A 57,671-nucleotide genomic window follows, 5' to 3' on the forward strand; every position below is an offset into this window, starting at 1 on the left:
GATAGACGAACGTGCTGCTGCCCGACTTGGCAAACCAGACAGAATTCCCGTTGGGGGTGGTATTGCCCCAGGCCAGGTCGGTGGCGCCCAGGAAGGCGCTCACATCGATCTTGTCGACGCCCTGTGTAAAATCCGTGATGACATCCCAGGTCCGCGTCACCGTGCCGTCCGGCGGCACCGCCCAGTTCGCATTCGGCACCGAATCGGCCGCGACGGCATAGACGAAGCGGTCCGCGCCGCCATTGCCGCTCAAAAGGTCGGCGCCGCCATTGCCGGTGATGACATCATTGTTGCTGGTGCCATCCAGCGTGTCTGCATTGATGGTGCCGTTGATAATTGCCATGATCAGCCTTTCGTGAAGTTATGGCCAGCGAACTCTCTTGCAGGCCGATGTAACAAGCAACTCCCCTTGCGCTACCGTTCCCGCAGCATGCCATCCCTGATTTTGACGATCGGCTTGAGCAGATAATGCAGCACGGTCCGCCTGCCGGTACGTATATCCACCGTTGCCACCATGCCGGGCATGATGGATAGTGCCTCCCGGGATCCCGTCGGCGTGCTGCCGCGCGTCCGTACCTGCACCAGGTAATAACTTTCCGCCCGTTCGCCCGGCTTGTCCGGCGTTAGCGTATCGGCGCCCACCTGTTCCAGCTTGCCGGGAAATCCGCCGTAAATTGAAAAGTCGTACGCGCTCAGCTTGACCATGGCTTCCTGGCCCGGCCGCAGGAAGGCGATATCGGCAGGCCGCGCCCTGGCCTCGATCAACAACGTGTCGCCATGCGGGACGATCTCCATCAAGTCCATGCCAGGCTGGATGACGCCGCCAACCGTATGCACTTTGAGCTGTTTGACGACGCCGGCCAGGGGTGCCCGCACTTCGGTGCGCCGCAGCCGGTCTTCCAGTTCGGTGTTGATAGCAGACAGCGCGGCCAGTTCGGCGCGTGCCAGGCTGAGATCCTTCATGGCCTCGGCGCGAAACCGCGAGCCCTGTTCATCCGACTTCCGGCGTGCTTCGCGCAGGGCAGACTCCAGCCGCGGCAGCGCCAGCCGGGCTGCCTCCAGCTCGCCCTGCAGATCATTTGCCTCGCGTTCCAGACGCACCTTATTGATTTGCGCAATATAGCCCTGGCTGGCCATGGGACGCACCATGCTCAGCTCGCTGGAAACCAGCGCGTAACTCTCTTGCAGGCGCTGTTGCCGGGCTCGTTTCTCGGCCAGCTCCTGCAGGCGCTGTTCGGCCTGCTGCTGCAACACCGCGAGGTTGGCGCGCAGCGCCTGCTGGCGGCTGGCATACAGCGACGATTCCTCCGCCACCAGGGCCAGATGGGTGTTCGCCAGCGCCGCCGGCGGCGCGAACGGTGTACCATCGGCTTCGGCCGCCAGGCGCGCAATGCGTGCCAGCAGCGTGCGCTCCTTGGCCCGTCCTTCTTCCGTCGCCGACGCAAAGCGCACCTTGTCGATGCGCAGCAACGGCTGGTCTTTTTTTACCGCATCGCCGGAGCGCACCAGTATTTCGGCAATGATGCCGCCTTCCAGGTTCTGTACCACCTGCACCCTGCTGGATGGAATCACCTTGCCCTCCGCCACGGCAAACTCGTCGACCTCGGCCAGCGCTGCCCATGCCAGCGCGATCGTCCAGAACAGCAGCGCCAGCCAGAATGCCCAACGGGTCACCCGACGCGGGCCGTGCAGCAGGTGCGCCTGCGCGCCTTGCAGGTATTCGGCATCGTTTACCGGCTCGGACATGAGCGCGCTCCCCGCCTCCCAGCCGGAAGCGCTTTGCGGCACCGGCATCGGCTTAGCGCGCAACATGGAGTTTCCCCGCCGCCAGTGCGGCCAGCACGGCGTCGCGCGGCCCATCGGCCACCAGCCTGCCCTGATCCAGCACCAGCACCCGGTTCACCAGCGAAAGCAGCGAGCCGCGATGCGACACCAGCACCAGTGTGCGGCCCTCGATCTGCGCCGACAGCCTGTCCTTGAACAGCTGTTCGGAGCGGGCGTCCATTGCGCTGCTGGGCTCATCCATCAGCAGGATCGGCGGCGCCAGCAACTCGGCGCGGGCGATTGCAATCGCCTGACGCTGGCCGCCCGACAGATTCACGCCGCGTTCGCCGACCGCCTGGTCATAGCCCTGCGGCGAAGCGGACACGAAATCGGCCACCCCGCCGATCGCCGCCGCGCGCAGCACGGCTTCATCGTCCACGCCGCTCTCGCCCAGCACGATGTTGTCGCGGATGCTGCCATAGAACAGCATGATGTCCTGCGGCACATGGCCGATCTGGCGGCGCAGCGATGCCGGATCAAGCTGGCGGACATCCGTGCCGTCCACCAGCACGGTGCCGCTGCAGGGCTCGTAGAGCGCCATCATCAGTTTTTCCACGGTAGTCTTGCCGGAGCCGATGCGGCCGATGATCGCTACTCGCTCGCCGGCGGCGATGCTGAACGACACATTGGACAGCGCCGCGCCCTGCTGCCCCGGATAGCTGAAACCGACGTTGCGGAATTCGATCTCTCCGCGCAGGACGCCGCGCTGCAGGAAGCGCTGCCCGGCGACATGCTCCACCGGCAGCTTCATCAGGCCTCCGGTGACATGGAGCGCATTGCGCGCCTGATGGTAGCGGGTCAGCAGCGCTGCCACCTGCGACCAGGGCGCCAACGCCCGCCCGGCCAGGATGGTGCAGGCGATCAATCCGCCCAGAGTCAGCCGGTCCTCGACAATCTGCAGCACGCCGAAGACAATGACGATCAGATAGGCCGTCTGCTGCACGAATTGCGCGAAGTTCAGCGCGCATGCCGACAGCAGCCGCGCCTTCAGTCCCAGCATGGCCATCTGCGCCAGCAGGTTTTCCCAGCGCCGCTGCAGCATGCCCTGCGCCCCGGCGGCCTTGACTGCCTCCAGGCCAACCAGGCTTTCCACCAGCATCGCCTGGCGCTGCCCGCCAAGCCGGCTGCTCGCTTCCACCAGCTGCACCAGTGGCAATTGCAGCAGAAGCCCAGCGACGACAATGATGGGTATGGCCAGCAAGGGAATCCACGCCAGGCTGCCCCCCACCCACCACATGGCGGCAATGAACACGGCGACAAATGGCAGGTCCACCAGTGCGGCCACCGTTGCCGCAGTGGCGAAATCGCGCACGCTCTCGAATTCCTGCAGATTGTTGGCGAAGGCGCCAGCTGATACGGGCCGGGCCGCCATGCGCAAGTCCAGCACCCGTTCGAACACCTGCGATGACAGTTGCAGGTCGATTCGCTTGCCTGCGATGTCGATGAAATAGCCGCGCAGCATGCGCATGCCGAAATCGAACAGCGTGACGCTTGCCATGCCGGCCGTCAACGCCCACAGCGTCGCGCTGGCCTGGTTGGGCACCACGCGGTCATACACGTTCATTGAAAACAGCGGCATACACAACGCGAACAGATTGATCATCAACGACGCCAGCAGCACTTCGCTGTACAGTGGCCATAATGGCACCAGCGCATCGCGCAGCCAGTGGTCCCGCGCCGGCGGCGCACTGGCTGCGCTGCGTTCGTCACAGGCAAGCTCGGCCCGGGCCAGCAGCATGACACCGGCATAACACTGACGCAACAGCGCAAGCGGCATGCTGGTCGCACCTTTTTCGGGTGTGAGCAGATGGGCGGTATCGCCTTCGATACGGATCAGGATGCAGGCTCTGCGACCCTGCAACAGCAGCACCACTGGCAGCAGTGCTTCTGCGAGCTGATCCAGGGCGCGCCGTGACAACGCGGCATTGAGACCGATGCGGCGCGCAGCCCGCAAGAACAGTGCCGGCGTCAGGCAACCGCCTTCCAATGGCAGCCCCACCAGCAACGCAGAACGGTTGACAACCCGGTCATGCAGCCGGGCCAGCGCCAGAAGGCATGCAAGCAGCGGGTCATCATGCTCTTCGAGTTCAGGCGGAACATACCATTCAGGGTCGGCCTGATTCTGGGCGTCGGCTTTCAGCATGCCAGCAATCCGGATAGTTTGAGCCTTTTGATCCTAATGGCCGGGCATTGGCGCGTCCTTGAGATTACACAACCGCGAGACTAGCGTACGTCAATCAACGGCGCGTTCCTTCGGCCTGGATATATTCAATTGAATCAGCGAGTTGACGCTGCCATGGCGCACCCGTGAAAACTGGCAGGCTTTGCAATTGATTGATGGGGGGATAAAACGGGGTGAGACCGGAACCACATTTAAGCCAGAAACCCGCATGAATAAAGGGTTTCAATTATTAGAACAATGAAAGTACCGTCAAAAATACCGACAAAATGAAAAGTATCCCCCTTTGCGCCGATCTTGCGACAAAATAAACCGTGGTGAACCGGCGTGCCCAGCATTTTGGCTTTTTTTGATCACGTTTATCAAAAGGAAGGATACCAGGCGGTGTCCCGGCATGAAGTGGCAGACTTTTAACCCGCCCCTCCCGATCTTGATTAACAAACATCAACAGTCGCCAGCCCCAGCAGCCGGGCATTTGCTGATTTGAATAAAAATTCAAAAGGGGAAAATAATCTGTGCGTGAGAAACCGGGCGGTTTCCGGTTGGTCGATGCAGCAGAGATTTGTGCCCCCCTAGCTTATCCATTCTTTTTGCTTCCGCAATGCCTGATTCACACCGTGATCGCCATCGTAATTATGTGTAATAAATTTGTTAGCGTCTGATCTTTTAATTCAAGCGAATGATAGATCGGACTGACAGTGTTTGCATTTGACCGCCTCGTATTTCACATCTTCGGCGCAGAAGGGGCATCTTTTCATTTCTGGCTTCGTCGGTGCGACTGACCGATTCATGAATGTGTCCGTAACCAAATCAGGCCCTACATTTTCAACTTCATGGAGTTCCATCCATCCTTTTTTTAGGTATGAATTGGATACTATTCCTTGAATAATTGCCGCATAAATAATTGATGCAAGTGGTAAAAATAGAATCAGTCCAGGCCCACCGGTGGCAATTGTCATAGGCACGACGATGACAAGCCAGATAAAGACGTGCCCCCATAACCCCTTGATTGCCAAGTACAGCACACCAAAGAAAAATACTGCTATCGAAGCACCGGAATCTACTTCTTCCCTATGCTTATTCGCTGGATTTTCAAAAATACGTGCCATTCGTCCCCCTCTCGTCATTACGTCATTTACACGATCTGTTTCATCCTATTCAATCATTTTTCGTCCCATCAACCTGTTACTTATAAAAAATATTCCTTTTAACAACGCCTCTTATATTTATGAGCGATTTAAATTAAATCTAAGCTTATGATTTTCGCTTGCTCTGGAGCCAGAATAAAGGCTAACGAATTTCGCGTCTGAATTATCCTCATATTGTTTTGCTTTGGGTCAAACTACCGGGAAGCACTGCTAATCTAACCATTCCTTTTGCTCGCGCAATGCCTGATTCAGCGCCTTGATAGCCTGCCGCAGCTTCGCCGATTCGCCGCCGATATAGGCATTACCGGAAACCTTGGCCTTACCCTCTGCGCTTTTTGGCCCGGTGGATTGTTCCCACGGTTTCCAGCGCCGGATCGCTTCCGCCTGCCGTTTTCTTTGCTCCGGTGTCCAGGTGCGTGAGCTCATGGCTTTGATCCTCTAATAGTTCGTTTTGCTGAATTTGTTTTTCTTCCGCGTGCGCGTGCGTATCGCTCCGATAATCCGCGCCGTTGTTCACCTGCTGCGGCCCGTTACTGATATTGGCCTGCTTCACGAAAGCCACATGCCGGGGATACTTCACTTCAGCCAGCGTTTCCAGTGTTGCCCGGCATTGTGCCTGCGCCTTCAATGCCAGCCGCATATAAGTTTCACACGCGCCCATATGCTGCCCCATATTCAGCGCCGCACGCTTTGCCAGCCCGTTGAAGATCGCATCCAGCGCCACCGCCTGCGCCGTCAGTCTGGCCTCCACTTCGGCCAGGTCGCCGCGCTGTATCTTTTCGGATTTCTCCCGCAAGACTGCCACTGATTCGCCTATGCCGAGTTCACCGAAAAACGATTGCGCAAACACTCGCGCTGTATCCGCGCTGCCAACAAATGCCGATAGCCCCGCTTCCGCCAATAGCCGATCCCGGCTTTTGCCGGGTTCCTCTGTCACTGGCAAAATATTTGCCGTGCTGGCCGGTGTGCTGCTTTTCGCTGCTGCTTTCTTGGTCATGCCGCTGCCTCCAATCTGCCATTAAATCCGCCGCATCGGTGCAGGATCACCGTTACCAGATCGCTGGGTATATCCGGCCCGGTTTGCTGGCGCATGTGCCATTGAGTACACCGCCAGACTTTAGCGCCGCCGTGCAGGTGCGAGCATTCGATGCACAAATGCCGGTCATCTTGTTCCAGGTCGCGCCGTTCCAGTTTGAAGGCCATCAGCGCCGCATCATCCTCACTCAATCCGGCCCGATGAAGCCGATCCCGCCGATCAAGAAAAGGATCAATCTGCACTATCGTTTTTTCTTTTGGCGGGTTTGCTACTGCTATTTTCGCTATTGTTGCTATTGTTGGCGCTCCCTCCCTGTCAGGAATAGCATGAATAGCAGGAATAGCAGTAGCAAGCCCCTCTAGCCAATTGCCTTGCACAATATCGGCCAGGTTCATGGTCGCACCTCCAGCAGCGCCGGATTGATGACGATCATCTTCTTCTTGCCATCAGTGTGAAGCCTCGCCCGGTTGCGTTCCTCTAGCTGACTTACCGATGCCATCAAGCTGGATTTGTCACGCAATGGACTGTATTGCATGGCGGTTTGTGTCGATACCTCGCCGCATCCCTCCCGCCTGCAATGCTGGATCATCCAGCGTTCAAGCCGTTCAGCGTTCATCAATTCCACCGGCAAGGCAAACTGTCCAAGGAATCGCCGCGCCTCGTGCAGATACCATGCCGCCACCTGTGCGCCGCGCTTCATTGCATCAGCAGTAATTGGCCCGGCTCCCTGCTCGAACACATGAAACAGCGCCGCAAGCCGCGCCGCATTGTCTGCTGATTTGCTCGCCACATCCTTTACCGCTTCAAGATCGCCGTCCGGTGCTAACTGCGCTTCAATAGCATTCAGGTATTGAACCCAGATAGCGTGCGCCTGCTCAGACAGCGCCAGCGTGACGGTCGTCAGACGGCCATCTTCATCAATGCTCAATGGGGAATCAAGCAAGGCCCGGATGCGCTGGTTAAATGCGCCTACGCACTGCCAGTCTGGTGCTTGCGTATAAAACCTTGTCCCCATTGTCGAAGTCGGCCAGGCAATCAGGAAACGCGCCAGAAACCCGGTGCCACGCGCCAGCCCTTTGGTCTTGTCGAAGAATGCGCGCAAGGTCGCTTCCTGCACCTGCAACCCCATTGTCAGCCGTGCGCCCTCGATGCGGTAACTCTCGCTGGTGCGCCTGCCGATCTTCATCCCGCCGCCATCCCACAAGACATTGAGCAAGGCCAGATTGCGTGTAACGGAATCGCCGCCCATGCCGTGACTGCCGAACACAATCCCCGCCTCGCTGGATAGCACGCCAGCCGAAGGCCATTCGCGCATCAGCGCCCATCCTAGATTTTCCGGGGTATCGTCGCCACGGATCAGGCAGGGAACCCGGACAGGTTCCGGCTTGTCGCCTTCAAGGTCGCGCAAGGCTTTTTTCAGTGCGCCGGTATCCTTGCCGTCTTTCGCCGCCCGCTTGATCGCCTCCTTGATTCCGGCCTTTTCACTCTCCCATGCTTCCAGGTCGGCCCGGTACTGTTGCACCAGCGACTTGAGCAATTCTTCCTGCTCGCGCTGCCAGCTTTCTAGCCCTTGCCTGAAATAGCCGTCACAAGATGACTTGCGCTCTCCCGAATCGGCAATGCTCAGCAGGTACAGGGAACACACGCCCGTCAGCCCCGGCGCTCTCTGCACGTCATACAAGCCTTGCAGCGCTACCGATACCGCCGATAGTGCCGAACCCGCCGCCAGTGCAACAGGCGCTTGCACAAAGCTGATTACCTCTTGCACGGCTTCACGGATGATTGCCGGAAGTGCGGCCACTGGATAATCAAGCGATTCAATGAATGCGCCCAGCGGTTCCGGTTCCGGCCAGGCTTCCGGTGCTGGGGATCGCGCCGCCTCGATACAGTCCCTCACGGCTTCCGCGCCGAATTTCTGGTGCAGGTCGTTGAAATCGGTTTGAGCGTCGATCATGCCGCCCTCCCGAAGTCAGGCACGGCCACCACGCCGCCGACAGCCCGCGCTGCTTGCCTGGCCTTGCTCAAGCCCGGATTGCCTGCGGTCGCATAGTCATCATCCGCTGCAATGATGATCGGCAGTTTCGGATATTTGGCGCGCAATGCCACTGCCACGGCTTGCAGGTTGCCGGCATTGAAGGCCACCGCCACGGCGTGCCCGGTGCATTCATGAATGCTCGCGCCGGTTGCAAAGCCTTCACAAACGATCAGCCGCCCGGCAGGTTTGCCAATGCTGAAATAACAGCCGCTTACCCGCCCACCGAGCAAGAACAACTTGCCACCGTCCGGCCCGATAGTTTGCACGCTGTGTAAGGTGCCGTCAGTGTCGCGCATGGGGATCACCAGCCGTTCCCCGTCCGAGCGTGCGCCGTGCGGTTTGATTCCCTTGGTGGTCAGATAGGGGTGCTGGGTTGCCGGTGCTGCCTGCACCAGTCGCGCCGCCGTTTCCCGTGCCTGCGCCTGATTGCTCTCTTTTTCGGCTTCGCGCTGGCGCTTCATGCCCTCGATGCGTTCCCGCATGGCTTGGCGCTCGCTGGCGCTCATATCGCGGTCAGACTTCGCGCACCAGGTGGAAGTTAATCCGCTACGCCAGCAGCCGAATGCACCAGCCGGAATGCCATCACCATGCAGCATATAAAAGCCTGCTGAATCGCCACGCTTGCCGTTCGTGCTGAATCGGTGAATGCTGCCGTCATCAATAATTTCCGCTGGCGCTGGAAGTCCCGCCGCTTCAATCGCTTGCCGGAATTGGTCGATATGGTTACTCATGCCAGCCCCCTAAAAAAGGTTGCCAGCACTTGCGCCAGGCGGATGAAAACCGACTTGCAGCGGGTGCAAAATGATATGATCTTGCTTGTGTGTTTGGTGTCCGCCGTGTTGGTGTCAAAGCCCCCGGCGGATTCTTTTTTGCGGGTCATTGGTCGGCACCTCCTGCACGCTGTGCAATGAAGGCTTCTACCTCTGCCGCATCCCATACCGTAACGGAATCGCCCAGCTTGAACGGCTTGGGAAATTTCCCTTCCCGTACCCAGCGCCAGATCGTTGCAGGACTTACCGGCAACAATCCAATCTTTGCGGGTTCTTCATTCTTTCCCGGCGTGCTCGCCAGATCGTTAAGACGAAAAAGTTTCTGTGACATTGCATACCCCTAAAAAATACGCCGTAGCGCGTAGGGGTAAATGTCTAATTTCTGGAATAAGAATAGGGGTAACTGCCCCAATCAAATAGGCAACTGCCCATAACACCCTTATTTCATGCGGGTTTCCAGCGCATCGGGAATTTTCTTTAAATGGTTCTCAATGGTGGATTCGCCAATATTCAGCCCCATACGTTCCGCCATGTCTCGAATCAATCCGGCAGTTTTTGCGTGTCTTGTGTAATTCAACTTGGCTTCTTCGCAAAGTACGGCAATGATTGACAGTAGGGTGTTTCTCTCTCTTGTCCTGAGAGGGCGGTTATCTAAATCTTCTTGACGGCCTTGACGGGTTAATGCTTCAGTCACCACTTCAGGGGAAAATCCTTGCTTCAGAAGCGTGTTCTGCAAAAAAAGGTTTTCGTATCTCTGCTGCAAAAACTCCTTACTATCCAGTCCTTTTTTAAGCCCCCTATACTCGGCATTGAAGTAAGGTGCTTCAAATTCCTTTCTCATTTCGCAGGCGTTTTCATAAGCGTGACTGATGATGTTACCTTCTCCATCATCGTAATCATTGCATACATCTCCAGGGTAAAACCCGCGCGGCTCAAGCCACTCATAAAAATCAGACGTTAGTATCCAAGTTTCTACAGGATCAATTACGCCATCTAACCCAACTTTCAAAAATACTGGCTTGAGCTGGCCTTTGTCGATGGAAACTATTAGCGCATTCACCATTTCTTCGACGCTAGCCGCCAAATTCTCGGTTGGTTCGAGAAACACAAACGCATGAGGGTCTATTTGATCTTCATATTTATTTCCGTTTGGCGATGTCTTTTCAATGGTCTGGAAAAAAGGCGCAATCTCTTCCTCGTTAAAATGACCTCCACCGTCTTCATAGTCCAGCCATGCACAAATGGCGGCGACCTTCAAGCGTATTACTCCGCCCCCTTCGTTGCTACTAAATATTGTTTGGAATGGATAATCCATAGCATCCCCCTAGTGTCCTGAGTTTGAAATTCGTTGAATTATTTTGCCTGTTCGCTGTCCCAGTTTTATTGTTTTCGACAGTGAGGATGATATGGCAGGCAGACCGAAAGCGGCGTTGGTGTTGAGCGCAGAAGAACAAGAACAATTGCATGCTTGGGCACGCCGACGCAAGACGGCGCAAGCATTGGCTCTGCGTTCGCGCATCGTGCTGGAATGTGCCGACGGAGCGGAGAACAAGGCGGTCGCCGCCAAACTTGCAGTGACGGGGCAGACGGTATCGAAATGGCGCGGGCGCTTTGTGCAAATGAGATTGGATGGTTTGCTGGACGCCCCCCGCTCGGGCGCGCCGCGCACGATCGATGATGCGCGCGTCGATGCCGTGATCGCCAAGACGCTGGAAGAGAAACCGTCGAACGCCACGCACTGGAGTACGCGCACCATGGCACGCGAAGCTAAGCTGTCGCAAACGGCGGTCAGCCGTATCTGGCGCGCATTTGGCTTGCAACCGCATCGTCAGGAAACCTTCAAGCTATCCACCGATCCGCTGTTTGTCGAGAAGACCCGCGACATCGTGGGGCTGTACATCGATCCGCCGGTCAAGGCGATGGTGCTGTGCGTCGATGAGAAGAGCCAGATTCAGGCGTTGGATCGGACCCAGCCAATCTTGCCGCTGGCTCCTGGCGTTGCAGAACGGCGCACCCATGACTACCAACGTCATGGCACGACGACCTTGTTTGCCGCGCTCGACATTGCCACGGGCGAAGTCATCGGGCAGTTGCACCGGCGGCATCGCAGCAGTGAATTTCTGAAATTCTTACGCACGATCGAAGCCTCCGTTCCGAGCGATTTGGACATTCATTTGGTGATGGATAACTATGGTACGCACAAGACACCAACCATCCGCAATTGGTTCGCCCGTCATCCGCGCTTCCACGTACATTTCACGCCGACCTCTGCTTCGTGGCTCAACCAGGTCGAGCGCTGGTTCGCCACGCTGACCGAAAAACAAATTCGCCGCGGAACCCATCGTTCGACCCGTCAATTGGAAGACGCCATTCGCGATTACCTCAAACTCAATAACGCCGCCCCCAAGCCGTTTGTCTGGACCAAGTCCGCTGATGACATCATGGCCAGTATTGAACGATTTTGTCTGCGAATTTCAAACTCATGACACTAGATGCCCCTGTAATAAGGTGCCAGTCCAGCCCGTCAGGGAAACGGGTTTTCGGGGATCAGCCTAGGACTGGCGTTGAAAGTTTAACTTGTTGCGCGTAGCGGCACCACGTCCGCCCCCTTGCGCAGCTTGTCCAGGTAATCCGCCCATCGCTGCATCATTTCCCGCCGTGCTGGCAGGTGCGCCGTGCGATTGTATGCGCGTCCGTTCGGGTCTTTCACCGCGTGCGCCAGTTGGTGCTCGATCAGGTCAACCCGTTCACCCATCACTTCATCCATGATCGTGCGAGCCATCGCCCGGAACCCGTGGGCGGTCATTACCTCTTTGCTGTACCCCATGCCCCGCAATGCCGCGTTAATCGTGTTTTCACTCATGCAGCGTTCGCCGGTGCGGATACTGGGGAAAACATATTTCCCGTGTCCGGTCAGGGGATGAATGCCCCGCAGGATTTCCACCGCCTGCGCCGATAGCGGCACCAGATGATCAACTTTCATTTTCATTTTTCGGCCAGGTATACGCCACTCCGCCGCATCAAGATCAATTTCCGCCCATTCTGCGGAACGTAGCTCTCCAGGCCGCACAAACACGAGCGGAGACAACTTCAGCGCTGCTGCTGCGTAAGGATGCCCCGTATATGCATATATGGAGCGCATCAACTCACCCACCGGTTTCGGCTCCGTAATCGCTGCATAGTTGACCTTTACAACGGCTGACAAAGCACCCTTAAGGTCTGCCGTCACATCACGCTCAGCCATCCCCGTCGCAACCGCGTATCGGAAAACCTGTCCGCATAACTGTTTCACCCGGTGCGCCGATTCAACCGCACCGCGCGCCTCCATCTTTTGTACCGTCACCAGCACATCACGTGGCCCGATGGCGGAAATAGGCTTTTTGCCAATGGATGGAAAAACATCTTTTTCCAGCCAGGTTGTCACTTTCTCTTGCGTGCTGGCCGCACGATCTGCCGCCGTTTTTTTCAACCACTGACACGCCACCATTTCAAAGGTATGGGTCGCGGCAAATGCCTTGGCTTGCTTTTCGTCACGCTTCGCCTGGCCAGCGTCGATTCCCTCCGCCAGCTTTTCCCGCGCCGCATCCCGTCGTTTTCTGGCCTTGGCAAGGGAGACCGCCGGATACACGCCCAGCGCCAGCGTTTTTTGCTTACCGGCAAATCGGTAGTTCATACGCCAATACTTGCCGCCGGCATTCACCAGCAAATAAAGCCCAGCCCCATCGGTGTGCTTGTCGCCTGCCGGCACGCCGCTGTGCTTGACCTGCCGGATAAAGGTATCTGTCAGTGCCATTCTGCCCCCAGCTGTTGGTACTTTATTTTCAGCACTTCAGAAAGTACCAACAAAAATACCATCAAAGTGTTGGTATCTCATGCTACCGCATGAACCGTCGCGAGACAATAAAAAACCCGCAAGGCCAGTAACCATGCGGGTATCAGAGACTTCTTGATACGGTGTAAAACGGGGTCTTGGTGCCTGAGACCGGAATCGAACCGGTACGCCCCCTCTCGGGTAAGCGGCGGATTTTAAGTCCGCTGTGTCTACCAATTTCACCACTCAGGCGCTGGAACGATATACAAGCAAAAAAGCGCCTGCGGCGCTTTTTGGATATGCCTGGAAAACCGGGGGCGGGATCGGAGTTGAACCAGCGCCCACGCTTCAGCAGGCATCTCGATCATTTCAAATCAAGCACTTACGTCTTGACCACTCTGTTGATCACACGTCAGCGTTAAAACAGTGTTAAAGCAGCCAGTACTGTACCATAAAATGGCGTAAAACCATTTGCACACTATGCAATGCCTGCCAAAGCACCAACAAGCATGCAATCTTAACATCTGGCGATTTCTTGCCAATCCCTCCCCCCGTGACTGGCGCTCTGCACACATCTAGCGTGCGACCAAGATTGCCGGATCGAAAAAATTCCTATAAAAAATTTTTTGCGGAACTATTTCCCAAAGAAAACTAACTAACCGTGACATAAGTTTCGCGGAGGAAAACTTTCATCGCTGCATCAAAAGCCAATGTCATGTCCATTGCGTCAACTACCCGCTGTTTGAATCCTTAGGGTAGTGCATGCATCAAGACAATACCGCCAGGTTTCAGCCGTCGCGCACATTGCATCCCGGGACTTAATTTTTCCATTTCCGTCGCTATCGCAGATAGCGAATGACTGCCGTTCCCTGCCAGAACGATAGCTTTTTTCAAACTTCAAAAGGCCGAATTACTATGCCAATGTTAAGCAAACAACCCGTTTCATTCAAGCTTCGAAGCTCCCATGCAATTCTGTTATCCGCCGCATTTGGCCTGGCACCATTCGCAATGGCCCAGACCGCACCGCAGATAACGAACGATGCAGCCAATGTCAATTATCAGATTCCCTACAGCGGCACGCCGACGTGGGTGCGCGTTTACATCGATAACGACCGCAATGCGACAACCGGCTATAAAGGCTACAACATCGGCGCCAGCCACCTGATCGAGAACGGCAACCTGTACCGCTACTCCGGCAGCAACGGCGCCTGGGGCTGGACTTTTGTGAAGCAAGTCAGCTCCACCACCAGCAATGGCGTGGCTAAAGTCACTGTTGCCCGTGCAGACATCGGCTCGCCGAGTGCAATTGATGCGGTAACGCAAACTGATCCCCCATTGAATACGTCAGCCAAACTGACGAAAACAATGACCGTCGACGCACCTTCAGAAACAGTGCAAACGACGACCGACACGGTGAATGTCAATTATCAGATTCCCTACAGCGGCACGCCGACGTGGGTGCGCGTCTTCATCGATAACGACCGCAATGCGACAACCGGCTATAAAGCCTACAACATCGGCGCCAGCCACATGGTCGAGAACGGCAACCTGTACCGCTACTCCGGCCGCAACGGCGCCTGGGGCTGGGCTTTTGTGAAAAAAGTCAGCTCCACCACCAGCAATGGCGTGGCTAAAGTCACTGTTGCCCGTGCAGATATCGGCTCGCCGAGTGCAATTGATTCTGTCACGCAAACCGATGCTCCGCTGAATACTTCGGCCAAGCAGACCCAATCCTTCGTCAATGCGCCGGCAGTGCCCGTAACTTCGACCACCAGCGCACCGACCACATCGACCACCAAGGCGGCGACCACCACCACCAAGGCGCCAACGACCACCACCCAGGCTGCGACAACCACCACCAGGGCGCCAACGACCACCACCCAGGCTGCGACCACCACCACCAAGGCGCCAACCACGACTACGGTCGCGACGACGACAACGACCACTGCGCCAGCGCCAACCGGTCCGACGTATTACATTTCACCGACCGGCAACGACGGCAATGCCGGCAGCATGTCGGCGCCGTGGCGCACCATCCAGAAAGCAGCCAACACGCTATCCGCCGGCGACACCGCTGTTCTGATGGATGGTACTTACGAAGAAGGCGAGATTGTTTTCAAACGTTCCGGCACCCCCAGCCAGCCCATCACCTTCAAGGCGCAGAACAAGTGGAAAGCGGTCAACAGTTCCAAATCGGGCTGCCAACCTGCATTCAGCATCTACGCCAGCTACATCAAGGTGAAAGACGTTCGCTTCACGATGTCGCCCAACAATGCGCAATGCGGCACTTATAGCTCAGCCAGCGTCGCTATCCGGGCCTGGAATTCAGTCCTCGCATCCCCCTCGAATCCGACGACAGGTTACGTGGGCTTCCAGGCTGACGGCGTCAAGGTTGAAGTCGGCCTGAAACGGGACTTGGCGATCAAGTCCAACCAGGACTTCACCGTCATCGAGAATTCCGAGTCCGATAGCATGCTTGAGCTCTTTGGCAGCAAGGATTCCATCGTCCGCAACAATCTGGTGACCGGACAGGACAAGTTTGGCATTTCCATCCTGGCAAAAGGCGGCGTGCGTAATGCGCAAATCTACAACAACGTCGTGCGCAATAAAGCCAATGACGGTTACGCCATCTATCTGGGTGGGTATTCCTGCGATGCCTGTTTCTTTGACAAAAACACCAAAATCGAAGCCTACAACTCCGTGGCCTATAACAATGTGGTCATCAATGACGGCGGCGGCAGGATGAAGGGGCTGATCTTCGCCGGCGCCAAGGACAGTGCCTTCTACAACAACATGGTGATCGGCGGCGAGCTGTCGATGCTGCTGGGTGGCCATAACACCGGCATCCAGGCATCGAACACCAATCCGAAGTTCGAGAACAACATTGTCATCTGCAAGAATAACGCTGCCGCTATGACCGGCGTCTACGAAGGAAATCTGACAGTCGATAGCAACAACTTCTACCAGTGCTCCGGTGTTCCCGCCCAGGCCAATGCCATCGTCGGCGACCCGCTGTTCGTCAACCAGACATCGGACTGGAACCTGCAGCCGAACAGCCCGGCACGAAACAGGGGCGCGGCCACATCGATCACCGGCTATGACGGCAAGCCTATCGATGTCTCCCGCGACAAGAACGGCGTCGTCCGCTCTGCTCCCTGGGATCTGGGTATCTACAACTACTAAGACCTTTGGCAAATGAGACCGGGGGAAGAACTTGGTTAAATGCTTTCGTTGATAAAGTGAATGCATTCCCCCGAGTCTTCCCCTAACTGTGTTTGGCGATTCCAGCTTGCCCCCAATTTATTGCAAAAACTGAAAACCTCTTTCGGTTTGAACACCTCGGAAGGATAAACTTCGAGCCAGTCAAACCAGTCGTGCCAGGCACTTACACTGAATACTTGCGCTGGACGATCATCGCCATCCTCGTATGTCGGCTCATCCAGGCAATGAGCCCCTTCAATGGCAGTCGCCGGTATAGTGCAGCCACACCTCCATCCGCCCTCTTTAGATAGTAATGCATCGGCCACTCGCAGTTGCCGAAAACCTCCATAGATACGTCACGATAGAATGATTGTGGCTTGTAGCATAGGCCGGTCGCACAGTACCGTTCATTCAGTGCAGTCACCTTGCGCCAATCCAGGCCTCCCTGGTGTTCGTTACGGATGCCAAAAAATGCCCATAATGCCAGCCACCATCGTGGCTGCTTCGGCCATAGCAAGTTTACGAGCGGCACGTAGATGTGCGGTTCTAATGGCAAATACCACTTTCCTGGATAAAAGTGCAGTGAAATGCCATTAGGTTTTAGCACCCGCTTAATCTCGTAGAACAATTCGCGCTGATTCTGTGCGTGCTCAAGCACGCTGGTGCTAACGACAAGATCGAATGAAGCGTCGCCAAATGGAAGCTTGTACGGAGAACGTTGGATCGGTCTCAGTCTAGGTCTGTCCCCTTCCCAATAAGGATCAACATCGCATCCATAGGCGTTGACACCAGATTCGCAAAGATAGTCAACGAGGGCGCCGCGACCGCAGCCGAAATCAAGGACCGTGGACTTCAAAGGGTCAAGTCCGGCAAAGTCACGAAGCGAATCATGAACCAAAGTAACTGTATCGCAAGTAATAGACATATCAACCTCCTTGAATGATCTATTGTTAACTGCGTCTACAAAGCGTTAGCATCAGTGGAACAACGTTACACAGCGGCAGACACAGCGAATCGATAAACTTGGAAAAACGTGGAGTGGGTGTGCGTGTTCTTATGGCACTTGCTGGATACATGCATATGTCGTATACGCAAAAATATTTAAATTTTCGGATATCAATTATTAAAGCTGAGACAGATTCAATACGATCAAATGAAAGATTTTAGGTCTATCACAACAAGTCCAGGATTTCTCCCATTTAGCCCGGTTTCTCTTTGAATACGCAAATAAAAATGATATGCCGGAGATAAAATCCTATATAAAAAATTTATTTTTTTAAGTTTTTGTTTTAACCCAGTTGACTGAAGCTCTGAAAATGACTGATTTTCCCACTCATATAGATAGTCGCTTTGCTGAACTTCCGCATGAGAAAATTCATCATTCTTTAATACAGTCCGCACCAATACATATAGTGCTGTTGAAGAAAATACGTTTACGCGCTCACCATTTTTAGGCTCTTTGACTTGATACCATTTTTGGGTGTCTGATAAGTCCGCTATAAAAACTTCCGTCTCCTCGTAGCCATTTTTCTTGGAATAAAGCGAAAAAAATAGCTCGGGGGAAAACTGCCAAAATCCGTGCCCGCAAAAGTTGTTCGCTGGCAGCATATGCAATATTTGTCCCCCAGGTTTACAAAACTTAGAACAATTTCTAAAGGCTTGAGGAGCATTGTAAATATGTTCCAAACAGCCACCGTCAATTACCGTGTCATACTTTTCATGCAAGCTCATCGGCAATGGTTCATTCATATCGTGGATATGAGTCGCATTTTCGTAAGCAGAATTGTCTATTGAGTTGACAACAGTGGCCCCAAAATATTCAGTAAGTAGTTCTTCACAATATATTTGATTTTTATACGACGGCTCTGCATCGACCAACTTTTTAACTAGGCGCTCTTTCACATGAAGGCCTTGCCGCCCTATGGTTATAGTGTTACCAAACAACTTTTTCTTTTTTGCATGCATCAGCAAGTTTAATCCGTGAACATCTATGCCCATTGTCGTTCTCACTTATGCTTGTTCGTGGGGTATGATTTTACTGAACGCATCTCCTGTGTCATGGCGAATTTAGCGTCATTTGATTTGTTTCAATAATTCGGATGATGCAATAAAGACATGCAAGGCACGCCATTCAGAACGCAAACATTCCGTAAGCCGCGAGTCCGCCAGCGACACTTTGCCAGTCGTTGTTGACTCCCAGAGCGTAGCGCATCAAACAATGCGGCTACGTGTCTGGTTTGCCTGCCCTCAGCTTCGTTTCGCTCCAACAGAATGGGGAGAACCGGATTAATTCTTGCGTTGAAAGACAAATTCATTGCAACCGAGTCGTCCGCCAACTGTTTTCAGTGCTTCCAGCGTGTATCCAAGTTTCCGGTAAAAACTGAAGATCTCCTCTGGTTTCGATACCTCGAAAGGATAACCACCAAGCCAGTCAAACATATCGTGCCAGGTACTCATGCCTCGTGGATTTTTTCTTCTTTGGATTTTTTTTAAAACCACGCTGGGAAGCGTAGGATAAATTAAATGCAAAAACACAATAAACGGTCTTGCCAAAATGTTCTTGTTATAGAGCTTTTTAACAAACCGCCAATAGCGACTGGCAAATGGCTGATAGTTATAAAGTGCAATAAACAGCTTTCCATTTTCCGCCACATTCAAATCGACGTTGGCAAGCGCGGTCCACATTGCCCCTGTATGATGTAACACGCCCCAAGAATAAACTACATCAAACTTTCCAAGTCGTTGCAAATACTGCGCATCCAATATCGAACCTTCTTCAACAACCCAGTTGGCATCGGTCGAAAAAAATCTGTTTTTTAACTCCATGGTACAGGCTACAGATTGAGGATCGTAATCAAAACTGACAACAGTTGCCCCCAGCCTTCGAGCTGCAAGCGAGAACAGGCCGCTGCCGCTGCCAATATCTAAAAAAGATTTTCCTGCAAGACTTTCAACCGCGAGCATTTTCTTTAGGCTATTTTCCGCTTCTGCGATTCGTTCATCATCAAGTACTGACAAAAATCGCGCCCAATTATCTCCAAATGCAAAGCGTTCCCCTCTGCTAATTTCTGCACCATGAGATATTGTCTCGTTAGACGCTTGCGTCATAATATTTTTCATAATCTTTTCTCCAAGCTTATTCCCACGATGAATGCAAATATCAATACTAATTCCTCATGAACCATTTCATTAAAACATCAATAGCAAATTCAGCCAGCAGAAAATTTAAGGATCCGATTTATTGAATTTCAGTAAATAATTCATTCGTTTTTTTCCTGCGGAAGTAAGCAGGCAACTTCGATAGATCTGTCAGTCCGGCAAGTTTTTCGCTCACAAAAACCGTTCCAGGCGAAGTAGAAAATGAAGGATTGGAAATAATTCGTCCTGCAAGACTTCCGGTCACGCTACCATCCAGCGAAATCCGATCCCATATCCGCGCAGTTTTCGGCTGCACACCGTTACTTTCATGGTCGAATAAAAACAGGTTTTGCTTAGAATGCACATTGGTCGCATTGACCGTAGCATCAATGTCGCGCATATAACCATCCACTTCCGGGCCCTGATGATAAAAATGCACATAGCAGCCATAGATCCCCGCACCGGAAGCATTTACCTTGACCTGCACATTTTCGACATTGCCGCTATCTGACCCGTCACAAACCAGCGCAATTAAGCCATTGCTGCCAGGCCAGTTTTCTGTACTGGAGGCCGTCACCTTGATATCGGCATTTTTCATCGCATAGGCAATGAAAGCACGCCGCACATTATGGCAATTCAAATCAACTTGAACTTGCTCGCTGATGAAACTGGCTCCCACGCCATAGTATGCATATCGGACTTTCCCGTGGATATTGACGTCGGCCAAAAATTGCCTGGTCGCCGCGTTATTATTCGTGCCGAACAATCCCAGAACCCTTTCCGCATGACAGTCAACCATCCTGAATCCTCTACTTGCTTTACTGGATTGAATGCCAACACAGTACATGCCTTTCCAATTTATCCAAGGCGTAAAGCCCGGGTCGGCGAAACCTGCACCGGCAATGGTAATGTTATTGAAATTTAAAAAATAAAACATGTGCGGCATCACACTGGCTGTCGTCGTCGCCTTGAAAGTGGCGCCGTATGCCGAGATGGCTACATTACTTAAATCTTTGACGAGATTGATATAGGTGCTGGTTGCATAACTGCCGAAGTCATACAGGCCTGCAGGCACCAGCAGGATGCCGCCACCGTTCTTTCTCAGGGCAGAAAAGGCCTGGCTGAAGGCTTCTCTCAAGACCGACGGACTGGCGCCGGGCACGCCCCCATATGCAGCCAGGCTGACACTGTAAGCAGGCACCACAGCTCCGCCGATGCCGCCGACTTCACCACCAATACTTTTCTCAATATTCGGCTCGTGTCGCGAACTCCGGCAAGACAACTGTAGCAACCCAGAAGTCCCGGCCGCAATCCCGCCCAGCAACAATTTACGCCGTCGGATATCGTACCCAGTTTCCACAATCTGCTTCACCGCTATCACCTCCTTTCAGGATCGATGGCACGTCACACATGTGAAATTCATTACTCAGGCGTTGCCCTTTTGCTGCATGCGATAAGTCATCAAACGCTCGACAAGAATCCTGCCGAGTTCAGTGCAGGGTTTTTCAATCACATGATAGGCAATACAGGAAAGCCCGATCGTCCCGGTAAAAAAGACCAGCCATGGAATGACCGGTGGCATATCCTTGAAATAATGGAAGGAAAAATCGATCATGGGCCCATGCACCAGGTAAATTCCAAAGGAGTAGCGGGCTATCACCCGCCCTGCCCTTTGCAGCCAGACAAACTCGATTTCCCGGCATCTGGGAATAATCAAGCCCAAGGCAAGGCAGATCGGCCAGGAAAGAAGCGTTGCGCTCGCGCCGCGAGCAACCATCCATGGATAGAGAACTGCCGTGGCAGCGACCAGCAGGAACAACATCGCCGGCCAATAATCGCGCGCAGATCTTCGCAGACTGAACGCCAGCACGCCCGGCAGGAAACAGGGGAAGAACTTCACAAGTTCGACATTCCATCCCAGCATCCAGAACGCGAGCACCAGCACCACCGCGGCAAACCAGACCGCGCCGACGAGATAGGGCGCGCGCTTGCCTTGATAGCTGACCAGCATGTAAAGCGCAGGCAGGAAAAGATACATCTGGAATTCGAACGGCAGACTCCACAGTGCACGGGGAATTGATCCATGTCCCGTGAAATTTTGTATCAACAGAAGATTGCTGAGAATTGCCCGCCCGTTTGGAGGCGTAGCGGAGTAGATCCATGCAAGCGACGACACCACGATGACGGCCACGATACTGAGTGGATAAATGCGAAAAGCGCGGCGGATAAGAAACAGGAATGTGCTGTGGTATCCGTTTTCTTTTGTGGCCTGTCGTTCCAGTGAAAGCATCAGCACCAGACAGGTATGAACGAAAAAAATCAGTACGCCGAGAGTGCCAAGGGTTTGCGTATGATAAATGCCCTCTCCGGACAACGAGTGGCCGAGAAGGAGATGGCTGACAACAACGAAGGTGACCGCAACCGAACGAAGCAGGTCAAGGTTGGAGGAGTCGGCACGCATGGTACTCTATCCGTTATTTTCAGGAAGCTGCCAATTTTCGGAAGTAAAGCAACTCAGGCAAGATTAACTATCCTTTTTCCTGAGATTTTTCCAAAGGTAATAAGAATTCAAGACAAACCGTGCGCCGGATTTATGCTCATGCTTGTGTAGCCATACGTTGAGCCGGCGAACATACCCGACCATTACCGTTTTCGCTGCGCTACCGAAGTTCAGCATCAATTTCCCGTACGAGCGATAGATATCCAGGCGATCCATAACCTGTTGCACTCCCAGCATTCTGCCTTTGTAATCGAAGGGACCACCACCCAGATAAAAGTTCTTGCCGTGCCTGTCGATACTTTCGCAAATCGTCAGGTAAACAGTCAATTTTCCAAGCCCGTACTTTTCATAGGCAAAATCCTGCCCGATCACCGCGCCGAAATAACTCGAACCGATACGGTAATTGATTGAACCCGCACACAAGCGGCCATCGATGAACAAGACGTTAACGAGGCCGCACATCTTTACCAGATTGATGATGCGTTTCTCATCGTGCGAAAAATTGAATGCCTTGCTTGATATCCGCGCCTCGCTTAACTTCAGGATGTCGCGAATGTGCTGCTCATCGATGTCTTCATCGGCATAAAACCGGGACGTAAACGATGGATGATCCCGTGCCACCTTATTCATTTGATACTTGATGGCGGTACGGGTCGATTTCCCGAGTGCTGCCGTATAGGCCTTCGATGTGGCAGGCAATGCAATCACATAGGTGTCGCTTGCATAGCACCTCTGGCTGGGAAAGGAAAATCGGCGCCTGTCGGTTTTTAATGCTTTAAAGCTGATGATATCGGCAGCTGGCACTTTCGCAAATAGTGTGTGTGCAAATCTGTCGATCTCTACTTGATCGATTTCGATCATTTCGTTCAGGACATCAATTTTTCCGTCCCTGAACTGGAATACAAAAATAGCGATTGGGTGATTATTGCGCCAGGCAACGTAGCTACTCAGTTGCTCAGTCGACCTGAAGGCCTTGAAAAACGGCATGGAGGAGTAAAGCATGTCATACAACCGAACCAGTTCTGCTTCTACGAACAATGGAACTTCGTTCATATAGCAAGCGATGGTGATGCCATCAGACTGCTCATCTCCGTCTATCGTGGTCATTTCTGTATCCATTTTCTGCCTTTTCTAAAAAGTTCCGCATATCTGCGCCGGGTCGCAACAGCCGGTAAGTCATCGCGCCTACCCGGCAGATCGGAGAACCCGCAATGTTTGATTTCCGCTTGCAACTCATCGCTGAGCGCGCCGCTGAAATAAATAGCTTTAGTCTTGTGGCAGTCTGTCAGCTCAGACAGTATCTGTTCAATAAAGCGCCGGACCAACTCTTCGTCCTTGACCTGGCGATGCACATACAAATCGAACAGCACGACGGCATTTTCTGAAAACGCCGAAGCGTGACCCGCCAGTTGCTGATTCGAGCCGGCGGGACGTGCGTCAACCCAACAGCACATAAAAAGTTTTTCGTCACTCCTGAAGCTGTACAAATGATTTGACCTTTCCAACCGCTCCGTTGCCATGTTCAGGAACTCCCAGCGTGTGATCGGGGAGCCCGACGGATCAAATCGGACTATGTCCGACAAGCTGTCTTTGGAAATCAAAAGCGGATTTGCGGCAGCGCGAGGTTTGTCGGCGCAGTACCGATACAGACACGGCGGGGAAATCGCCGCGTCACGCAGACGCGCCAGCAAGCCGTGAAATCCGAGTTCCTTGAAACTGCTCAGCTTTCCCATTGCGGCCCACGCATCGGCAGTTCGCAGTCCTGCCTGATGCATCCTGTTCTTTAAAAAGCGCTTTCCGCTCAAGTAGGCTTCTTTTCTCAAACGCGCCTTTACGTCGCCGTAGGCCGTCAGTTCAAACACGACATCGTGCTCGGTAGCAAATTTTTCCTTGTACCCATCGCCTCCCGGCGTCAGGTCAAGCACTGATATCTTTTCCTTGACCACATGCACACCCAGCATGGACAGGAGCAGGGTCCCCGGAGAGTGCGCGGCAAATGAAGGGGCATGGGTACTGATTCCCATGTGCAAAGTGGAATCATTACTTAGCAGCCCCGAATGCGAGGCTGCAATTTCTCCGTCGACCGTCAATATGGTCGTGTGCAACAAACCGCGCTTGTGCAGCTCAAGGTAGAGCAGCTTCTTTGCAGGGTCGCTTGAAAATGGCATGTGACGATAAAGTGTCCCCTGCCGGAAATCGTACTGCGTGCACAGTTCATCAAAAACACGGATGAATTGATCGTGCCTGGTAATGGTTTCAAATTGCACGTCTCCGGATTTTTTTAACCGGCCGAAGTTTCTCCGGTATGTCTTCTTGTTCCGTTGGCTGCTCATTGCGGCTTCATTGATTTTCATGATCGGCCGCGGATGGCTGCGCAAACTGAAAATCCTGGAATACTCGCGGTTGTCGAGTATCCAGTTGAGCGGGATATCAGGCGGCAGGTACTTCAGGCGCAGATCGACACCGGGGAAGTGGTTGCGAATTTTTTTCACAGCGTCGCGGATAAATATATTGCCGGCATCCTTCGCCTCCAGCCAGCCCTGGTATTCAGCCTGCCGCTCACCTGCCCCCACCAGCTGCTTGCCTTCCTTGCAAAAGGCCAGGGTCAGCAGTCCCGTCAATGATTCGTCTTCTGCTTCCGCCAGGATTATCACTGGCAGGAATTGGGTTTGATAGAGCTCGTACCAAGGCGTCACGAAATCCGGATGCTGAAATGCAGTCACCCACGGGCAACGTGCATACAGCTTCTTCCACTTCAACTGAAAGTCGTCGGACCGTACATGGTGTAGTGCCAGATTGCCTGTGTGGAGTGCCAGGTTCATGGAATCTCGCTTAGAAGGAACCACTTTTTCAATATTCTGCAGACACTACCCTTGCCGGAAATGCGTATCAATGTGCGCCTTGCCGGATGTCGAGTTTCGTGAGCCTGCGCCTGCGACCGCAATCTCATCGATCATGTCCAGGTACTTGCGGATCACGATGCTTTCATCAAATTGCGCCGCAACTTTCCGTCTTCCGGCCGCACCAATTTCCATGCGTTTTTCAGGCGAGAGTCGATACATCTGCGTCATTTTCTCCGCCAGGTCAGCCGCGTCCCTGACCTTGCAGAGCAAGCCATTGACCTGGTCTTCCACCACATCATGGCAACCCGCCACATTGGTTGCTATGATGGGGCGCGCCATGGCGGCCGCTTCAAGCAGCGAGCGCGGAACGCCCTCCCGGTACGATGGCAACACGATGCAATCGGCGTCCGCCAAAAATGGACGGACATCGTCGGTCTTGCCCAGGTACTGGATCACGCCGTTCGCTTCCCAGGCGCGAATTTGTTCCAGTGAAATGGCGTTTGCATTTCCCCGGTCTATGGATCCCAGCAATTGAAACTGAGCGTCCGGGATGCGCCGGCGAACAATTCCAGCTGCAGCGGCAAATTCTTCTATGCCCTTGTCCTTCAGCATCCGTGATATCAGCAAGAATCGAAAGCAGCGCCCGCTCATGGAAGCAGGCGCAACCGGAAGGTAATGCGCAACATCGATCCCGGAGCCCGGCAACCGATCGGTCTGTTCTTTCCGGACCAGGCCTGACTGGACGAACAGAGCCAGATCTTCAGCATTCTGGAAGAAAACCCGGTGCGATCGCCGCAAGGAAAATCGATATAGCCGCTTGACCAGAGCGGTCAGGAAGGTCCGGTTGATGAAAGTAGTGCCGAGACCCGCGATGTTATTGATCACTGGAATGCCAAGCGTGTGCGCGGCGATCGACCCATACACATTCGGCTTGATCGTATAACCCAGATATGCCATGGGCCGCTCGGAGCGCAGCACGCGCACATAGCGCATCAGCAAGGAAAGGTCACGACCGGGATGGGTTCCGTTATTGTCCATCGGCATGCGAATGAAGCGGCAACCCAGACTGTTCAGTCGCGGTGCATAGTCATCATCCGGGGTTACCGCCAGCACGTCATAGCCGTGCCGGATCAGCGCCTTGATCAGCCCGGAACGAAAGTTGACGATGTTCCATGCGGTGTTGACCGAGATGACGATTTTCCGGTTCATCATTGCGTCACCCCCACGCTTTGCTTGGCTGCAAAACTGCCGGGTTGTCTTCATGGCGATTCAGTTCGCCGGATTGGTGCTCAAACCAGGACTGAAACATCAGCACGTCCCACAGGTGATACTGCCAGTTGCGCCGGCCGGAAAGATGTTCCTCCCATTTGTTCCGGATCTGCACAGGCTTGAAATACCCTTCGCGTCGCAACCGGGATTCGTCGAGCAAGGCTTCGGCCCACTCCCGCAAGGGCCCGCGCAACCAGTCGCCGATCGGCACACCGAAACCCATTTTTGGACGTTCGATCAAGGCCTTGGGAACATGCCGGTACAGCACTTGCCGCAGCGCCCATTTGGTGGTGCCGTCGCGCAGCTTGTATGACTGCGGCAAGCGCCAGGCGAACTCGACGACGCGGTGATCCAGAAACGGCACCCGCGTCTCCAGCGATACGCTCATGGCCGCACGATCCACTTTGGCCAGGATGTCGTCCGGCAGATAAGTCAGCAGATCGAGCGCCATCATGCGCTGGATGCCGTCCAGGCTCGATAGCGAAGGTGCGTTGGCGGTCAACAAGGTGGCTGGTTCGGTCGCACCGATCACGACATCAGCCGGATCGTCCCAATGCGATACCAGGCCAAGGTAAAGCGCGTCGAGCGATGCGCTGGCCATCACTCCCGCGCCCTTGTGCAGCTTGTCGCCGGGATTGGCGAATTGCAGCGATTGCGGCATGAACCGGGCGACGGCGCCTGCCATCCTGTTCCAGGTTTGTGTCGACACGCCGGTCAAGCCGCGTGCTGCCAGTTTGCGCAAAGACAGCGGTGCGGCGCTCATCATGGTCCAGAGCCGGGCCGCGAACTGGTAGCGGTTGTATCCGCAAAACAGTTCATCGCCCGCGTCGCCCGACAGCGATACCGTCACATGCTGTCTCGCCAGCTGCGACACCAACAGGGTCGGCAATTGGGACGAGTCGGAGAACGGTTCGTCATACACCATCGGCAGGCACGGAATGACATCCATCGCCTGCCTGGCCGTAACATACCATTCGGTATGGTCTGTGCCCAGATGGCGGGCGACCGCCTTGGCATGCTGTGCCTCGTCATAGCCTTCTTCATGGAATCCGATCGAGAAGGTTTTGACCGGGCGCGAGGACTGCGCCTGCATCTGCGCCACCACAGTAGAGGAATCCACCCCGCCCGACAGGAAGGCGCCCAGCGGCACATCGGCCATCATTTGGCTGCGTACTGCATCCTTGAGCAAAATCTCCAGTTCATCGACGGCCGCCTCCGGCGTCCCGACGAAAGGATCATGCACGCCTGCTACCGCCTGTTGCGCGCCTGACCAGTATGTGGATACCGTCACCTCACGACGCTGGCTCGATACGGTCATCATGCTCCCCGGCGGCAATTTGGCGATTCCCTCATAGATCGAATACGGCGCCGGTATGTAGTTGTGGCGCAACTGCAGGCAGAGCGCCCCCCGGCTCACGACATTTTCGAAAGCGGGATGGGCTCGCAATGCCTTCAGTTCCGATCCGAACAGGAAAACCGCCTTGTCACCCCTTCCCTGCCAGCCGTAATACAGCGGCTTCTCGCCAATCCGGTCGCGCACAAGCGTCAGCGTGCCGGTTTCCCGGTCCCATACGGCGATGGCAAACATGCCGATCGCGCGCTCGATGGTGCCCTGTATGCCCCAGGCGTCGAAACCGGCAAGCAGCGTCTCCGTGTCCGAATGGCCGCGCCATGCGGACACGTTGCCGGCGGATTCCAGCTGCTTGCGCAACACGAGATGATTGTAAATTTCCCCATTGAATACGATGCAGTAACGACTGGAAGCCGATTGCATCGGCTGGTGCCCTGCCGCCGACAGGTCAATAATCGACAGACGCCGATGTCCGAGGCCGACGCCATGTTCGCGATCGCACCAGTAGCCTGCATCGTCCGGCCCACGATAGATAATCGCGTCGGTCATACGTTTGAGGAGGACGGGATGCTCCTCTTTCTGGTACAACGCACCCGCTCCAAAAAATCCGGCAATTCCGCACATCAGTGCCCCCTTCCAGCGATGACATCTTCGTAAATTTCTTCAAAGCGTTTGCGGGCACATTCCATGGTGTACCTTTCATGAATGCGCACCCTGGCCCTCCGGCCCAGTTCCTTGCGGCCATCGGCACCGAGCTCCAGTAACTCGGCCACCCCACCGGCAAGCGCCGCCGGGCTTGCCTTTGGCACAAGCACGCCGGTATCCGCCATCAGCACAGCCACATCGCCGACATCCGTGGACACGCAGGGCACGCCCATGGCCATCGCCTCCCCGACGACATTGGGAAACGCTTCCGTCCTGGAAGACAGGCAAAATATTTCCATTGCAGCCAGACATACAGGGACGTCAGTACGTTCGCCCAATAACACGAAACGCTCCGGATATCCGGTTTCACCGATCCATCGCAGCAGGTCTTTGTTGCACTTGTCCAGGTTTGCGCCGACCATCAGAAAATGCAGCCGGTCGTCAAGTCTGGCAAGTTGGCCGGCCGCCTGCACGAAGTTGGCGTGGTCCTTGTCCGCATTGAAGCGCCCCAGCGTGCCGACCACGATATCGTTCGCAGAAAAGCCGCATTGCGTGCGCAATTGATTGCGCTGCTCTTGCGTGGCCGTAAGCCGGGAAAAATCGAAGCCATTGCCCACAACGGTCATGCGTGCAGCGTCATAGCCAATGAGCGTATGTGCCTGCCGCGCGGCTTCAGCCACGCAAACGATGGTATGCGGGACCCAGCGTGACATCGCGGCGCACATGCGGCGCACCACAGTCGTAGAACGCGCACAGCCGCCATCGACATCGGTCGTGCGTATGCCCCAGATCACCTTGTGCACGCCAGCCAGATGCGCGGCGAGACCACCCAGCAAATCGGCATGGTACATCCAGGTTTGCACGACATCTGGCCGGATCTTCCGGATCAGATGGTTGAGGCGCAGAAATTGTGATATCGGCGATCGCCTGAAATCGAGAACGATCAATTTTATTCCCATCTCGAGAAAGCGCGCACGCATGCCTCCTTCAGGCGTCAGGGCAATGATCGAATGGGCATAGGCGTTACCGCGAGACTGGAGAATGAGTCGATAGAGCGCCATTTCCGCGCCCCCGATTTCCAGTCCCGTGATCACGTGCAGTACGTGACGTGTCATGCTAGCCTCCCCTCACGCAAGAGCCGCTGCCGGGTAATGCTGCGGCATGCAGGGAAGATGGATTTTGATATTTTTCTACCAGACTGTCCGATTCCGGAAAATCTCCCATACAACTCGATTGCATGCCGTATTTTTGAGCCAATGTGCAGTAATGCTGCAACAGTGATTCCAGAAGCGCCAGATTCTGGTCTGTATTTACGCCGAAATTATGAGGGTGCCACCACAAATGAAAAATGCCGCCGGTACGCGCCGCCGCGCTCATGCTTTGTTTCAACCTGAGCAAACGCATGGGCGCCAGGGCACGATGCCGTTCAGACCAGGGGTATAGAAACAGACTGGCAGGCAAATTCATCAGTTCGCCGCGGCGTTCGATATGCTCGACACGCTTGCCGCTCAAGGGCACGCAGGAATCCGCCAGTCTTACGGCGCGCCCGGCAAGCCTCCCAGCAACAGCATCGCCATTGCGATACAGCCAATGACCGGCGTTCCCCCGATAGACCTGAATCCCGGCGTCTGGCAACACGGCCAGGAATTTTTCGACAATCTGGTTTCTTGGGAATACCAGGCTGCGGTAGTGCACTCCCATGTCAGCGGCAATCATCCTGGCGCAATCCAGATCCGCGGAAAACTGTTCCGGGGTTGCGCCAGCCTCATTACAATAAAAATGACTGTAAGTATGTGTCGCCACTTCCTGGCCTGGGGTGCCGAGTATTTGTTCAACCAGCGAGCGGGCGAAAAACAAGTCTGGCTGTTCCCGGACCAGCTTATCCATGGTGTAAGGGGAGATCTTCTGGCGTATATATCCTGGCAATATCGATGGCCTGATTTCGCGCCACTCCTTGTAATGCCGGCACATCACCATGCCGACCGTAGCCCAGCTCACACGTATCCCGTATTGGCGGAATAGCGCAAGCATTCTGGGAATCGCCCGCCATTCTCCCAGCACATTGGCGCCGTAACTGGCGAACGAATGCGCATGACCAACGCCCCAAAAGAGCTCGAAGTCCAGGGAAATGACAAGTCTGGACATAATCAATTATGCAAACCAGAAAAAGCGCATTGACCGCAACGCGAGACGACCGTCATTGGATTGCTCCCACTCGTTTGAACAAACGGTCCCATAAACTCATCACATGCGCATGGCTGAATCGTCTGCGCACCGAGTCACGGGCTTGATTTCCCAGACAACGTCGCAACTGAGCGTCGCCCATCATTTTTGTCATTGCAGCGGCCAATGCCTGATAGTCATTCAGCGGCACCAGCAGGGCGTCCTGGCCATCGCGCGTGATTTCACGGGGGCCGCTGGGGCAATCGAAAACAATGCATGGCAAGCCTATCCCCATGGCCTCAAGCAAGGCATTGGGAAAGCCTTCGTACTGCGAAAGCATCACAAATGCGTCTGCGCATGCCATGACTTCCCATGGACGGCTGGTAGGCCCTTTCAGGAACACCCGCGTATGCAATCCTGCGCTCTCGATATGCTGTTCAAGCGCCATCATCAACGGCCCATCGCCGTAAATATGCAAATCCCAGTCATGGAATTCCGGGGCTGCTGCGGAAAACGCATCCAGCAATTTATCGACCTGCTTCTCTGACGCAAGACGTCCCAGACTCAGTAAAATTTTTCTTTGGCTTTCCGGTGTTTTCCTATAACTGGCAATCTCCTGCGGCAACGCATTCGGTATCGTGCACACTGCCTTTACACCGGGACAAAGCCGTCTGAAGATGTCAGCAACGCTTTCCGTCTGCACCGTTAACATATCGGCAAATCGATAGGTGAATCTGCGCAGCAAGTTCAGCCAATGAAACCGCGGAAAAACCGCCGGATATGACCTTTCACAGATAATTACCGGAACCCCCAGGAAAGCGGTGGAAAGTATGGTGGCCACATTGACATTCGGCAGAAACGAGACGATGACGTCTGCCGACCTCTGCGAGACAAGTTGCCGCAAGGCGTAAAGCCGCTGTGTGTAACTCAGTATGCTGATCTTCTTGACTCCCACAATATTGGCTAGATAGATCACCTCAGTAGCCTCGGATATTTGATAAAACTGCTTTCCCGTGCCTGAGAATGTCAGGATCAATGTGACACTGTCTCCGCGCCGCGCGAGATCATTGCAAAGGTTGGCAACGACGCGCTCGGTGCCACCGAGGGCTAGTGAACTTGTGAGTAGAATTATTTTCATGCCATCCTTGTTCCTGGCACCGGTGCGCCGCTTTTTCTTACGGACGCCAGTGCGAAGGTGGCAAGCCAGTACGATGCGGAATCCAGCATCTGGTGAGTGAACATTGACATAAAAACGAACAGAAAAACAATTGCCAACTGCAAGCTTTTATTCTGAAAAAAATCTCCCTTCCATAAAAGTATGACCATCCATACCCACAAGCCGATGCCAAGAATTCCATATTCAGCCGCCATCAGAAGCAGCTGGTTATGCGTACTTCCTCTGTGCGACCAGAAATAAGTGGCGCCAGCGCCGGCGCCAAAGACTGGATTTTGCAAGAATAGATCCCAGCCTGCCCTGATAACTTCCGCCCGCTCCTGAGAACTATCATCATTCAGCTTTGCATTCGAAAAAAAGTCCAGTCTGGCCTGGATATTGGAAAAAGATCCTTCAAAGTCCTGACGATTGCCAAGATAGTTTTCAAAAGTGCCTAAGGACAATAAGAATATCCCCAGCACAATTGCCGTAACGAAAATTGCAGATTTTGGCAATATTCGTTTGGCAATCAACAGCGGCCATAGCAGTACCCAGGCAATCATCGCAGAACGAGTAAACGTCGTAAGAACTCCGGCTCCCAACAAGATAAAAAGCGGCATTCGATACTTCGCTTTGGTCGCCTCGCAGCTAAATAGAAAAACCAAGAGAACAGCCTCTGCAGCCATCGTAGGATTAATGAACATTGCTGCAGCTCGTCCCAGCACCGCACCATCGGTGCCAATAGGGTATAGAAGCCCCGGATTTATAAAATCCAAAATAATGGCAGATGGCAATAAAACAGCCAGAATGATGAAAGTGCGGAGATAGGAATTTTTGTCGCTTACAAAAGCGGAAAAGCCGAGAAAAATGGCGAAAACGATGTATTGAATGCGGGTAAGAATCAGGGCATTCTTTGGTTCCATGTAACTGCTATTCAGAGAATTTTCGCCAATGCTGCTATCGATGGAAGATCCTGCAAGATGAATAATATTAAGAATGACTAGCACCAAAGCCCATAGCACGAACGGCGACAAAAAATAGGCGCCCAATGCCCTGAAGTTAGTAATGAACAATGGCGCGATGAGTAAAAATAAACCGAAAAAGAAAAATTTTGGCAACAAACTCGGTTGCAAAACATATGCGTATATCGGCAGGTTCGAATAGATGACGCCAACGGCTCCAGCTAGTACTATGGTTTGATACCAACTCAAAAAACCATTTCTGGTTTTATTTGGCACTACACCGGCATCATCAACTGTCGGATATGAAGCAGAACGAGTAACGAACTCGGAACTCATGAGTTGGTCCTTTTATTCGCCATATCGACATGATTCACTTCCGATACGAACCCCGCACCGGAGAGCTTGTTGAATAAACTCTCCCACATGTCCGCTATCTTCACGAGTGAAAAGCGTTCTCTGACGTCATTAGCCCGGGAGGCCAACTCTTGTCTTAGCTGGCTGTCGCGCATCACACGCTCCAGCATGGCTTGCAACTCCACGGCATTTCCTACAGGGACAAGAAACCCATCCACGCCATGGCGAATAATATCCCGTGGGCCAGTGTCACAATCGAAGCTAACTGCTGGGACGCCATAAGCAAGCGCCTCGGCAAGCACATTGGGAAAGCCCTCAAAGCGTGAACTCATCACATACAGATCTGCTCGTGAGTACCACTGCCCAACATTGCCAGCGATTCCCGGCATAAAAATACGGGCTCCCAACATTGCGTCCCGAATCCTCGATTCCAGCATCTCGCGATCAGGGCCCTCGCCAAGTATCACGAGATCCCAATCCGGATGTTTTGGCGCGATCTTAGAAAATACGTCTATCAGCACTTCGAAGTTTTTTTGTTTGCTCAACCGACCAACTGCCAACAGAATTTTTCGTTCGGGCAGACAAATCGTGTCCGGTTCTATTTTTGGCGGCTTGTCGGGCAGTGGCCAGCAAGCAGCATTGGGAATAACTGGAACGCATCTCGCGGAAGTATGCACTTTGATCCACTCGGCGCACTCCTGTGTCAAAGCAACGACGGCGGATAACCTACCGTACATCCTGCGGCGTAACGATTCCCACATCCTCCCTAACGGCAAATGTGGCGGATAACAGTGTTCCGTACCAATGGTGCATAAACCGGTAATCCCCATACTGGCGAACGCCAGAAGCACATTAGGTGTGCTCATCAAGGACATGATCACTTTCGGGCGCAACTGTTTTATTGCTTTTCGCAGCGCCATTACGCGCTGGACATTCTGTAGCAACGCATCCATAAAATGCGTGCTGTCATCCAATAGATTTAGCGAAACCCGTCTAACCGCTGGATGCAATGGATAAAAATCAAGGCTTTTGGAACCAAGCGTGACGATCGTAATATCCCACTGCTTGCATGCCCAATAGTTTGCAAGCGTGGCGGCGACCCGTTCTGCTCCGCCGCCCGCAAGGTTATTAATAAAAATGACGAGCCTCATCAGTTCCTCCGGCTGATTGCATGGATACAAGGTGAAATCATTTTTTCCGATTGGAAAATTTCTCGGCTCGCTTTCTGCCAATTCGATCATTTCAAATACCTTAGCGTTAGCCAAAAAAATAATGCGATAAAACCAGCCATAAAGGCTGAGGCGGCAGCTATTCCGTTGATCCCGAGATGCGGCACCAGTACTACGTTGCCAATGCTCTTGAACACTATTCCGATGACGCCGGACCAAAAGATCAATGTGTAGCGACGTTGGCTTAATGCGTAGCTGACCAAAACCGAAGAAGCGAAATAAAATGGCAACTGCAACAAGCCATAACGAAGCACATTCGCCACAATTCTGGTATCCGTTTCTGAAAATGCGCCACGTTCAAACAATAGTTTTACCGCCCATGGTGCGAGCCAATAGCCGATCACCATTGCCCCCAAACCCAGCATAAACATCAATCGCACCCAGTAAATGGCAATCTCATGCATTCTTACTGCGCTGTTCAGTTTGGCCTGCGAAAAAACCGGCAGCGTGGCGCGGGATACTGCGATGGCAGCAAGCCCCAGGATCAGGGTAAGAATGCGATTCGCGTAACCGAGCGTGGCAATGGCACCGGTGCCCAGGTTAACAGCAAAAAACTGGTCGACAATCACCGTTAAGCTCATCATTGCCTGGCCCGCAAGCATGATTCCAAAACCTTGCCAAAACCAATGCCATTGTGAGGAGGTATAGGTAAAACTTGGCCCCTCAATCTCATTGCGCCGCGCCATTGGTATGACAAGAGTGATTAAGTGAAATACACTGCCTACCACAGTGCCCCACACAAGCGGCTCAATCTCACCACCGGAAAATACAAGAACGGCACCGGCGATAAACAATGTGGGAACGCTATCGAGCAAGGTATTGACATGTCGTCCCGCCGAAAGCATCCACGCAGTTTGAAGCGTGACAATCGATCCCAACGGCAGTAGCAGGATCAAGCCTGGAAGCGCGCGTATCGCAAGTTGTTCCGTATTCGCAGGCAGACCGCTCCATCCAAAGTGCAGTATCGCGCCGATGACTAGAGACACAAGCAATGCCAGAACGAGTCCAAATATAAGTGCAAGCCCAAAAAGTTCCGAGCGAAAATGCGACAATTCTTCTCTGTCAAACTGACGTATCCTCGCAGACAAGGGGACGAGAACAGCAGTCAGCAGGCTGCTCCACATGCCAAGTGGCCAACCAATCAAGTTGCAAACAAACTGATACGCATCCACTTCGGCGCCAAGGCCATAACGGTAAGCTACCGCCATCTCTTTGGCTGCGCTCATCAGCTTCCCAAGAAAAACAAACATGGCAACCGACGCCATCCCTTTGAAGATGGCGAAATGGTGTGGATCTGCTGTCCTGATACGATTACCAAGTGCAATTAGAAAATTCACTCAAGCCTCTTGAATTGAATCCGTTGCATATACATAGATGCACTCATAACAATTGCAGTCTCCGTCATGAATCAGATACGGGCGGAGACTGAACTTTCACACCGACGATAAATGCGGTCTTCCCAGGCATATCCTCTCCCGCTATGCGCCACGTACCATGGCATGGCTGCCTCAAGTCCGGCATAGATATGGTATTCAGGGGCATATCCCAGTTTCTTTACTGCCTTGCTTACATCGGCTTGCGAGTGCAGGACGTCGCCCCGGCGGAAGACGGCATACACAGGTTCTTTCGTGACCGTGATGCCATTCGCCGCCAGGATACGCGTCAAATATCCATGCAGTTGATTGAGTGTCGTAATATCGCCGACGGCCACGTTGTAAACTTCATTCAGGCAGTCTTCAGGCGCCACGGCAGCAAGCAGGTTGGCCTGCACCGCGTTCTCCACGTAACAAAAATCACGACTGGTGCCGCCGTCACCGTTGATAGTGACTTGTTGGTCCATGATCATCGCAGCAATCCATTTTGGAATGACTGCGGCATATGCGCCATCCGGATCTTGTCGTTTTCCAAACACGTTGAAGTAACGCAATCCGATGGCCTTAAAGTTGTAACAGCGCGCAAACACCTGCGCGTACAACTCGTTGACGTATTTTGTGACGGCATACGGGGACAACGGCCTTCCGATACAGTCCTCCACCTTGGGCAATCCCGGGTGATCGCCATAAGTAGAACTCGATGCAGCGTAGACGAAAGACTTTACTCCGGCATCTCTCGATGCAATGAGCATGTTCAGGAAGCCATTAATATTGGTATCGTTCGTCGCCACCGGATTTTCGAGCGATCTCGGAACGGAACCCAATGCCGCCTGATGCAAAACATAATCAACGCCATCGACTGCCTCTTTGCAGGCGGCGCTGTCGCGGATATCGCCGTTGAAAAATTGGAAACGACCCCACTGCTTCGCGCCCACCCGCTGCTGCACTTCATCAAGGTTGCGCTGATAACCAGTCGCAAAATTATCCAGACCAATGACGTCCTGATCGAGCATCAACAGGGTCTCAAGCAAGTTTGACCCGATGAATCCGGCGCATCCCGTAACGAGCCACTTCCTTGGGTGATCGCGCAAATCGCACCGCACTTTTTCGAAATTGTTCACTATTCGAATCCTTTCCTGTCTGCATGTACTGGCGGCGTTTTAGCTATAGCCGGATGTCGGCGTCGGCTTTCGGAAGCACGTACTTCAAGTCAAACAGCACATGGTCTTTTTTCCCGAAACGGCGCAGGCCAACTGCCCCCATCTCCTTGAACTCACGATGTCCGACCGCGAGAACGATGGCGTCGTAATGATCGTGTTTCAGAATGTCTACCGGGGTAATTCCATATTCATGTTGAGCTGCTTCAGCATTCACCCAAGGGTCATACACATCGACGTTGACGTTGTATTTTTTTAGCGCGTTAATACTGTCCATCACTTTGGTATTGCGCAAATCAGGACAGTTTTCCTTGAATGCCAGCCCCATTACCAGGACATTTGCATTTTCAATCTGGATGCAGCGCTTGAGCATTTTTTTGATAAGCTGGCCGACAACATAGCCACCCATATTGTCGTTAATGCGGCGCCCTGCCAGGATGACTTGTGGGTGATAGCCAAGCTCTTCGGCTTTATGGGTCAGGTAATATGGATCGACGCCGATACAGTGACCTCCGACCAAACCAGGAACAAACGGCAGAAAATTCCATTTTGTTCCGGCGGCCTTCAAGACATCTTCCGTATCGATATCCATTTTTTTAAATAAAATGGCCAGTTCATTCATGAGAGCAACATTCAGGTCGCGTTGCGTGTTCTCGATCACCTTGGCCGCTTCCGCAACTTTGATAGACGGTGCCTTGTGCGTTCCGGCCTTAATGATGCTGCCATAGAGCGCATCGACAGTGTCTGCCGTCGCGCTGGTCGAGCCAGAGGTCACCTTGACGATGCTGGTCAGGCGGTGCTGCTTATCACCGGGATTGATGCGCTCAGGACTGTATCCGACAAAAAAATCTTCGTTGAATTTCAGCCCCGATACTGACTCAATCACCGGCACGCAGTACTCTTCAGTCGCGCCCGGATATACGGTCGATTCGTATACGACAATGTCGTTTTTCTTGATCACTTTCCCCAGCGTTTCCGAGGCGCTTTTCAATGGCGTCAGATCGGGACGATGGTGATCGTCTACCGGCGTAGGCACCGTCACAATATAGACAGTGGCTTGCCGCAGTTCTTCAATGTCCGTCGAATAAGTCAGACGTGTTGCCGCTGCCAGTTCTTCCGCATCGGCTTCCATGGTGACGTCGATTCCTTCCCGAAGTTCAGCCACCCTGCGACGATTGATATCGTATCCAAGCGTGGGGTATTTCTTGCCGAACTCCACCGCCAGTGGCAATCCAACATACCCAAGTCCTATGATCGCAATGCGGGTATTGATAGAAATCGTCATATTCATCCTTAGAAAGTCGATGTGAATTTTGTTTCAGAATTCACTGCCATGAATCTTTGCAAGTTCGTTTGCAAGTTCGCCGTCTTCGCACTCATGTTCATTCAGACACGCTTACGCCATTGGGTTGCCGGCGAATGCCGATCACCGCTCCCAAAAATTTATCGCAACAGATTCCTTAAACAGTCTGGAATTCGTGCGCAATTCCCTATTGGATTGCTGCTGTATTTCGCAGCAGATCAACCGAAAAAGCATCTGTCATGAATGACACATCAGCTCTGTTTATGTGCCCCCATCGAAACCGGAAAACGAACCGGCGAGGGTGAAAGTACCGTCCCCCGGGTTGAATATATTTTGATAGTTAGGCCGCAGCGTGATTTGCAAAACGTCAATCGCGCGGCCTGATCGAGACAAAATTCGTCCGACAGAGGTAAATAGACAAATGATGCCTGGCACATTGCAGATTGCAGATTGCAGTCCAGTACCAAGGAACCAGGTTCGATCGAATAAACAAGTACCGCGAGAAGATAGAACAGTCATATCGGTCGGCTACGCGGTTCCGATCGCCAACCAAAAATCACAACCGGATTCAAACAGCGTCCCCAATGTCCGCGGATCAATCTCGCATAAACCGCCATATAAGCCAGCGACTGGATCAATACCAAAGCAACGGCAACTGAAATGGTATTGCCGATGGAAATCGCCAGAAAGGTGGCGATACCCATCCACAGGGATACAAACCATGCCACAGAGGCATTGCGGATCCAGGGATATTCCGTAGTACGTGGAATCTTCTGGCAAGCAAGGCGTCGATAGAACAACGAATGAAGATGAAGTCGATCGGGCGCACCAACGGCAGCTCTCCGCACAATTTTTCGGCGATACATGCTGAATACCACTTCGATTACCGGATAGGCGAAGATTGCCAAGACCTGCCATGTGTTGATTTGCGGATTTCGAACGATCGTCAGCACAGCCACCTCGGCGGCCCAGAACCCGAGAAGATAGGCGCCACCGTCCCCCATAAACAAACGCCCGGTCGGGTAATTCAAAATCAGAAATCCCAGCGTTGTGCCAATTCCAGCAAGCGCAAGCTGCGTGACAAACGCGTCACCAGCCTGCCAGGAAAGAAACCCCATACCGGCCAGAACAACGACAATCGCACCGCCTGCGACACCGTTAAAACCGTCGACGATATTAATTGAATTGGTCACTCCCGCGACCGCAAACGCAGTGATTGCCAGTGAAACCGGAATCAAATGGAGCACGCCGTCAAGGCCCCAGAAATCCAGCCGAGGGAGGTGCGCCCCCAGTAGCCAGGCCGCCAGGATGGCACTGGCAAATGTCGCAATAAGCCGCATTTTTACCGAGACGTTTTTCGTCATGTCTTCGATCAGGCCAGCAAGCAAGGCTGGCGTAGCGGCCAGCAAAAGCTTGAAAATTCCGCTTTCATTTACTTGCGGAACGCCCGATGAATACCCGAAAATACCAAAAACTGATGCCACCAGAATCCCGGTCATCAAGGCAATCCCGCCAGTTCGCGGCACCGGATTTTTATGCACCTTTTGAACACCATGAAAATCATTATCGAAGGAGTAGCGTCCATGCCAGCGCTCGGTGAAAACAATTAATACGCTAACTGTCAGGCTGGCAATCAACGCAACCCAAAACGTCATCAACATGCCAGCATCGGCCAGCCCCACCACCGCATTCTCGAGTGTGCGAGAAATCCATCCGACATTTGAAGTCATTTACAGCTCCATTGTGGCGAGCAAATATTTCTGGTCTTCCTGGAAAAGCAAACACTTGAATGCGCTTGGTCATTGGACGCTTCCGGTCTGAAAAAATGGAAGGCACGTAAAGCGTCCGGCATGCGGAAAGCTTGTTAACTTTCATGCCACTTTAGCGAATAGCCAACAATTAATAAAATATGAAATTTCGATGGCTTGCTGCGGATTCCGCTCTCTCCCATCCGTTTTCATGATCTGTTTCCACTGACGAACTGCGTTCCTGCTTAAAGCATTTACAGGACAGCAGCAGTCTCAGCGCATGGAATAGTCAATCGAAATCGGATTGTTCAAACAGGTGGAATCGTGGAGGTCGCCACGCTGCCGTATCGCGGCCTGGTGCCGCCTGAAGCGCGCTTGACGGCGGCCGCGCCAGCACGCAGGCAGAAATTGTTTCGGCGGGACTGTGAGGCTCGGGGAGAGCTGGGATGATTGAACGACGGCAGATGTTTATTCATGTGATTCTGGCGCCGGGGAGAACGCCAGAACCACATGAACGAAAAAATTCAGCGCTGGCCCACCGCTAGCCTCTGATCAGTCTAAGCCTCTCAGCGTCACTATTCTTATATCCCAGGCTCAGGGTGGCTGCACGGTAGCTGGATGCATATCCATAAGGACTGACGTTGGGCTTCACGTCATTCAGTATGATTCCTGTCACTGCAAGTCCGGCACGATTCAGGCGCTTGACCGCTTCTTCCGCCTCAACCATGCTGCTGACGCCATCGCGTACCACGTTGATAATCGCATCGGCGTGCAACCCGACAATCAGCGCATCAGAGAAAGCAAGCACTGGTGCCGTATCAATCAGAATGCAATCATAGCTGGCCGAAAGTGTCCGCAGCAGCTTTCCAAAATTGGGGTGGGCAAGCAATTCCGCAGGCTTGTCCGGAAAACTTCCCGTGGATATGAAATCCAGATTTTCCACTACACTTTTTTTGATGACTGAATCTATATTCGCCATCATGGCAAGCACATCTGAAAGTCCCTGCGATCGCTCCAGTCCGAAGTATCGGTGCAGGTGGCCTGTTCGCATGTCGGCGTCGATCAACAAGACCTTCTTTCCCACTGCGGCCTGCACTGCCGCAAAATTGGCGGATACAAATGACTTGCCGACGTCTGGCGTCGGTCCAGTCAACATGATGATATTCCGCTCAGAATCACGCATTGAAAATTGCAGTGTGCTGCGCAGGATTCGCAGACTTTCAATGGCACCGTCGGAGGAGGCCTCCTGGGGCAGGATCAGCAATTCCCTGGAATTTCTACGCAACTTCTTGTCGATCAGTTTTTGATTCTCGCTATGCGGAATGACAGCGCTGACCATTAGCCCAAGAGATTGTTCGATTTCGCGCGGATCATGAAGGCGCCCGGCCAAAGCCCTTTTCGCGAATGCCGCGATCACGCCGAACAAGACACCCGCCAAACAAGCGACGGCAATCATCGTCGAGCGCTTCAAATTAACCGCCTGGCGCGGCATTTCGGCACGATCGAGCAAACGGACATTGGCATTCCGGCTTGGCTCCACCATGCCTAACTGTCGGCCCATGCTTAAAAGTCCAGTGTACATTTCGGTGTTGAGCTGCCGGTCTCGGGTAACATCAAGCATTTGCTGCTCAATTGCAGGCAGGGTATTGGTTTTCGCCTTGATAGCGCCCAACTCACGAGTCAATTCCTGAATCTGCCCGTTAACCTGCACGACAGAAGGATGTTCGTCCAAGAATCGGATCTGCAATTCGTCCCGTTTTTGTTTCAGCTCCGCCAGTTTAGCCAGCAAGGCGACTGATCGCTGCGAAAGAGTTCTGGCATCGTCTTTTACATCGAATGTGCCTTTCCTGGCACGAAGCTCGGTAAATCTGGATTCGGACCGCTCCAGATTATTTTTTGCATCCGCTAATTGCTGTTTGAAAAATGCAAGTGCCTTTTCGGTCTCCACGGATTTTTGCACCACGTTCTGACGAATATATTCTGTTCCTATTTCATTCAGAATATTACTGATCAGTGCGGGATCCGACCCTTTCAGCGAAACCCCAATGATATTGGACTGCTTTCCTCTCTCCGATATGTTCAACGCTCTTTGCAGATTCTCGACCGCCTGATATTTCGCAATACGGCTCACTGAAAATTCCGCGCCAGGCTTGGCTGCGATACGGCTGACAAGAATTTCGATGTCACCATATGCCGTGCGCGCCCGGGCAATTGCGTTGACCTTCCCCTCAATCTGTATGCCCAGCTCTTCCTGGGTCAGGCGAAAGCCGTCCTGGCTTTCAACCGTGATCAGGAAAGGCTGTCCGAGAAGTGCATCGGGCAGATTCAACTCGGTGACGGCGAGCTGATCCGCACCCCATACATAGCCGCCATATCCAAAAACTCCCGGTGTCGAACTATTTTTATTGCTCGTTGCTATCCATGCGCCAACAATCGGGAAGTATTTTGGCTCCACAAAGATGTCGAGTTTTGAGGCTTCCACCGCATGCAACAGAACGGAGCGTGAACGCAGAATTTCCACTTCCGTGGCAGTCTGGGTTTTTATATCCAAAGCCGCGGGCAGGTTACCCGGAAGGTCCTTGGCTGGCGTTGAGTTCTCTTTTACCTGAATCAGGATGTTCGCTTCATAAACAGGCTTTATCTGAAGCGCATACAAGGTTCCCAACAGGGCCGTGACCAATGCTATGCCGATAATCAGCCACCGATTTTCCAGAATGGTATTCCAGAAAAAGTGGAAGTTCGAAGGGTAATCACCAGATTCATCGCGAGGATGGGTTCGCATGACAGATTGATTCATGGGGTTCGCTTGAAAATTTATTGGCGTTTCAACGATGAAAAATCCTGTTTTTTTGTAGGGCTGTCACCGATCTGTAAATTCCGGCTTTGTTCAATACGACATGACAAGCCACTTGAAAATGTGCAACTCACTCCAGTCTACTCAACACTTCACTAAATATTAAATATAAAAATTCGATTGATCCATTTTCGAAAGCCTGCGATCAATCGTCATTTTCAATCGACTGGTCAATATTTTCAGAACTGAAGAATGCAAAGAAAATGAATGACCCTATGCGTCTGAAAACTAAAGGAGAAATGTTATAAATCAACGCTCCCCTGATCAGAAAGCCAGAACTGGCTCATTGAAACGACATTCAGGAAGTTTTCGGATCGACCGGAAATGGGCCGTTCTCTGCCAGCTTGCAAAGTACATCCGCAAATCTCTTGGCACCGGACTTCGGTCCCACCGAGCTTCCAAAGATTATGTGTAAATGAGATTTGTAACTGGCGCCATTATTCAGAGGCAGAATGGAAATCTTGTTTTCATCCAGCCATCGTTGCACGCGATACTTCGGCAACCAGGCATAACCAAGGCCGTGTCGCAAAGCATCGATCGCTGTGTCAACGCCATTCACATTCCAGAGCCGCGAGTAGCCTGGCAAGAGATGGTTGGCATTGGCGGAAACGCGATCACCAGATCCGGAAATAACGATCTGCACTTGCTTTTCGAGATCATCAAGGGTGATCTGCCGTTTCAAGCAGAATAATGGATGCTCAGGATGGGCGACTGCAATATGTTCGATTTCGATCAACTCGCTTCCCTCGAACCCGATCGGTACTTGCGTAGTAATCGCGAGATCGGCGGTACGTTCATGCAGCGCTATATTTGCCTGGTATAGGGTCATCTCCTCAACACTTAGCCGGATGTTCAGCGAGTGCGGGAAGAGCTTGCGAAGAGCAAGCATGAGCAGCTGCGGGGGGAAACTGGGATCCACTGCCAAGCGAATTTCCGGCCCCCATCCGTGCCGCAAATTCTCGGCAAGCACCTCAAGCTCCATGGCATTTCGCACCAGATCGCGAGAGCGGTCCAGCAGTATTTTCCCCTCTTCCGTTATCTGGGCCTTGCGGCCTTCAATTTTCAGAAGAGAGACACCCAATTGTTCTTGCAGCTTTGCCAAAGTATAACTAATCGCCGATTGGCTGATGTGAAGATGACTCGCTGCGCCGGTAAAGCCGTCAAAATCAACGACAGCCTGAAACATTTTCCATTGCTTCAGGCTGATGCGGGAACTCCGGGCATTGAACGGATGGAACTCCCGTCCCATCTGCATTCCACGAAGCGTCAGTGATTCACCCAAATTTACAGAGCCATTCATTGATTCGCTGAATTTCATCTTCTTGTTCCATCAAAAATGGATGACTGGAGAAATTACATTCCCCGCTCCAGCCCGAGTCTGGCCAGACCACCATCCATTATTTTGTTTGATCATGCCCATACTTGAACATCTACATGCTCTGGTATTGAGTAGTTAATCCTCTTTTCGCTCCTAGATTGTATGGCTCAACTGGAATGGACTTTTAATCACCATCAGTGCGCAAGCAGATTTCGTTGGACGACTTACGGCAGTGAAATATTTTCAGCGTGGGGACAAGCTATCAAAGTTTGTTTAATGCAAGCAAAGTGCCACGCTGAGAGAGAGACTGATCAGAAGGAAGGAAGGAAGGAAGGAAGGAAGGAAGGAAGGAAGGAAGGAAGGAAGGAAGGAAGGAAGGAAGGAAGGAAGGAAGGAAGAGACAAGCTGTCGCGCACAAGGGATGGACAATGCACGATCAATGCCGCCATCAACCCCCCAATGCGCCTCGGGAACTTATATACGTTTTGTGTAACTCAATCATTAAAAATCATGCCTTATTGATTCAATCATCGAATCAATCACAGCGCATTTTCACGTGACTCGATGCCTGGCTGCATTTTTTGATGGTCGAAGCACAGGTCGGATGTTGCTCTTCGATTTTTTCAACGGAATAGGCCAAAAGCGGACGCAGCCCATTACAGATACGGTGTGACATGTCGCATCGCACGCGCTACGTAGTCCTCTTTTTCCCCTACTGGTGCGACGTAGTGAAGTGCGGCCCTCGCTGCCTCAGTGCCCTCCAGACGGGCGATCATCCAGGCGGCAAGGTACTGTGATGCAAGGCACCCACCCGCGGTTGCGATGTTACCCTCGGCAACGAAAGCCTGGTTCAGTACGGCAACGTCGGCTTCCAGGACCCAGGGTTTCGTCGTCAGGTCTGTACACGCCGGGACACCCTCAAGCAGCCCAAGCTTGGCAAGCACGAGCGTGCCGGAGCATTGCGCTCCCAACAGTTGCCTTGATGGATCAAGCTGTAACTGCGCCATCAGCGCCCTGTCCGCGACGACTTCCCGCGTCAACAGGCCGCTGCCTACGATGACTGCATCGGCAGCACTTGCCTCGCGAAGGGATGCCTGCGCTTCGAGGACCACCCCGTTCATCGATCGGACGTGTCTCGTGGGACTGGCGATCGAAACGCGCCATCCTGGCTTCTTGACGCGATTCAGGATACCCAATGCGATGAGCGAATCAAGTTCGTTGAAGCCTTCGAAGGTGAGTATGGCGATGTGCATGGTGTCGTTTTACCTTTGCGAATGGAATTGCGATTAAACCATCGTATGCGAAGGATGCAGTACAATCAAATTATTGTATTGGATACATTCCAGCATGCCCCACGCCCGCTACAAATTTTTGGTCGACGCACTTGCAGCCGATATTCGCTCAGGGCGCCTGCTGCCAGGCACGCGCTTGCCGACCCACCGCCAGCTCTCTGCTAAGGAGGGAATCGCCCTGGTTACTGCGACACGGGTCTATGCCGAGCTCGAAGCCATGGGCTTGGTCAGTGGAGAGACTGGCCGCGGCACCTTTGTTAGAGAAACTTCGCTGCCTCACGGCTTGGGCATCGATCAACATGCGGCAGCGGCGGGCATGGTGGATCTCAATTTCAACTATCCGTCGCTACCAGATCAAGCAGATTTGTTACGTGGCGCCTTGCGTCAGCTGGCCGCCTCCGGTGACCTGGAGGCCATGCTGCGCTATCAGCCTCACAGTGGGCGCCAGCATGAGCGGGATAGTGTTGCTCGTCACCTCGCATGTCGCGGGCTGGCGGTTGGTGGCGATCAAGTGTCGATTGTGAGTGGAGCGCAGCATGGGCTGGCAGCGACTGTCATGGCGCTGCTGCGGCCCGGTGACGTGGTAGCGACCGACGCACTGACCTATCCTGGGTTCAAGGTGCTGGCTGAAGCCTATCGTCTGGAATTGGCACCGATTCCAACAACTGGCCGGGGTCCCGACCTGGGCGCGCTGGATCGGTTATGCATGAGCCGGCGGGTGCGTGCCGTGTACGCGATGCCGACGATGCACAACCCGTTGGGATGGGTGATGAGTGCACACTGGCGGCGGCAGATGGTATCGATCGCCCGTCGACATGAGCTGCTCATCATCGAGGACGCGGCCTACGCCTTCCTCGCGAAGGATCCACCCGCCCCACTGGCAGCGTTGGCACCAGAGACGACCGTGTACGTCTCAGGGCTTTCCAAGAGCGTGGCCACCGGTCTGCGCGTCGGATTCGTTGCTGCACCCGCTCGATGGGTTCCCGCGATCGAGCGAGCGATCAGGGCCACCACCTGGAACACGCCCGGCGTGATGACCGCGATTGCCTGCGGGTGGCTCGACGATGGCACTGTCGTCCGACTGGAGGCAGAGAAGCGTCGGGATGCAATGGTCCGTCAATCAATAGCCGGTGAGGTCCTCGCCGGATTGCGATGCGTTCGCCATCCGGCGTCCTATTTTCTCTGGCTACCTATGCCAGAAGAGGTTCGAGCCGACCAGGTTGCGATGGCGCTCACGCGCGAGCGCATCTCGGTGTCCACCGCCGAACCATTCGCGACGTCCGCCCACGTGCCGCATGCAATCCGTCTGGCGCTCGGGTCGGTAGAGTTGGACGCGCTTCGGGAAGCGTTGGAAAAGGTCAAGCGAGTGATCGGCGACTATGCGTTTTGAAGCAATCCGAGTGTCATACGCCCAGCACTTTACATTTAACAGACAAGTCGCGTGATAGGCACTGATGATCAATCTATGCCTTCCCACCATTTGGAAAACTGCTGAGTATGACCGTCAAGGTAGAGCGGTTCACCTATCTTGGGTGTAAGCAACTTAGGCCGCTTTCCCTCACTTGCGGCGCTAATGCGCTTGAATGGTTCGTCCCAGGAGTGCTTTGCAAGGGTGAATCGTCCAACATGGGCTGGAAGTAGTGTCTTGGCTTGAAGCTCATCAGCTGCACGCGCGGCTTCCTCAGGATTCATGTGAATATTGGCCCAGCGCCGGTCGTACTGCCCAGTGTCCAGCACTGCCAGGTCAAAGCCTTTATATCTCTGACCAATCTCGCGAAAATGCGGACCATATCCGCTATCGCCACTGAAAAAGATACGACGCGTTGACGTTTCAAGCGCATATCCTGCCCACAACGTTCTGTTGCGAGTCAGCAGACGTCCGGAATAATGGCGTGCAGGCAGCACATGAATAGTGAATCCTTCTTCGAGATTCACCGTTGCAAACCAATCCGCCTCGTGGATTTTCTCTTTCGAATAGCCCCATTGCTCCAAATATGCCCCCACGCCAAGCCCTGCGACAACGTGCCGAACCTTGGGCTCCAGCGCTTTCACACTTGGGTAATCCAGATGATCCCAGTGGTCGTGGGTGATCAGCAGGTAATCGATGGCAGGCATATCTTCAGCCGTATAAATACTGGTGCCCTCAAATGCCTTGTTGGCAAAAGTAACTGGGGCTGCACTGGTACTAAACACCGGGTCAATCAAGAGCCGCTTGCCGCCGAGTTGAACGAAGTACGAAGAATGTCCCATCCACACGACCGTATCCTTGGCTGGATCGAGCGCTTTCAGATCCGTTTTTATGGAAGGAAGCGGAACGCCTGGTTTCGGTCGGACGCTCTTGGTGAAAAGATTGCTGACCAGGGCGTCGAGAAAACTACTACCGTCGGTAAACATAGGGGTAGGCACCTGGTTCCGGAATTCGCCGTCAGCATAATTGGGCGACTTTTGGATGATGTCCAAACGCTCTCCCTCAGGAAGCCGCCCGAATTTGGGATGCTGGATATACGCGCATGCGCCCACCGATAGCAATCCCAGCAATGCAAGCAGAACCCACACCATTCTGATTAACTGTTTCTTCATGTTTGTTTTGATTAGCGGTTGCAAAAGTTAATCGCCGATCGATTCGATCCTGACCTTTACCGACCCAGTCACCTTGAGCGCTTCCAGACCGGAGTCGATCGTCCCCAGTTTGATCAGACCATTCGAGTAGCCAAAGTCTTTGTAGAAAATCGCCAGGTTTCCCCACGGGGCGTAATAGGCAATATCGCCGACCGAGGGATCGATGCCTGCCGGCGCCCCGTCTTTGAATAACTTCCTCGGCAGATAGGAAATTTTTTCGGTTGCTGCGTAGTCATCCAAGGTCAGCGTCAATGGCAGCAAGGAATGAAAATCCCTGGCTGTCGGATTGTCGGCCAAGGTGGCGATCACTGTTTTTCCATTGACGGTAAGCCGGATCTTTAAGGTATTCATATTCTGCTGAGCGATGGCCGTTGCCGGCCTCGCACGAGTATTTGGCTGCGGACTGGCACCTTCGCCATACGTGACCGGGCTAATGGCCATCGCTATGGCAAAGGCGGTAATCAGTATTTTTCTCATCAAGTTTTCTCAACGAGGACGTTTCTCAAACACCTCTTTGGCGACCGGAAGTGTCGAAAATGTGTTTGGCCAGCCGACATAAAACGCCAGATGCGTGATCACCTCTGACGCCTGTGCCTGCGTGACGCCGTTATCCATTGCCCGGTTGAGGTGATAAGGAATCTGCGCAACCTGGCCTGACGCAATGAGAGCGCTGACCGTCACCAGACTGCGGTCGCGCGGCGCAAGGTCCGGGCGCAGCCATAGATCGCGAAACAGAACGTCAGTTGTATATTGGACGACACCCGGCGCCACGTTGCCGAACTGTTTTTCCACCGTTGCCGCCCGTTGGGCTTCCGTTGTCTCGTCAAGCGGAAGGAGCTTGGGCATCGCGGCAGGCAGTTGTTCAGGCTTGATCTTGTGTTTGCCAAAGATATCCTTGGCGACGGCGACCGCCGACATGGCGTTTCCCCAGCCCGAGTAAAACGCCAGGTGCGTGATAACTTCTGATAGTTCACCCGGCTTGACGCCGTTATCCAGCGCGAGATTGAAGTAATACGGCATTTCAGCTGTCTGATGGCGGGCGATCAACGCAGCGACTGTGATGATGCTGCGGTCTCGCGGCGATAAATCAGGGCGTTTCCATACCTCACCCAACAGGCGAACTTGCGTATAGTGTTCCAGCGCGGGTGATACGGTCCTGGCGTCATCCAGCTTTGTCGTCGGCTTTGTTCCTGGAGCGGACCTTGTCTGCGACTCTTGTGCAAACGCGGCGGAAATCAGCGAAAGTGCCGCCGTCGCGGCGACCAGCATTGCCATGCGCATTTCAATTCTCCTGTCATTTGCGGTATTGCTCATCGGTGACTTTTTCCATCCATTCCACGTTCTTGCCGTTGACCGTTCCAGTCAAGGCAATATGGGTCATCGCCGTGTTGGGCGATGCACCGTGCCAGTGCTTCACGCCCGGCGGGCACCAGACGACATCGCCCTCGTGAATCTCGGTAACCGGCCCACCCCATTCCTGCGTCCAGCCTGTGCCAGCCGTGACGATCAGATGCTGGCCGGTTGGATGCGTATGCCATGCGGATCTCGCACCTTGCTCAAAGGTGACATATGCACCAGTCACGGGCGTTGAAGGATTTGCAGGAAAAAGAGGCGACACACGGACGTTGCCGGTAAAGTATTCAGCCGGGCCTTTACCGGAAGGCTGGGCGCCGGCACGAAAAACGGTTTGCGATTTCTTGCCTTGCTCGGCGCTGCGAGCGCTGGCACCCGATGAAGCGGCGTCGTTAGCATGGGATGTGTTACACATCAGCAGAAAAAGTGAGGCAGCCGTCAAAGCAAGTCGATTCATGAGGGTTCCTTTTGATTAGGGCGGATTCAGGCTGTTTTCATTGCGGTCATGTCATTACAAAGTGATCACGCACCGTCACCTACTTCAGATTATTGCGGAAGAACGAAGTCAATTTTTCAAAGGGAATGAGATTGACACGATCGTAAAGATCGACGTGACCGGCACCAGGAATAATGAGCAGTTCCTTTGGCTGTCCTGCCAGCTTGTACGCTTCTTCACTGAACTCTCTGGAATGGGCGTTATCACCCGTGATGAATAGCATCGGGCGTGGGGAAATCGTTTCGATGTCCGCGAACGGGTAAAAATTCATGAACTTGACGTTGCTGGTCAGCGTAGGGTGGGTCGTCAACTTCGGCGACGAGCCCTTGGGAGTAAATTCGCCTCTGGGAGTGCGGTAGAAGTCATAAAACTCACGCTGAATGGGATGAGTATCTTCCTTCAGTTCATGCACCGTCCCGCTGGTGTACTTGGTTTCACCACCGGTGAACTCCACGTAACGTTGCTCTGCTGCCTCTGCAATGATTTTCTTGCGTTGCTCAATGGTCAGTGAGTGATTCAGCGCGTTACGGTTGGCAGCACCCATGTCATACATACTGACCGTCGCAATGGCTTTCATGCGCGGGTCAATCTTTGCAGCACTGATCACAAAGCTGCCGCTGCCGCAAATCCCGATGGCGCCGATCCGCTCCCTGTCGACGAATGGTCGGGTGCCCAGGAAATCCACCGCAGCACTGAAATCTTCAGCATAGATATCCGGCGAAACTGCGTTGCGAGGCTGGCCCTCGCTCTCACCCCAGAACGACAAATCCAGGGACAAGGTAACGAATCCTTGCTCAGCCATTTTTGCAGCATATAGATTCGCGCTTTGTTCTTTTACGGCACCCATGGGATGGCCGACGATGATTGCGGGATTTTTTGTATTCCGGTTTATGTTCTTGGGAATGAAAAGATTCCCTGCGACCTTCATCTTGTGTTGATTTTTGAACGTAACCGTCTGCATAGCTACCTTATCGCTTTTGAAAAAATTATCTGCGCCATTGGACATGTCTGCAGCCATTACAGAGAATGAACTGACTAGCATCACTAGCAACATAATGAGCTTTTTCATGGGGACTTCCTTCACTCAATAGTTAAAAAATAAATGGCTGGCCATCTTTTCTGATCCAGATTTTTTTAGTATTCAGACCTTCTGAGCACGCTCCGCACGCGACGCCAGGAAGGCCAGGAACGCCGAGATCAGTAGTAAAACGGCGCTCACCAGAAACGTGCTCTGGTACCCGCTCATATCGAATAGCAAACCGCCGACGGTGGAACCCAGTCCGATCGCCAGCTGAACCGCTGCCACCATCAGCCCGCCACCGGCTTCGGTGTTCTCCGGCATCGTTCTTGCCACCCAGGTCCACCAGCCCACGGGCGCCGCTGTGGCGACCAGTCCCCAGATGCCCAGCAGCGCCACGACGGCGGCCACCCAACTGCCGAAAGCAATCAGCGTCACGGCAGCCATGGCCATCAAGAGCGGGATGGCGATCAAGGTCCCGTAAAAACTTCTCTTCAGAAACGCGCCGATCAGGATGGTGCCGATGAAACCGGCCACGCCCAGTGTCAAAAGAATGAACGACAGCGTGGACACTTCAACGCGGGTCACCGTTTCGAGGAACGGGCGCAGATAGGTGAACAGGGTGAACTGCCCCATGAAAAAGATACTGACAGCGGCCATGCCCAATGCGACCAGGGGATTCTTCAGAAGCCTGAAGACATTGCCAGAACCTGCCGGACGTTCTTCGGCCTTCATGGCGGGCAGGCTGACCCATTGCCAGACAAACGCGAGCAGTGCCACCGGAGCAAGGCAAAAGAAGGCGCCGCGCCAGCCGATGATCGCGCCGAGATAGCTGCCCAGGGGAGCGGCGACCACCATTGCCAGCGCATTGCCACCATTGAAGATGGCCAGTGCCCGCGGCACCTGAGGGGCAGGCACCAGCCGTATGGCCGCAGCCGCCGACATGGACCAGAATCCGCCGATCGCCACCCCGATCAGCACCCGGCCAGCCATATACGTCGCATAGTTCGGCGCCAGCGCAATGATCGGCCCCGAGAGAAACATCAGTCCCGTCATCCACAGCAACAGCGTCTTGCGGCTCATCCTGCCGGCAAGCGCCGGAATGGAAAGACTCGTCAGCACCGCAAAAACGCCGGACACGGAAATGGCCTGCCCGGCCAGCCCTTCACTGATGTTGAGATCAGCGGCAACCGGGGTCAGCAAACTGACGGGCATGAATTCAGAAGCCACCAGCACGAACGCGCAGAGCGTCATTGCAAACACGCCACTCCAGTAGGCGGGATTCTGTACAACTTCGTGCGGAGCCGGAATATCGTCCGCTTTAATCGGCGCGTTCCGGATGCTTTCCGTGACTTGCGGTCGAAAATCTATCGAGGCGTCACAAGCTTGAAGGGTCATGGGTCGATTGAGTATGTGAAATGCAGTTAAATAAAAGGCAAAGCGAATGCCTTTTTGAATGACGACAAGTTTAACCATCGCCCCGAGGGTTGACTAGATAATGAATCCTTAATTACTCTATTAGCCTGGCTAATAAATCTCTTGGAATGAAAGCATGCTGAAACGCAACTTGAACGACCTGTTGGCCTTCGTCACCGTGGCGCGTAAAGGCACCTTTACCCGTGCCGCCGCCACGCTGGGCGTGACGCAATCGGCTCTGAGCCAGGCGATCCGAGGGTTGGAGGAGCGCCTGCAAATCCGGCTGTTGACGCGCACCACGCGCAGCATCGCCCTGACCCCGGCAGGCGAGCGTCTGATGCAGACCATCGGCCACCGCTTTGAGGAGATCGAAGCGGAACTCGATGCCTTGACTGAATTGCGCGACAAGCCCGCAGGCACCGTGCGCATTACTTGCGGCGACAATGTTTTGCGCACGACCTTGCTACCAAAACTCACGCCGCTGCTGCGTGACTATCCTGACATAAAATTCGAATTTGATATGAACTACGGCTTCCGCGACATCGTAGCCGACCGCTTTGACGCGGGCGTTCGCCTAGGCAACACCATCGACAAGGACATGATTGCCGTACCCATCGGCCCGCCGTTACGCATGGCCGTCGTGGCGTCACCCACTTACTTTGCAGGCCATCCCACTCCAAAAACACCAGAGGACTTGATGGAGCACAACTGCATCAACCAGCGCATGCCCACGTCCGGCGGCTTGTACGTCTGGGACTTTGAGCGCCGTGGTCGCAAAGTGAATGTTCGCGTGGATGGCTCTCTGATCTTTAACACCGTTCCGCCGCAGGTTGACGCCGCACTGGCCGGACTTGGCATTATCCTATTGCCCGAAGACGAATTGATGGAACATATTGAAGCAGGCCACCTCGTGCGGGTGTTGGAAGACTGGTGCCCGAAATTTGCGGGCTACCATCTGTACTATCCCAGCAGACGCCAGCCGTCACCGGCATTTTCGCTGGTGGTGCAGGCCCTACGCTACAGGGCATTGTCACGTTAAGGTCTGAAGTTGGTAGAGTTGAGCGCTGAAGATACCTAAGCCGCTTTACCCCCGCCATCGTTTTCCGGATTCCGTCATCAGTTGCGCGGTCCGCTGGTATTTCCGCTTTCAGTTCGGCGAGCACACAGCTCGCCGCTGTTGGTACGAGGCACCAACGATCACTTGCGCAGGGAGTCCAGCACCTCGTTGTTCTTCACCACATCCTGGGCCTTCGAGTAGCTCTCGATCAGCAACTGGTAGGCCGGGAAGATTTTGGTGTAAATTTCTGCCCACTGCATGGCGTCGTCGCGGTTCCAGGTCTTTTGCAGTTCCGAGGCCACGGCGGCCGTATCCATCGGCACGACACCGGCCTGCACGACGCGGGCCAGCGTGATTTCCTGGGCCATCTTGCTGTAGGTGCCGGAGGCGTCGACCACGGCGAACACCTTGTAGCCCTCAGCGACAGCACTGATGGAGGGAAAGGCCATGCAGACGCTGGTGATGGTTCCGGCAATGATGAGGGTCTTGCGACCGGTGGCTTTCACGGCAGCGACGAAGTCCGGATTGTCCCAGGCATTGATTTCGCCCTTGCGCGCCACGTACTGGGCGTGCGGCGCGTTCTCGTGGATTTCCGGAATCAGCGGGCCATTGGGGCCTTGCGGCACGGACGCCGTGGTGATGACGGGCAGCTTGGACAGCGTCGCCATCTTGGCGAGCGCGGCCGCGCGGGCGCGCAGCTCCGGCATCGGCATGTCGCCGATGGTCTGGAACAGCCCGCTTTGATGGTCGATCAGCAGCATGACCGAATCGTTGGGGTCGATGACGGGGCGCTGGCCGTTGAAGTTGGCTGGAATAGTCATGTGAAAACTCCTTTGATTTAGAAATCATAGCGCGATGCCCGCGATTGATCCAGGCATCGAGCCATTGCTTACTTTTTGGCTGTCAAGGCGTTGTAGCTGGTGATCAGATTGCGGTAGTCCGGGATGTGGTTGGAGAACAGCGCCGCCAGACCTTCAACATCATTTCGCCAATCGCGGTGCAACTCGCAGGCCACTCCGAACCACGTCATCAGCTGCGCCCCCGCTTGCGACATGCGATCCCACGCCGAATGGCGCGTCACTTCGTTGAAGGTGCCCGATGCATCGGTGACGACGAACACGTCATAGCCCTCTTCCAGAGCCGACAGTGCGGGGAATGCAACGCACACCTCAGTCACGACGCCGGCGATAAGGAGTTGCTTCTTTCCGGTAGCTTTGACGGCTTTGGCGAAGTCTTCGTTATCCCAAGCGTTGATGTTGCCGGGGCGGGCGATGTAGGGCGCATCGGGAAACTGTTCTTTCAACTCGGGGACCAGCGGACCGTTCGGCCCAGTCTCGAAACTGGTAGTGAGAATGGTCGGCAGCTTGAAGTACTTAGCCAGATCGCCGAGTGCCAGCACGTTGTTTTTGAACTTGTCCGGATCAATGTCGCGAACTAGGGACAACAGACCCGCTTGGTGATCGACCAGAAGAACAGCGGCATTGTCTTTGTCGAGACGAACGTAAGGCTTACTCATGGTTTTCTCCTTCATGGTTGGGTGGCGCAAGACACCGGAATGCTTGGGAGCCCGAACGGGCCAGCCAAGTAAAAAAGTGAAAGTCAGCCAGGCATCGGCCCAAACCGGCCGCTGTTGAAGTCGGAGATCGCTTGCACAATCTCCTGCTGGCTGTTCATCACGAACGGCCCATGGCCCACGATGGGTTCGTCGATGGGTTCGCCGCTGAGCAGCAGGACGATGGCATCGCTGTTGGCCTCAATTGAAAGGCTCTGACCGGCGCGGTCCAGCACGACCATCTGTGCTTCACGTGCAATCGCGTTGCCATTGACCTGCACCGTGCCGTGCAGCACCACCAGTGCTGTCGTCCAGCCTTCGGGCAGCGCCAGAGTGCTGTAACTACCCTGGGTGAGCCGCATGTCCCAGACATTCATCGGCGTGAAGGTGTGGGCTGGACCGGCATGTCCGTCGAATTCGCCGGCGATGACGCGCACGTTACCCGCGCCATTGGGCAGAGTCACAGCCGGAATGTCCTCGTCGCCGATGGCCTGATAACCCGGCGCGGTCATCTTGTCCTTGGCCGGCAGGTTGACCCAGAGCTGAATCATCTTAAGCGCGCCACCCGATTGGCTGAATGCCGGGGAGTGGAACTCTTCATGCAGGATGCCTGCACCGGCTGTCATCCATTGCACGTCACCGGGGCCGATGACGCCGCCCTGGCCGGTCGAGTCGCGGTGCGCCACCTCGCCCTTGTAGACGATGGTCACGGTCTCGAACCCGCGATGCGGATGTTGGCCCACGCCGCGAGGCGTGTCCGTGGGTGCGAAGTCGGTCGGGCCGGCGTAGTCGAGCAGCAGGAAAGGGCTGAGCTGCTGGCCGTGGCTGTTGTACGAGAACAAGGAGCGCACCGGGAAGCCATCGCCGACCCAGTGGGGACGGGGTGCGCTGTAGATACCGAGAATCTTTTTCATGCTGCTCTCCTGAGAAATCGGCTGGTTGTACCGTTAGAGAAAGCATAGTTTTTAGACGACTTGATGTGTAGTCTGCTAAATTGAAGTTAAGAGTCCTATTTATTGAACGATAAGAACAGACATGCAGGATCTAAACGATCTCTACTACTTCGTCCAAGCCGTGGATCACGGCGGCTTCGCGCCAGCCGGCCGAGCTTTGGGCATGCCTAAATCGAAACTCAGCCGCCGTATTGCCATGTTGGAAGAGCGGCTGGGCGTCCGTCTGATCCAGCGTTCGACACGCCACTTCGCCGTGACGGAGATCGGGCGGTCCTACTACGACCACTGCAAGGCGATGTTGGTGGAGGCCGAGGCCGCGCAGGAGGCCATCGACGCCTCGCGGGCCGAGCCGCGCGGCGTGATCCGCATGTCCTGTCCGGTTGCACTGCTGCACGTGCATGTCGGATCGATGCTGGCCGACTTCATGGTCCGCTACCCACAGATTACGCTGCACCTGGAGGCCACCAATCGGCGTGTCGACGTGGTGAGCGAAGCCGTGGATGTGGCGATCCGTGTGCGGCCGCCGCCTTTGCAGGACAGCGATTTGGTGATGCGTGTGTTGGCCGATCGTGGGCAATGCCTGATTGCCAGCCCTGCGCTCATCCAGCAGCGAGGCTTTCCCGTCGCACCTGCCGACTTGAACGGTTGGCCGAGCCTGGGCCTCGAAATGCCGCAACAGCCCCATAGCTGGACGCTGTTCGGGCCGGATGATGCGCAAGCCACCGTGCATCACGCGCCCCGTTTCGTGACGACGGACATGATCGCGTTGCGCAATGCCGCTTTGGCGGGTGTCGGAGTGGCACAGCTCCCGCTACTGATGGTGCGTGACCATCTGGCCGACAGTTCGTTGGTCAGGATCGTCCCGGAGTGGGCGCCGCGTCGGGAGATCATTCATGCGGTATTTCCATCACGGCGTGGCCTCCTGCCGTCGGTGCGCATGCTGATCGACTACCTGGCGCTGCGATTTGGCGAGCTGAATGAGGATTGATCTGTGTTTTTCCGTTTCTGAGACGCCCCCGAATAGCCCCATAGCAGACGCTAAGGTGCACAAATCAAGTCCGTTGGATAATCGACGTCCAAAATTACACCAGCATCATCGACGGGACATAAAATCAAATCCTGCTGATAATTTTTCAGTATGGATTTTCCGCCCTCATCTCCCTTCAATGCTGTCAACTGAGAAAACCATTTTTGGGAGAACCCGACCGGGTGGGCTCGCCGGCCCATATATTCAGTAGTGACAAGACTGGCTCCCGAGCGCAGGCAGTCTGCCAGCTTCTGATAACTGCTGTCGGCAATGAACGGCATGTCAGCCAATGCCACAATCCAGCCAGCAGCCTCGGCCGTAGCGCGTACCCCGCTAGCCAGACTATGCCCCATCCCACCTTCTGCCTCGGGACAAAACACAAGCTCACATCCAACTTCAGTTAGAAGTGTGGCCAATTCATCATGATCCGGCCGCAGCACGGCCACCATGCGATCACACGAAGGCCGAAGATTAATGGCAGTGGTCACAGCCATCGGTGTGCCATCAGGCAGCCGATGCATGAGCTTGTTGCTGCCAAATCGACTACTCGCTCCGGCGGCAAGCAGAACACCGACTATTCCTGGCACGGCCAGCTCCTAGGCGATACTGCAGCCAGCCTGGACGGATGTCTGCTTCGGCAGCAGTCCATGCTTTGTCCACGCTCCATTTCTCACCGCAGTCATTTCGGCCAGCACGGCAATGGCGATTTCCGGTGGCGTACGGCTGCCGATGGGGAGCCCTACCGGTCCGTGCAGCCTGTCAACCTCAGCTTGCGACAGGTCGAAATACTGTAGCAGACGCTCGCGCCGCCGTTGGCTGTTGACGGCAGATCCCAGCGCACCGACATAGAAGGCCGGAGACTTCAGCGCTTCCAGCAGCGCCATGTCATCCAGTTTCGGGTCATGCGTCAGTGCGACAACGGCACTGTGCGGATCAAGATTCAGTTCGATAACGACATCGTCCGGCATGCCCGGCACGAGCGTTGTGCCGGGGACGTTCCACTCGGCGGAGTATTCGCTGCGTGGGTCGCAGACCAACACCTGGTAGCCGAGTGCCTGCGCCATCTGGGCAAGGTAAGTCGAGATCTGTCCTGCCCCGATGATCAGCAAACGCCACGCCGGGCCATGGACGGTGATCAGCGTATGGCCATCCCAGCACACGGCATCCCTTGCTGAACCTGCCGTGATTGACACGCTCTGCTGACCAATAGTGATGGTGCGCCGAGCCAATTGGCCTTGGGCGATCCTTTCTGACAAGTCGTTCAAGGCTGCGAGGTCAGGGCAAGGCTCGATGACCAGCTCCATGGCTCCGCCGCAAGGCAAGCCAAAGCGGCGGGCTTCGTCCTGGGTAACGCCGTATTTCATCAGTAAGGGCACAGTCGATTCGAAGCCGCCGTGCAGCACGCGCTCGACCAGGTCGGTTTCGATGCAGCCGCCGGAAACCGAACCTTGCACCTGGCCGTCGTCACGCAACGCCATCCAGGACCCCGGCGGACGCGGCGCGGATCCCCAGGTACGGGCGACC

The 57,671-nt window shown here is 54.2% G+C and carries 48 protein-coding genes, 1 tRNA gene and 2 pseudogenes (2 of these 51 cut by a window edge); 6 read left to right on the forward strand and 45 right to left on the reverse strand.

Going from position 1 to position 57,671, the window contains the following annotated elements:
• From D3878_RS06425 to D3878_RS06475, 11 genes are all read right to left on the reverse strand, one after another.
• Positions 1–343, reverse strand: partial view of a cadherin domain-containing protein gene (locus D3878_RS06425; protein ID WP_119784715.1) — the start only. The gene continues 3,929 nt to the left of window position 1, outside the view; 343 of the gene's 4,272 nt are visible here — the first part of the coding sequence; the start codon lies at positions 341–343; its stop codon lies off the left edge, out of view.
• A gap of 71 nt (positions 344–414) precedes the next feature.
• Positions 415–1,812, reverse strand: coding sequence for an HlyD family type I secretion periplasmic adaptor subunit (locus tag D3878_RS06430; RefSeq protein WP_233556249.1), 1,398 nt, complete (start codon positions 1,810–1,812; stop codon positions 415–417).
• Positions 1,799–3,967 (reverse strand): type I secretion system permease/ATPase, encoded by a 2,169-nt coding sequence (locus D3878_RS06435; RefSeq protein WP_119784716.1) that lies wholly within the window; start codon positions 3,965–3,967, stop codon positions 1,799–1,801. Before D3878_RS06435 ends, D3878_RS06430 begins: the two co-directional genes overlap by 14 nt.
• Before the next feature lie 707 nt (positions 3,968–4,674).
• The gene (locus D3878_RS23715; RefSeq protein ID WP_158592196.1) at positions 4,675–5,112 is read right to left on the reverse strand and encodes a DUF2628 domain-containing protein; all 438 of its coding nucleotides are present in this window, start codon (positions 5,110–5,112) and stop codon (positions 4,675–4,677) included.
• Between the two features lie 358 nt (positions 5,113–5,470).
• Complete coding sequence (locus D3878_RS06450) at positions 5,471–6,148, reverse strand: hypothetical protein (RefSeq protein ID WP_119784718.1); 678 nt, start codon at positions 6,146–6,148, stop codon at positions 5,471–5,473.
• A complete protein-coding gene (locus tag D3878_RS06455) occupies positions 6,145–6,582 on the reverse strand; it encodes a hypothetical protein (protein ID WP_119784719.1) in 438 nt (145 codons plus the stop codon). Before D3878_RS06455 ends, D3878_RS06450 begins: the two co-directional genes overlap by 4 nt.
• Positions 6,579–8,141 carry a YfjI family protein gene (locus D3878_RS06460; RefSeq protein ID WP_119784720.1) on the reverse strand — a complete coding sequence of 521 codons (1,563 nt, stop codon included), beginning with the start codon at positions 8,139–8,141 and terminating at the stop codon, positions 6,579–6,581. Before D3878_RS06460 ends, D3878_RS06455 begins: the two co-directional genes overlap by 4 nt.
• Positions 8,138–8,953 carry a toprim domain-containing protein gene (locus D3878_RS06465; protein WP_119784721.1) on the reverse strand — a complete coding sequence of 272 codons (816 nt, stop codon included), beginning with the start codon at positions 8,951–8,953 and terminating at the stop codon, positions 8,138–8,140. Before D3878_RS06465 ends, D3878_RS06460 begins: the two co-directional genes overlap by 4 nt.
• On the reverse strand, positions 8,950–9,102 hold the full coding sequence (locus tag D3878_RS23720) for a hypothetical protein (RefSeq protein ID WP_158592197.1): 153 nt from the start codon (positions 9,100–9,102) through the stop codon (positions 8,950–8,952). The genes D3878_RS06465 and D3878_RS23720 overlap by 4 nt, the downstream gene beginning before the upstream one ends.
• Positions 9,099–9,323 (reverse strand): helix-turn-helix transcriptional regulator, encoded by a 225-nt coding sequence (locus D3878_RS06470; RefSeq protein ID WP_119784722.1) that lies wholly within the window; start codon positions 9,321–9,323, stop codon positions 9,099–9,101. The genes D3878_RS23720 and D3878_RS06470 overlap by 4 nt, the downstream gene beginning before the upstream one ends.
• A 108-nt stretch (positions 9,324–9,431) precedes the next feature.
• Positions 9,432–10,307, reverse strand: a complete 876-nt coding sequence (locus tag D3878_RS06475) for a hypothetical protein (RefSeq protein WP_119784723.1) — start codon at positions 10,305–10,307, stop codon at positions 9,432–9,434.
• 91 nt (positions 10,308–10,398) lie between these two features.
• On the opposite strand from D3878_RS06475, the gene D3878_RS06480 reads away from it, so the two are divergent.
• The gene (locus tag D3878_RS06480; protein ID WP_119783788.1) at positions 10,399–11,478 is read left to right on the forward strand and encodes an IS630 family transposase; all 1,080 of its coding nucleotides are present in this window, start codon (positions 10,399–10,401) and stop codon (positions 11,476–11,478) included.
• A gap of 86 nt (positions 11,479–11,564) precedes the next feature.
• On the opposite strand, the gene D3878_RS06485 is transcribed toward D3878_RS06480, so the two are convergent.
• Both D3878_RS06485 and D3878_RS06490 read right to left on the reverse strand, forming a co-directional pair.
• Complete coding sequence (locus D3878_RS06485) at positions 11,565–12,785, reverse strand: tyrosine-type recombinase/integrase (protein WP_119784724.1); 1,221 nt, start codon at positions 12,783–12,785, stop codon at positions 11,565–11,567.
• Between the two features lie 177 nt (positions 12,786–12,962).
• Positions 12,963–13,055: transfer RNA gene (locus D3878_RS06490), tRNA-Leu, on the reverse strand.
• A 756-nt stretch (positions 13,056–13,811) separates the two neighbouring features.
• On the opposite strand from D3878_RS06490, the gene D3878_RS06495 reads away from it, so the two are divergent.
• Positions 13,812–15,986, forward strand: coding sequence for a right-handed parallel beta-helix repeat-containing protein (locus D3878_RS06495; RefSeq protein WP_119784725.1), 2,175 nt, complete (start codon positions 13,812–13,814; stop codon positions 15,984–15,986).
• Between the two features lie 202 nt (positions 15,987–16,188).
• Here D3878_RS06495 and D3878_RS06500 read toward each other — a convergent pair whose 3' ends face one another.
• The 21 genes and pseudogenes from D3878_RS06500 to D3878_RS06605 all read right to left on the reverse strand — a co-directional run bounded on the left by D3878_RS06500 (position 16,189) and on the right by D3878_RS06605 (position 44,617).
• A complete protein-coding gene (locus D3878_RS06500; protein ID WP_119784726.1) occupies positions 16,189–16,929 on the reverse strand; it encodes a class I SAM-dependent methyltransferase in 741 nt (246 codons plus the stop codon).
• A gap of 224 nt (positions 16,930–17,153) precedes the next feature.
• Positions 17,154–18,002: a methyltransferase domain-containing protein gene (locus D3878_RS06505; RefSeq protein WP_119784727.1), complete on the reverse strand. Its 849-nt coding sequence runs from the start codon at positions 18,000–18,002 to the stop codon at positions 17,154–17,156.
• A gap of 288 nt (positions 18,003–18,290) precedes the next feature.
• Positions 18,291–19,124: a class I SAM-dependent methyltransferase gene (locus D3878_RS06510; RefSeq protein WP_119784728.1), complete on the reverse strand. Its 834-nt coding sequence runs from the start codon at positions 19,122–19,124 to the stop codon at positions 18,291–18,293.
• 118 nt (positions 19,125–19,242) lie between these two features.
• On the reverse strand, positions 19,243–20,514 hold the full coding sequence (locus D3878_RS06515; RefSeq protein ID WP_147383897.1) for a glycoside hydrolase family protein: 1,272 nt from the start codon (positions 20,512–20,514) through the stop codon (positions 19,243–19,245).
• 54 nt (positions 20,515–20,568) lie between these two features.
• On the reverse strand, positions 20,569–21,603 hold the full coding sequence (locus tag D3878_RS06520) for an acyltransferase family protein (protein WP_119784730.1): 1,035 nt from the start codon (positions 21,601–21,603) through the stop codon (positions 20,569–20,571).
• Between the two features lie 63 nt (positions 21,604–21,666).
• Entirely contained in the window at positions 21,667–22,749 is a 1,083-nt protein-coding gene (locus D3878_RS06525; protein ID WP_158592198.1) for a GNAT family N-acetyltransferase, read from the reverse strand.
• Entirely contained in the window at positions 22,746–24,464 is a 1,719-nt protein-coding gene (locus tag D3878_RS06530) for a GNAT family N-acetyltransferase (protein WP_119784732.1), read from the reverse strand. The genes D3878_RS06525 and D3878_RS06530 overlap by 4 nt, the downstream gene beginning before the upstream one ends.
• 45 nt (positions 24,465–24,509) lie before the next feature.
• Entirely contained in the window at positions 24,510–25,697 is a 1,188-nt protein-coding gene (locus tag D3878_RS06535; RefSeq protein WP_420799498.1) for a glycosyltransferase family 4 protein, read from the reverse strand.
• Between the two features lie 4 nt (positions 25,698–25,701).
• Complete coding sequence (gene asnB, locus D3878_RS06540) at positions 25,702–27,729, reverse strand: asparagine synthase (glutamine-hydrolyzing) (protein ID WP_119784733.1); 2,028 nt, start codon at positions 27,727–27,729, stop codon at positions 25,702–25,704.
• Positions 27,729–28,865 carry a glycosyltransferase family 4 protein gene (locus tag D3878_RS06545; protein WP_119784734.1) on the reverse strand — a complete coding sequence of 379 codons (1,137 nt, stop codon included), beginning with the start codon at positions 28,863–28,865 and terminating at the stop codon, positions 27,729–27,731. Before D3878_RS06545 ends, asnB begins: the two co-directional genes overlap by 1 nt.
• Before the next feature lies 1 nt (position 28,866).
• The gene (locus tag D3878_RS06550) at positions 28,867–29,895 is read right to left on the reverse strand and encodes a polysaccharide deacetylase family protein (protein WP_119784735.1); all 1,029 of its coding nucleotides are present in this window, start codon (positions 29,893–29,895) and stop codon (positions 28,867–28,869) included.
• Between the two features lie 52 nt (positions 29,896–29,947).
• Positions 29,948–31,051 carry a glycosyltransferase family 4 protein gene (locus D3878_RS06555; RefSeq protein ID WP_119784736.1) on the reverse strand — a complete coding sequence of 368 codons (1,104 nt, stop codon included), beginning with the start codon at positions 31,049–31,051 and terminating at the stop codon, positions 29,948–29,950.
• Entirely contained in the window at positions 31,048–32,364 is a 1,317-nt protein-coding gene (locus D3878_RS06560; protein WP_119784737.1) for an O-antigen ligase family protein, read from the reverse strand. The genes D3878_RS06555 and D3878_RS06560 overlap by 4 nt, the downstream gene beginning before the upstream one ends.
• The gene (locus D3878_RS06565) at positions 32,361–33,623 is read right to left on the reverse strand and encodes a glycosyltransferase family 4 protein (protein ID WP_233556250.1); all 1,263 of its coding nucleotides are present in this window, start codon (positions 33,621–33,623) and stop codon (positions 32,361–32,363) included. The genes D3878_RS06560 and D3878_RS06565 overlap by 4 nt, the downstream gene beginning before the upstream one ends.
• Entirely contained in the window at positions 33,620–34,948 is a 1,329-nt protein-coding gene (murJ, locus tag D3878_RS06570; RefSeq protein ID WP_147383898.1) for a murein biosynthesis integral membrane protein MurJ, read from the reverse strand. The genes D3878_RS06565 and murJ overlap by 4 nt, the downstream gene beginning before the upstream one ends.
• 152 nt (positions 34,949–35,100) lie before the next feature.
• Positions 35,101–36,108 (reverse strand): annotated as a pseudogene (locus D3878_RS06575) (SDR family oxidoreductase); the annotation flags it as partial.
• A 40-nt stretch (positions 36,109–36,148) separates the two neighbouring features.
• Complete coding sequence (gene tviB, locus D3878_RS06580) at positions 36,149–37,426, reverse strand: Vi polysaccharide biosynthesis UDP-N-acetylglucosamine C-6 dehydrogenase TviB (RefSeq protein WP_233556251.1); 1,278 nt, start codon at positions 37,424–37,426, stop codon at positions 36,149–36,151.
• 533 nt (positions 37,427–37,959) lie between these two features.
• Positions 37,960–39,174, reverse strand: a complete 1,215-nt coding sequence (locus D3878_RS06585) for an MraY family glycosyltransferase (RefSeq protein WP_119784741.1) — start codon at positions 39,172–39,174, stop codon at positions 37,960–37,962.
• 559 nt (positions 39,175–39,733) lie between these two features.
• Positions 39,734–41,989: a polysaccharide biosynthesis tyrosine autokinase gene (locus tag D3878_RS06590; RefSeq protein ID WP_119784742.1), complete on the reverse strand. Its 2,256-nt coding sequence runs from the start codon at positions 41,987–41,989 to the stop codon at positions 39,734–39,736.
• 355 nt (positions 41,990–42,344) lie between these two features.
• The gene (locus D3878_RS06595) at positions 42,345–43,364 is read right to left on the reverse strand and encodes a LysR family transcriptional regulator (RefSeq protein ID WP_119784743.1); all 1,020 of its coding nucleotides are present in this window, start codon (positions 43,362–43,364) and stop codon (positions 42,345–42,347) included.
• Between the two features lie 656 nt (positions 43,365–44,020).
• On the reverse strand, positions 44,021–44,617 hold the full coding sequence (locus tag D3878_RS06605) for a DJ-1/PfpI family protein (RefSeq protein WP_119784744.1): 597 nt from the start codon (positions 44,615–44,617) through the stop codon (positions 44,021–44,023).
• A gap of 94 nt (positions 44,618–44,711) precedes the next feature.
• Between D3878_RS06605 and D3878_RS06610 the strand changes: the two genes are divergently transcribed.
• The gene (locus D3878_RS06610; protein WP_119784745.1) at positions 44,712–46,046 is read left to right on the forward strand and encodes an aminotransferase-like domain-containing protein; all 1,335 of its coding nucleotides are present in this window, start codon (positions 44,712–44,714) and stop codon (positions 46,044–46,046) included.
• Between the two features lie 68 nt (positions 46,047–46,114).
• Here the strand turns inward: D3878_RS06610 and D3878_RS06615 are convergent, their stop codons facing one another.
• The 6 genes from D3878_RS06615 to D3878_RS06640 form a co-directional block, all read right to left on the reverse strand.
• Complete coding sequence (locus D3878_RS06615; RefSeq protein ID WP_119784746.1) at positions 46,115–47,236, reverse strand: MBL fold metallo-hydrolase; 1,122 nt, start codon at positions 47,234–47,236, stop codon at positions 46,115–46,117.
• 27 nt (positions 47,237–47,263) lie between these two features.
• Complete coding sequence (locus D3878_RS06620; RefSeq protein WP_233556252.1) at positions 47,264–47,752, reverse strand: cyclophilin-like fold protein; 489 nt, start codon at positions 47,750–47,752, stop codon at positions 47,264–47,266.
• A gap of 9 nt (positions 47,753–47,761) precedes the next feature.
• The gene (locus tag D3878_RS06625) at positions 47,762–48,589 is read right to left on the reverse strand and encodes a carboxymuconolactone decarboxylase family protein (protein ID WP_233556253.1); all 828 of its coding nucleotides are present in this window, start codon (positions 48,587–48,589) and stop codon (positions 47,762–47,764) included.
• Complete coding sequence (locus tag D3878_RS06630; protein WP_476638916.1) at positions 48,570–49,043, reverse strand: (R)-mandelonitrile lyase; 474 nt, start codon at positions 49,041–49,043, stop codon at positions 48,570–48,572. The genes D3878_RS06625 and D3878_RS06630 overlap by 20 nt, the downstream gene beginning before the upstream one ends.
• Before the next feature lie 121 nt (positions 49,044–49,164).
• A complete protein-coding gene (locus D3878_RS06635) occupies positions 49,165–50,193 on the reverse strand; it encodes an alpha/beta hydrolase (RefSeq protein ID WP_119784748.1) in 1,029 nt (342 codons plus the stop codon).
• A 72-nt stretch (positions 50,194–50,265) separates the two neighbouring features.
• Positions 50,266–51,396, reverse strand: coding sequence for an MFS transporter (locus tag D3878_RS06640; protein ID WP_199688252.1), 1,131 nt, complete (start codon positions 51,394–51,396; stop codon positions 50,266–50,268).
• A gap of 298 nt (positions 51,397–51,694) precedes the next feature.
• Between D3878_RS06640 and D3878_RS06645 the strand changes: the two genes are divergently transcribed.
• On the forward strand, positions 51,695–52,597 hold the full coding sequence (locus D3878_RS06645; RefSeq protein WP_119784750.1) for a LysR family transcriptional regulator: 903 nt from the start codon (positions 51,695–51,697) through the stop codon (positions 52,595–52,597).
• 25 nt (positions 52,598–52,622) lie between these two features.
• Positions 52,623–52,713, forward strand: a pseudogene (locus D3878_RS24270) (IS6 family transposase); the annotation flags it as partial.
• 42 nt (positions 52,714–52,755) lie between these two features.
• Here D3878_RS24270 and D3878_RS06655 read toward each other — a convergent pair.
• The 3 genes from D3878_RS06655 to D3878_RS06665 all read right to left on the reverse strand — a co-directional run bounded on the left by D3878_RS06655 (position 52,756) and on the right by D3878_RS06665 (position 55,081).
• The gene (locus D3878_RS06655; protein WP_119784751.1) at positions 52,756–53,436 is read right to left on the reverse strand and encodes an isochorismatase family protein; all 681 of its coding nucleotides are present in this window, start codon (positions 53,434–53,436) and stop codon (positions 52,756–52,758) included.
• A 68-nt stretch (positions 53,437–53,504) separates the two neighbouring features.
• Complete coding sequence (gene ycaC, locus D3878_RS06660) at positions 53,505–54,131, reverse strand: isochorismate family cysteine hydrolase YcaC (RefSeq protein ID WP_119784752.1); 627 nt, start codon at positions 54,129–54,131, stop codon at positions 53,505–53,507.
• Positions 54,132–54,214: 83 nt separating this feature from the next.
• Entirely contained in the window at positions 54,215–55,081 is an 867-nt protein-coding gene (locus D3878_RS06665; RefSeq protein WP_119784753.1) for a pirin family protein, read from the reverse strand.
• 121 nt (positions 55,082–55,202) lie between these two features.
• Here D3878_RS06665 and D3878_RS06670 point away from each other — a divergent pair, with 121 nt between their 5' ends.
• Positions 55,203–56,108 carry a LysR family transcriptional regulator gene (locus tag D3878_RS06670; RefSeq protein WP_119784754.1) on the forward strand — a complete coding sequence of 302 codons (906 nt, stop codon included), beginning with the start codon at positions 55,203–55,205 and terminating at the stop codon, positions 56,106–56,108.
• Between the two features lie 50 nt (positions 56,109–56,158).
• On the opposite strand, the gene D3878_RS06675 is transcribed toward D3878_RS06670, so the two are convergent.
• Complete coding sequence (locus D3878_RS06675) at positions 56,159–56,734, reverse strand: nucleotidyltransferase family protein (RefSeq protein WP_119784755.1); 576 nt, start codon at positions 56,732–56,734, stop codon at positions 56,159–56,161.
• Between the two features lie 9 nt (positions 56,735–56,743).
• On the reverse strand, positions 56,744–57,671 hold the 3' portion of the coding sequence (locus D3878_RS06680; protein ID WP_119784756.1) for an XdhC family protein. It continues 77 nt past the right edge of the window; 928 of the gene's 1,005 nt are visible here — the last part of the coding sequence; its start codon lies off the right edge, out of view — the gene reads right to left on this strand; it ends in the stop codon at positions 56,744–56,746.

This window comes from Noviherbaspirillum sedimenti (assembly GCF_003590835.1).
GTDB lineage: Bacteria > Pseudomonadota > Gammaproteobacteria > Burkholderiales > Burkholderiaceae_D > Paucimonas > Paucimonas sedimenti.

Excerpts from the sequence above, each read along its gene's own strand:
- D3878_RS06430 (WP_233556249.1), bottom strand. The coding sequence starts at position 1,812 with ATGTTGCGCGCTAAGCCGATGCCGGTGCCGCAAAGCGCTTCCGGCTGG.
- D3878_RS06435 (WP_119784716.1), bottom strand. The coding sequence starts at position 3,967 with ATGCTGAAAGCCGACGCCCAGAATCAGGCCGACCCTGAATGGTATGTT.
- D3878_RS23715 (WP_158592196.1), bottom strand. The coding sequence starts at position 5,112 with ATGGCACGTATTTTTGAAAATCCAGCGAATAAGCATAGGGAAGAAGTA.
- D3878_RS06450 (WP_119784718.1), bottom strand. The coding sequence starts at position 6,148 with ATGACCAAGAAAGCAGCAGCGAAAAGCAGCACACCGGCCAGCACGGCA.
- D3878_RS06455 (WP_119784719.1), bottom strand. The coding sequence starts at position 6,582 with ATGAACCTGGCCGATATTGTGCAAGGCAATTGGCTAGAGGGGCTTGCT.
- D3878_RS06460 (WP_119784720.1), bottom strand. The coding sequence starts at position 8,141 with ATGATCGACGCTCAAACCGATTTCAACGACCTGCACCAGAAATTCGGC.
- D3878_RS06465 (WP_119784721.1), bottom strand. The coding sequence starts at position 8,953 with ATGAGTAACCATATCGACCAATTCCGGCAAGCGATTGAAGCGGCGGGA.
- D3878_RS23720 (WP_158592197.1), bottom strand. The coding sequence starts at position 9,102 with ATGACCCGCAAAAAAGAATCCGCCGGGGGCTTTGACACCAACACGGCG.
- D3878_RS06470 (WP_119784722.1), bottom strand. The coding sequence starts at position 9,323 with ATGTCACAGAAACTTTTTCGTCTTAACGATCTGGCGAGCACGCCGGGA.
- D3878_RS06475 (WP_119784723.1), bottom strand. The coding sequence starts at position 10,307 with ATGGATTATCCATTCCAAACAATATTTAGTAGCAACGAAGGGGGCGGA.
- D3878_RS06480 (WP_119783788.1), top strand. The coding sequence starts at position 10,399 with ATGGCAGGCAGACCGAAAGCGGCGTTGGTGTTGAGCGCAGAAGAACAA.
- D3878_RS06485 (WP_119784724.1), bottom strand. The coding sequence starts at position 12,785 with ATGGCACTGACAGATACCTTTATCCGGCAGGTCAAGCACAGCGGCGTG.
- D3878_RS06495 (WP_119784725.1), top strand. The coding sequence starts at position 13,812 with ATGGCCCAGACCGCACCGCAGATAACGAACGATGCAGCCAATGTCAAT.
- D3878_RS06500 (WP_119784726.1), bottom strand. The coding sequence starts at position 16,929 with ATGTCTATTACTTGCGATACAGTTACTTTGGTTCATGATTCGCTTCGT.
- D3878_RS06505 (WP_119784727.1), bottom strand. The coding sequence starts at position 18,002 with ATGGGCATAGATGTTCACGGATTAAACTTGCTGATGCATGCAAAAAAG.
- D3878_RS06510 (WP_119784728.1), bottom strand. The coding sequence starts at position 19,124 with ATGAAAAATATTATGACGCAAGCGTCTAACGAGACAATATCTCATGGT.
- D3878_RS06520 (WP_119784730.1), bottom strand. The coding sequence starts at position 21,603 with ATGCGTGCCGACTCCTCCAACCTTGACCTGCTTCGTTCGGTTGCGGTC.
- D3878_RS06525 (WP_158592198.1), bottom strand. The coding sequence starts at position 22,749 with ATGACCACGATAGACGGAGATGAGCAGTCTGATGGCATCACCATCGCT.
- D3878_RS06530 (WP_119784732.1), bottom strand. The coding sequence starts at position 24,464 with ATGAACCTGGCACTCCACACAGGCAATCTGGCACTACACCATGTACGG.
- D3878_RS06535 (WP_420799498.1), bottom strand. The coding sequence starts at position 25,697 with ATGATGAACCGGAAAATCGTCATCTCGGTCAACACCGCATGGAACATC.
- asnB (WP_119784733.1), bottom strand. The coding sequence starts at position 27,729 with ATGTGCGGAATTGCCGGATTTTTTGGAGCGGGTGCGTTGTACCAGAAA.
- D3878_RS06545 (WP_119784734.1), bottom strand. The coding sequence starts at position 28,865 with ATGACACGTCACGTACTGCACGTGATCACGGGACTGGAAATCGGGGGC.
- D3878_RS06550 (WP_119784735.1), bottom strand. The coding sequence starts at position 29,895 with ATGTCCAGACTTGTCATTTCCCTGGACTTCGAGCTCTTTTGGGGCGTT.
- D3878_RS06555 (WP_119784736.1), bottom strand. The coding sequence starts at position 31,051 with ATGAAAATAATTCTACTCACAAGTTCACTAGCCCTCGGTGGCACCGAG.
- D3878_RS06560 (WP_119784737.1), bottom strand. The coding sequence starts at position 32,364 with ATGAGTTCCGAGTTCGTTACTCGTTCTGCTTCATATCCGACAGTTGAT.
- D3878_RS06565 (WP_233556250.1), bottom strand. The coding sequence starts at position 33,623 with ATGATCGAATTGGCAGAAAGCGAGCCGAGAAATTTTCCAATCGGAAAA.
- tviB (WP_233556251.1), bottom strand. The coding sequence starts at position 37,426 with ATGACGATTTCTATCAATACCCGCATTGCGATCATAGGACTTGGGTAT.
- D3878_RS06585 (WP_119784741.1), bottom strand. The coding sequence starts at position 39,174 with ATGACTTCAAATGTCGGATGGATTTCTCGCACACTCGAGAATGCGGTG.
- D3878_RS06590 (WP_119784742.1), bottom strand. The coding sequence starts at position 41,989 with ATGAATCAATCTGTCATGCGAACCCATCCTCGCGATGAATCTGGTGAT.
- D3878_RS06595 (WP_119784743.1), bottom strand. The coding sequence starts at position 43,364 with ATGAAATTCAGCGAATCAATGAATGGCTCTGTAAATTTGGGTGAATCA.
- D3878_RS06605 (WP_119784744.1), bottom strand. The coding sequence starts at position 44,617 with ATGCACATCGCCATACTCACCTTCGAAGGCTTCAACGAACTTGATTCG.
- D3878_RS06610 (WP_119784745.1), top strand. The coding sequence starts at position 44,712 with ATGCCCCACGCCCGCTACAAATTTTTGGTCGACGCACTTGCAGCCGAT.
- D3878_RS06615 (WP_119784746.1), bottom strand. The coding sequence starts at position 47,236 with ATGAAGAAACAGTTAATCAGAATGGTGTGGGTTCTGCTTGCATTGCTG.
- D3878_RS06620 (WP_233556252.1), bottom strand. The coding sequence starts at position 47,752 with ATGAGAAAAATACTGATTACCGCCTTTGCCATAGCGATGGCCATTAGC.
- D3878_RS06625 (WP_233556253.1), bottom strand. The coding sequence starts at position 48,589 with ATGAGCAATACCGCAAATGACAGGAGAATTGAAATGCGCATGGCAATG.
- D3878_RS06630 (WP_476638916.1), bottom strand. The coding sequence starts at position 49,043 with ATGTGTAACACATCCCATGCTAACGACGCCGCTTCATCGGGTGCCAGC.
- D3878_RS06635 (WP_119784748.1), bottom strand. The coding sequence starts at position 50,193 with ATGAAAAAGCTCATTATGTTGCTAGTGATGCTAGTCAGTTCATTCTCT.
- D3878_RS06640 (WP_199688252.1), bottom strand. The coding sequence starts at position 51,396 with ATGACGCTCTGCGCGTTCGTGCTGGTGGCTTCTGAATTCATGCCCGTC.
- D3878_RS06645 (WP_119784750.1), top strand. The coding sequence starts at position 51,695 with ATGCTGAAACGCAACTTGAACGACCTGTTGGCCTTCGTCACCGTGGCG.
- D3878_RS06655 (WP_119784751.1), bottom strand. The coding sequence starts at position 53,436 with ATGACTATTCCAGCCAACTTCAACGGCCAGCGCCCCGTCATCGACCCC.
- ycaC (WP_119784752.1), bottom strand. The coding sequence starts at position 54,131 with ATGAGTAAGCCTTACGTTCGTCTCGACAAAGACAATGCCGCTGTTCTT.
- D3878_RS06665 (WP_119784753.1), bottom strand. The coding sequence starts at position 55,081 with ATGAAAAAGATTCTCGGTATCTACAGCGCACCCCGTCCCCACTGGGTC.
- D3878_RS06670 (WP_119784754.1), top strand. The coding sequence starts at position 55,203 with ATGCAGGATCTAAACGATCTCTACTACTTCGTCCAAGCCGTGGATCAC.